The following is a 52,693-nucleotide window of genomic DNA, read 5'->3' as shown; positions in this document are numbered from 1 at the left end:
GGCGTACGAGGGCTGAGCGGGCGCGGTGGCCGGATCCGCCGGGCGGCTCACACCGCCTCGACGCGCTCGAACAGGTACGTCCCGACGCCGACCGTGACGACCGACGAGACGACGAGCGCGCCGAAGTCGACGGCCAGCGGGTGGGCCGAGGTGCCGACGAGCACCGCCCGCAGGGCGTCGACGCCGTAGGTGAGCGGGTTGACGTAGGCGAGCAACTGGACCGGCTCCGGCAGGCTCGCGACCGGGTAGATCGCGCCCGAGAGGAAAAACAGCGGGAAGATGACGAACTGGACGACGAGCCCGAACCCCTCGCTGTCGCTGAACTGCGAGGCGAGCGCGACCCCGAACCCGACGAACGTGACCGCGATCAGCACGAGCACGAGGAAGGCAAGCGGCAGCGACAGCGGACTCGCGATCCGGAAGCCCAGCGGGAGGGAAAGCAGGAGGATCAACGCCGCCTGGACGAGCGCCGTCGTCGACCCGCCGGCGATCCGCCCCAGCACGATGGAGGTGCGGCTGATGGGCGCGACGAGGATCTCCTTCAGGAACCCCACGTCCTGGTCCGAGAGGATCGAGAGCCCGGCGAACGACGCCCCGAACAGCATCGTGAACCCGACCATCCCGGGGACGAGGTACTGGAGGTAGTCGACCCCCTCGGGGAGGCCGGGGATGGCCGCGCCGCCGAAGCCGAAGGCCAGGAACACGAGGAACAGCAGCGGCATCGCGATGGAGCCAACGATCCTGGAGGGCGTCCGGAGGAAGCGCTTGACGTCGCGGAGCCACAGCGCGTAGACGCCGAGCGGGTCAACGAGGTTCATTCGTCGCCCTCCGTCGCCGCGACGCCGGCGCGGCGCGACCGGTCGTCCGCGTCCCCGATGCGGTCCACGGCCGCCTTCTCGTCGCCGGCGTTCCGTTCGGCGATCGTCGTCCCCGTCAGCGAGAGGAACACAGCCTCCAGGTTCGGCCGGTGGATGTCGACGCCGGTGACGGTTACGCCGGCGTCGTCGGCCAGCCGCACCAGGTCGGCGACCCGCGACCCGCCGCTGTCGACGGTGACGTTGACGCCGGCGTCGGTGCCGGCGTGTTCGACGACCCACGGCCGCTCGTCGAGGCGGTCGCGCAGGGCGGCGGCCGGGCCGTCGGTCTCCAGCGACACGACGTCGCCGCCCAGCGACCGCTTGAGTGCCTCGGGCGAGTCGATCGCGGCGACTTCCCCCTCGTCGACGATGGCGACGCGGTCACAGAGCTGTTCGGCCTCCTCGATGTAGTGGGTGGTCAACACGATGGAGACGCCGGACTCCCGGTTCAGCCGCCGAATGTACTCCCACGTGTCCCGGCGGGTCCGCGCGTCCAGGCCGGTGGTCGGCTCGTCGAGGAACAGCACCGACGGTTCGTGCAACAGCCCGCGAGCGATCTCGAGGCGGCGCTTCATCCCGCCGGAGTACGTGTTGACCGGGTCGTCGCGCTCCCCGGTCAGCCCGACGAGCTCCAGCACCTCGTCGGTCCGGCGCTCGCGCTCCCGCCCGCTCAGCCCGTACAGCCGCGCGTGAAACGCCAGGTTCTCCGCGCCGGTCAGCTCCTCGTCGAGCGCCGGCTCCTGGAACACGATCCCGAGGCTGTTGCGGACGGCGGCCGTCTCCTCGACGACGTCGTGGCCGTCGACCGACGCGGTCCCGGCGCTCGGCCGCAGGAGGGTGACGAGCATGTTGATGAGCGTCGACTTCCCCGCGCCGTTCGGCCCGAGGAGGCCGAACAGCTCGCCCTCCTCGACCGCAAACGAGAGGTCGTCGACCGCCGTCACGCCGTCGAACTCCTTGGTCAATCCGTCCACCTGAATCGCGGGCATGGGAAACTGATCGGTACTGTCTAACCGGCCAGTACGTAAGTAGCCAGCGGACGCGGTCGGTTTGTGGGCCGAAGAGACGGGTGAGTGGGAAGAAGACTTATAGCTGACTAACTACTCAGTCACATTCATGCGAGAGTCGATCCAGCGCAAACGGCCGTGGCTCGCCGCACTGCTCGCCGCGTTCGTGACCGGGCTCGGCCACCTGTACCTCCGGCGGTGGCGGCGGGCGGTCACCTGGCTCCTCGCCCTGTTTGTCGCCACCGTGCTGTTCGTCGACCCGGCCACCGCCGAGGCGCTCGCGAACGGCGACGCGGTCGACCCGGCGGCGATAGCCCCGGTGCTGGTCGTCGGCGCGTTCAGCGTCTTCGACGCGTACGCCCTCGCCCGCGCCCACAACGCGGTCGCTCGCGTGACCGCGCCGACCGACGGACGGCGGAGCCACTGCCCGAACTGCGGCCGGGAGCTGGACCCGGAGATCGAGTTCTGCCACTGGTGTAACGCGGACGTCACGGACCCGGACCCCGACGCGGCCACGGCGACGGACGGCTGGGACGACTGAGACGGACCGGTTCGGGTCGACGACAGCGGACGTCCCCGGAGCAGCCGCTAGGGTCAATTGGGTACGACAAGTGTGGGGTCGGCGGCCGGCGGGCCCGTCAGTCCTCGGTTAGCAGCACCGCGTCCACGTACTCCTCGGCCGTCCGCCGCGCCGTCGCGAGCGAGTCCGGGTCGTCCAGCACGCTCGCGCGGGTGCGGGCGCCGTCGACGATGGTCATGAGCGCCCGCGCGACGTGCTCCGCGTCGACGTCCGCGAACACGCCCTCCTTGATCCCGTGGTCTATCACCGTCTGGAGCATGTACCGGATGTACTCGTCGTTCTGCTGGAAGCGCTCGCCGAACGCCTCCTTGTACGGTGCCTGGCTCCGCATCTCCAGCATCGCGACCAGTAGGTCGTGGTGGTCCTCAAGGTCGACGAGTAGCTTGTCGAGCAGCAACTCCAGCCGCTGTTCGGGGTCCGTCGTCTCGACCTCGTGGACCGTCTCGACGAACTGGTCGAGGATGAAGTCCAGAAACGCGGCGAGCAGGTCGTCTTTCGTGTCGTAGTGGTAGTGTACCGCCGCGGTCGACTTGCCGTACTCCTCGGCGATACGCTTTATCGTGAGGTCTGCGTAGCCGTGTTCTCGCAGCGCGCGGTACGTCGCGCCCATGATCTCCTCGTCGGTCTCGGAGAAGGAGCGCTTCGACGGGTCGGCCATTGCAAGTACGTTCGTCCCGCACCGCATAACCGTTTTGATGTGCGGGTTAGTGCCCGGTCACTCGCCCGCCGGGTAGCGAAGCGCCGCTCCGGGCCGTGTGTGGGACCCTATTCACACGGGATCGCCGTTCCAAAGCCTTTTGACTAACCGGTTAGTAAGCGTGGTAACGACGGATATGGACGACGAACCAGCGACGGAGATACTGGAAGCGACGTATCGTGCCCTCTGTGACAACGGCTACGCCGACCTCACGCTCCAGGACATCGCCGCCGAGGCGGACGTGAGCAAGGCGTCCATCCACTACCACTACGAGTGCAAGGACCAGCTGTTCATCGCCTTCCTCGACCTGCTGTACGAGCGCTACACCGACCGGCTCGACGAACTGGCCGGGGACACGCCCCGCGAACGGCTCGACTCCCTGCTCGAACTGTTACTCACGGACGGCGACGGCTCCCTCCACGGTGAGTTCCGGACGGCGATGCTCGAGGTGAACGCCCAGGCCCCGTACGACGCCGCCGTCCGGGAGCGGCTCGCCGACTTCGACGAGTACCTCCACGAACGGCTGCGGGCGATCCTCGTGGCCGGCGTCGAGGCCGGCGAGTTCGACGACGGGGTCGAACCGTCGCTCGCCGCGGAGTTCCTCGTGACGGCGATCCGGGGGGCACACACCCGGCAGGTCGCGGTCGGCCACTCGCCGGACCGACTGTACGCGACCATGACGAGGTACGCCGAGCGGCAACTGTTCGCCGGCGATGGGACGGAGGTCGCGCCGTGACGCGGCTCCGCGACCGCCTCGGCGCGCTGTTCAAGGGGCCCGAGGAGTTCGACCTCACCTCCGGGAGCATCGGCAAACCCCTCTTTTTCCTGTCGATGCCGATCGTCGTCACGAACCTGTTCCAGACCGCCTACAACCTCGCGGACACGTTCTGGCTGGGCCAGTACAGCACGGACGCGCTGGCCGCGATCAGCTTCGCGTTCCCGCTCGTGTTCCTGCTCATCTCGCTGGGAATGGGCATCTCCGTCGCCGGCAGCGTCCTCGTCGCCCAGTACACCGGGGCCGGCGAGGAGCGCGAGGCGGAGTACGCCGCCTCCCAGACGGTGACGTTCTCGATCATCGCGTCGGTCCTCCTCGGCGGGGTCGGCTTCTTCATCGTCGGCCGGTTCCTCGGCGTCATGGGCGCGTCGGCGGACGTGTTGCCCCTGGCGACGAACTACATGGAGGTCATCTCGCTGGGGCTGGCGTTCATGTTCGGCTTCGCGGTGTTCATCGCGCTCATGCGGGGGTACGGCGACACGGTCACGCCGATGCTCGTCATGTTCGGCTCGGTGGTCCTGAACATCGTCCTCGACCCGTTCCTCATCTTCGGGTTCGAGGCGAACCCGCTGTTCTCGATGCTCGGCATGGGCGGCCTCGAATCGTCGCTGTACGCGGCGACCGGCTACGCGGGATCGGGGATCACCGGCGCGGCGATCGCGACGGTGTTTTCCCGCGCGCTGGCGCTGGTCGTCGGCCTGGCGATCATGTTCCGCGGGACCCGCGGCGTCGAGATCAACCTCCGGGACATGGCCCCCGACCTCGACTACCTGCGCCGCCTCGTCCGGATCGGGATCCCCGCCTCCATCGAGGGGACCGGCCGGGCGGTGTCGATGAACCTCCTGCTGTTCATCGTCGCGCTGTTCCCCGACGCCGTCGTCGCCGCCTACGGCATCGGGACGCGCGTGTTCTCGGTGATCTTCCTGCCGGCGATCGCCGTCGCCCGCGGCGTCGAGACGATGACCGGCCAGAACATCGGCGCCGACCGGCCCGAGCGCGCCGAACGGGCCGCGCGGCTCGCGGCGACGGTGCTGTTCGGCGTCCTCACGGTCGCGGGCGTGCTCGTCTGGTTCGCGGCCGCGCCCATCGCGGACGTGTTCACGACCGACCCCGAGGTCGTCGACATCGCCGCGCAGTTCCTGCGCTACGTCGCGCTGACATTCGGCTTCATCGGCATCATGCGGGCCTACACCGGGAGCTTCCGCGGTGCCGGGAAGACCCTCACCGCGGCCGCGATATCCGTGCTGATGCTCGGCGTCGTCCGGTTCCCGATCGCGTGGATCGCGGCCGGCGAGATCGGCGAGTCCGGCATCTGGGTCTCCTTTGCGGTGTCCAACGTCGTCGGCGCGGCGATCGCCTACGCCTGGTACCGCCGCGGCACGTGGCGCGACGGCGACCTCACGGACCCGGACGTGGACGTCGACGATACGGGGCTGGAGGCGACGCCGACCGACGACTGAGCGATGACCGAACACCCTCCCCGCCCCGACCCACGGGCGGCGATCGACCGCCGGATCGACGCGGCGCTGGCGCCCGACCGCGGCCCGGGACTCGCGTCGGCCCGGGCCGCCGTCGAGGGGTTCGACGACAGGTGGTACGGTCGGCTCGCGATCCGCTCCCACGCGGCGGCCGCGGGGGCGGATGGGCCCGACCCCGGCCCCGCCCCTGACGCGGCCCGCTCGGCGGCCGCCGCGGTCGAACTGCTCCGGGGGTACTGCCGGGTCCGCGGCGAACTGCTGTGCCGGGTCGAGGACGACGCCAGCCCCGCGGACGTCCGGTCGGCGCTGCTGGCCGGCGACGTCCTCTATGCGGCCGCCTACTCGTCGCTCGGCCGGCTCGACGCCGGGTCGGCCGACGCGTGTTTCGAGCCGCTCGTGGCCGCCTCCGAGACGGTCGTCGAGACGTTCGCCGCCTCCCACGCGCGGCCGACGACGGCGGACCGCCGCGACCTGTTCGACGGGACCGCCGGCGCGCTCGGCCGGGGGGCGGCCGCCATCGGGGCGGCGCTTGCCGGGGCCGACGCGGACCGGCGTGACCGCTTCGCGGCGCTCGGACACGACCTCGGTACGGCGCGGGGGATCCGAAGCGCGCTCGGGCCGGACCTGAGCGCCGTCCCGGCGGCCCCCGAGGCCGACGAGCGAGCCCTCCGACGGCACGCCGCCAATCGGCTGGCGGAGGCGACCCGGGCGTGCCGCGACCTTCCGCCCGCCGTCGACACGGTCCACCTGCGGCCGGCGTTCGAGGCCGTCGAGCGCGAGGGCGAATGAACGGCTTCGCCGGTGGCGATGGGCGTCGCATTTCGGTCGCGCCGGCGAGGTTCGCGCACCCTGTCCGGTGAGCCGGGCGGCCGACCCGAACCGCCACTATCTAATATCGGACACCCGTGTCCGCAGACGATGTTTACGGTCAGTTCCGCGAAGCGGCTCTTCGCCGTCACGGCGGTGATCTTCCCGTTCGACGTCTACCTGTACGGTCGGGGGATCGGGTGGGGCCTCCACTCCGCGTTCGGCCGGTACGTCGTCACCGACCTGGGCGGCCAGTTCCTGCTCCCCAACGAACTGCTGGCGCTCCGGTCGGGGTTCGACCCCGCGAGCAGGGCGGCGCTGTACGCGTGGGTCGTCGCCGCGGCGCTCGCCCTGGCCGCGACGCTGTTCGTGCTCGCGACGTGGGTCGTCGACTCCCCGCTCCCCGAGCGCCGAAGCGACCGCCTCGTCGGCGGCGCGTTCGTCGTGGCCGGCGGACTGTTCATCCTGAGCCGCGCGCTCCTGTACGACTTCCTCCTCGTCGGCTCGCAGTCCGACGTGAACTGGTTCTCGGTGCCCCTCGGCGCGGCGTACATGCTGTTCGTCGGCGTCGTGTTCTACCGCGACCTGTTCCAGTTGGGGATGGAGCCCGCCGACGCCGCGTCGGCCAACGACGGCTGATCGGCCACAGATACGCGGTCACACTCCGGCCTTGACGCTGTTCGCTCGTCGCGTCCGCTCCTTGCAGGATAGCGGGCGCGGCCGGTCAACTCGTTCATGTTGTCGATCCCGTTCTGGGTCACGCGCCACCCAGCATCGCCGACTCGATTACCAGCGTCGTCGACTGCTTCATGCCCTCGCCACCTCCGGGTTGGTGACGTACTTGAACCCGCGACTCGGCGGCTTCTCTGGGAGTCCTCGTCGATACAGTTCCGGCAGAGACGACGCGGGCCGTACCGGCGTGTACCGGAGTCACCGCATCGGTCGCATCCGTCGGCGTCGACGACGCGGTTCACCGTGGCCCCTCCCGGTTAGTGTCCGTGTCAATATCACAGCGCGTGCGTCGCTCTGAAAACTGAATAGAAAGACTCCGGACAGACACAATGGTGACAATTGGACAGAAGGGTTGTTCCAAAAGACCTATTGTTATAACATTCAGAACGGGGGAAATATGGACCCCGCACTTGCCTTCTTCCTCCTGGTATTCGGGATTCCAGGCGCGATCTGGCCGTACAAGCTTGCTCGGTTCGAAGAACAACTCGACTCGATTGGAAGCAAGCGATCCTGGGACAAGGTGGAACCCGCGGATTGGAAAGTATCGCTCACTCGCATAGTTGGGGTTGGAATGGCACTTTTCGGAGCCATAGGGCTGCTCTCCGCCTGAGAACGGGATATCAATACCGCCCACGCACGTCTCGCCCGTGATGTCGACCCCTCCCCGTTGAGCCGCTTCTCGGCGCGGCGAAGTAGGTTCCCGACAGTACCGGGTTCGCACTCCGTCTGTCGGGCGTGTTCACGGACGCCGACGCCGTTCAGCCGGACGGCGACGGACGCGCGGCGCTGGGCCTCGGTGAGCCGGTCGAGACCGACGTCGGTGCCGGTTCCGAACTCGGTGAGGCGCGCCTGGTCGTTCACGCCGACCACCCCGCGTTTGCGCAGGTTATCCCCCGTCGGCGGTGCACCGCAGTCCGTACCGTATTGGTATCAGATTTTAGCCTCCCCGTCCGAACGCCGAAAGTACTGAAAACGTACCTATCGGCGTCGCTACGGGAAGATCTGGTTTTGTTGCGAAACGTGCAGTCTGAGGACGGGCGCGACGGGATTTGAACCCGCGGCATCTTGGTCCGGAACCAAGTGCTCTGTCCGCTGAGCTACGCGCCCTCACTCATCCGTAACACCGACCGCGGTATAACCGTTGTGAACTTCTTCGTCCGCGGACGATCCGGGGACAACCGTCGTTCGGCGTCGTCGGTCAGGTGTCGGCCGGAACCGCCGCGGTGGTCCGGACGCACCGCCGACGCTGCGGAGCGCGGCGGCTGGGGCATCGGCTCGGGAGAAAGACGCCGGTGGTCGCGCTACGGCGACTCGCTGGTCTCCAGAGAGAACTCGCCGCGCGGATAGGCGACGCAGGTGAGCGTGTAGCCGTCGCCCAGTTCGTTCTCGTCCAGCATCTCCTGGTCGTCGTGTTCGACGAACTCGGTCGAGTCGCCGTCGGGGATGTGGCCCGCACAGGAGACACACTGGCCCTGCCGGCAGGCGTAGGGCATGTCCCAGCCCTCCTCCTCGCCGGCCTCCAGCAGCGTCTCGTTGTTGGCGACTTCGATCGTCTCGCCCTCCTTGACGTACTCGATCTCGAAGTACTCGACCTCGTCCTCGGGGATGTCACCGGGACCGGACGACTCCTCGGCCCCGCCCTCCTCGCCTTCGAGTTCGCCGCCGGCCTCCCCGGCCGGGATCGCGCCCGCGCCCCCGCCGCCGCCGATGGAGCGGTTCATCGGCTCGGGGAAGTCAGTCTCGGGTAGCGATTCGGCCCGCCGTTCGAGGAGCTCCTGGGAAATGTCCTCGTTGGCCGTCCACTCGGTCCCGCGCGAGAAATGCAGGATCACTGCCGTCACCGTCAGCAGCAACCCGAGTCCGAGCCCGATTTCGTTCACCATATACTCGAAGGTTGGAAATCCTGGTTTAATTCGCTTGTGATCATCCGCGCCGTCGACCCGCCGAAACCGCGCCCGGAAGCCGACGTCGAACGCGCCCGGCGGTCGACGGACCGGGGCGCGCCGGTGGCGATCCGGTGAGTCACTCGTCCCGCGCCACGTCGTGGCGCCCGAAGCCGTACCGCAGCCGGTTTGCCAGCCGGCGGGAGAACCGTCCCTGGGGGGGTGCGCGCGAGCCGAACCGCTCGGCCAGCGCCTGGTGGATGAGCGGCACCGGGATCTCCTGTTCGAGCGCCTCCTGGACGGTCCATGTCCCCGTCGAACCGCCGGCGACGTGGTCCGCGACGGTGCCCAGATCGTTGCCCTCCTCGCGGAACGCCTCCTCGCACAGTTCGAGCAGCCACGAGCGGATCACCGCGCCGTTGTTCCAGGTGCGTGCGATCGCTTCCAGGTCGAGGTCGTACCGGCCCTCGTGGAGCAGTTCGAATCCCTCGCCGTACGCCTGCATCAGCGCGTACTCGACGCCGTTGTGGACCATCTTCACGTAGTGGCCGGAGCCCGAGGGCCCCATGCGGGCGTGGCCGTCGGGGCCGGTCGCGACCGCGTCGAAGGCGGGTTCGAGCGCCTCGTAGGCCCACTCGGGGCCGCCGACCATCAGCGAGAACCCCAGTTCCGCGCCGGCCGGGCCGCCCGAGGTACCACAGTCGAGGTAGGCGGCGTCGGTGCGCCCGGCGCGGCGGACGGAGTCCTCGAAGTGGGAGTTGCCGCCGTCGACGACCACGTCGTCGCCGTCGAGGTGGGGTTCGAGGTCGTCGAGCGCGGCGTCGACCGGCTCCCCGGCCGGCACCATCAGCCACACCCGCTTCTCGCCGTCCAGTTGCTCGGCGAGGCTCCGCACGGAGTCGGCCGGCGTCGCCCCGGCGTCCGCGGCCGCGGCGACGGCTTCCTCGTCGAGGTCGAAGGCGACCACGTCGTGCCCGGCCGCGAGCGTCCGGTCGACCACTATCCGCCCCATCCGTCCCAGTCCGATGACGCCCAGTTGCATGGTCAACGCTGTAACGGCGGCACAAGTAGGGGTTGCGGTTCGGCGGGCTACCACGGTGGGGGTGACCCCGACGGGGACGCGGCCGGCGTGCTCCCTCAGCGGTCGACCGCGGGGTCGTCGCTGACGGCGGCGCGCTGGCGCTCGTACCGGTCGGGCTGCCGGGCGAACACGTGGTCGAACATCTCGTCCGGCGTCGGGCTGTCGTCGGTCTCGGCCGTCTCGACCGCCGCCTCGACCTCCGCGTCGGCCGCCTCCTGCAGCGCGGTCTCGTCGGCCTCGCTCCAGCCGTGGGTCGTTTCCATGTACTCACGGGTGCGCTCCAGCGGGTCCCGCTCCGCGAACTCGGGCACGTCGTCCTCGTCGCGGTACTGCGAGGGATCGTCGGTCGTGGTATGGGGGCCGCGCCGGTACGTGACCGCCTCGACGAGCGTCGGGCCGCCGCCGTTCCGCGCGCGCTCGACGGCGTCGCTCACGACGTCGTGGACGGCGACCACGTCGTTGCCGTCGACGCGGACGCCCTCGATGCCGTAGGCGTCGGCCTTCTCCGCGATGGTGGCCGTCGCGGTCTGGCGCTCCGTCGGGACGCTGATCGCGTAGCCGTTGTTCTGGCAGAAGAACACGACGGGGGCCTCGAACACGCCGGCGATGTTCAGCGCCTCGTGGAAGTCGCCCTCGCTGGTCGCGCCGTCGCCGAAACTCGCCAGCGCGACGGCGTCGTCGCCGCTGTAACGTGCGGCCATCCCGACGCCGACCGCGTGGGGCAGCTGGGTGGCGATCGGGATCGTCGGCGGGAACGTCCGCACGTCGCCGTCCGAGCGGTCGACGTAGTTGCCCTCGCCGAGCAGGTGCCGGACCACCTCGGCCAGGTCGTACCCCCGCTGGAGGTACATCGCGTGGTCGCGGTAGGTCGGGAAGCAGTAGTCCCGCTCGGAGAGCGCCGCGGCCGCGCCGACCTGCGCCGCCTCCTGGCCCTCCATCGGGGCGTACGTGCCGATACGCCCCTGTCGGTGAAGGCTGACCGCTTTCCGGTCGAACGTCCGCGCCAGCACCTGTGTCTGGTAAAACTCGCGGGCACGTTCGGCGGACAGTTCGACGTCCCCGGCCTCGGGGGCGTCGGTTGCGGCCATCACGCGGACCATATCGGCTCCTGCCTGCATCTGATTCACCAACGTTCTATCGGGAACACGGCGGGGGAGGTAATAAATGATCGCAATACTTGCCACACAGCGTGATATTCACGGAGACACTTATAGGACTGGTGATGGTTCGTCAGAAACGAGCCGCCAGCACCGGCGTCTGGTAACGGACCGTCGATAGCACCGGGTCGACCGAGACGAAACGCTTAGGCCGCGGCCCGCTGGAGGGCCTGGCATGACCGAGTGGATCGGTGAGACGTTCACCAGCGACGTCGGGTGGGACCACCTCGAACGGCTCGTCGACGAGGACACGCGCATGGCCGGGAGCGACGGCGAACGTCGCGCCGCCGAGGCGACCCGCGACGCCCTGGAGCGCGTCGGCGCGCGGAACGCGCGCCTCGACGAGTTCGACATTCAGGGGTGGACCCGCGGCGACAGCGCCGTCCGCGCGGGCGACACGACGCAGGACTGCATCGCCCTGCCGCGCAGCCCCGCCGGCGAGGCGACCGCCGAACTGGTCGACCTCGGCTACGGGCTTCCCGAGGACTTCGCGGAGGCGGACGTCGACGGCGCGGTCGTGATGGTCCGCAGCGACGCGCCGGACTACTACGAGCGCTACGTCCACCGCCGGGAGAAGTACTACCACGCCGTCGAGAGCGGGGCCGCCGCGTTCGTCTACCGCAACCACGTCGAGGGCTGTCTCCCGCCGACCGGCAGCGTCGGGACCGCCGAGGACCCCATCGGCGAGATTCCGGCCGTCGGCGTCTCGAAGGAGGTCGGCGCGCGCCTCGCCCGCCGGTTCGCGGGCGACGACGTGACCGTCGCCGTCGACGCCGAGGCGGCCCCGGCGACCAGCGCGAACGTCCACGCCGAACTCGGCCCCGACACCGACGAGGCGGTGCTCGTGACGAGCCACGTCGACGCCCACGACATCGCCGAGGGCGCGATGGACAACGGCGCGGGCACCGCGACGCTCGTCGAGGTCGCCCGCGCGCTCGCCGCCCGCGAGGCCGAACTCGACACGCGGGTCCGCTTCGTCGCCTTCGGCGCGGAGGAGGTGGGCCTCGTCGGCTCCGAGCACGAGGCCGCCCGCGCCGACGCGGCGGCCGTCCGCGCCGTCCTCAACCTCGACGGCGTCGTCCGCGGCCGGACGCTGCAGGCGTACACTCACGGGTTCGACGCGCTGGGCGAGGCCGCCGACGCCGTCGCCGAGCGCTTCGACCACCCGGTCGAGACGGTCCCCGAGATGAACCCCCACAGCGACCACTGGCCGTTCGTCCAGCGCGGCGTCCCCGGTTACCACGTGGCGAGCAAGACCGACGGCGACGGGCGGGGCTGGGGCCACACTTTCGCCGACACGCTGGACAAACTGGCGCCCCGCGACCTCCGCGAGCAGGCCGTGTTGCTGACCGAACTGGCCGTCGAACTCGCGGCCGACGGCTTCGCCCCCGAGCGCAAGTCCGACGACGAGGTCGCCGCCGCGCTGGCGGCACAGGACCTCGCCGAGGGGATGCGGATCACGGGCGACTGGCCGTACGACGAGTGAGCGAAACCTGCAGCCTTTTGCCGGAGGCCCGCCACGCTTCGCGTATGGTGTCCCATGGCCGGTGACGTGACCGTCGCCGTCGAGAGCGACGACGCCGCGCCGCTCGTCGAGGCGGTCGAACGCGCCGCGACCGGCGCGGCCGTCCGACCCACCGGCGGGACCGCGGACGCGGACCTCGTCGTCGCCGACGGGCGGGCGGGACTGGTCGAGTCCGTCCGAACGACCACCGACGCGCTCGTCCTCCCAGTCGACGCCGGGGCCGGCGTCCGGTCGGTCCCCCGGGACGCGGTCGGGCGGGCAGTCGCCGACGTCGCGGCCGGCGCGGCCGACCGCGTCGAGCGCCCGGTGCTGTCGGTGCGGGTCGACGACGCCGACCCGGTCCCCGCCCTCTTCGACGTGACGCTCGTCACCGCCGAACCGGCGCGCATCTCCGAGTACGCCGTCCACGGCGGCGGCCGGCGGATCGACGGGGTCCGCGCCGACGGCGTCGTCGTGGCGACGCCGGCCGGGAGCCGGGGGTACGCCGCGGCCGCCGGCGGCCCGACCGTCGACCCCGCCTGTGCCGCCGTGTCGGTCACCCCAATCGCCCCCTTCGTCACCGACGCCGAGGGGTGGGTCCTGCCGGACGCGTCGCTGGCGCTGTCGGTCGAACGGGACGAGGGCGACGTCTCGCTGCTCGTCGACGGGCGGGACGAGGGGAACCTCTCCGTCGACGCCACGACGCGCGTCTCGCGGGCCGGGGTCGTCGAGGTGGCCGTCGTCGAGGCGAGCGCGGACTTCTACTCGGCGTAACGACGGCGCGGAGAACGGTCGCGGTTACACCACGCCGTTCCAGATGGGCGCGATGACGAAAAACAGCGTCTGGTAGGCCGCGTAGGAGAACACGATCAGCGAGCCGATGACCGCGGCCTTCGGGCGGTCGAGCGGTTCGTCCTTCCGGGCCTCGACCTTCCGGGACTCGAACTCGAAGAAGTCCGTGAGGAAGGTCCCGAGCACGAGCATCGACAGCACGATGCCTGCGTGGTGTGCGATCGTGGTGTAGTAAAACGAGGTGAGGATCAACACGGCGGAAGCGACCTCGTGTGGCAGGTAGCGGGACATCGCCTCCGCGCCGCCGTCGCGCGCCTGCGAGACGTGCGAGCGGTGGGCGAGCAGGCGCGTGACGAACGTCACGAGCACCAGGCCGAGGAGGAGAAACTCCACCTGCGACCGGCCGAGAGCGTCGATGGGGCCGAACATCGATGACGGATCCATACGTGAACCTGTGTTATTGGGCCATTAGTGTTTTTCCAATTCCCCGTCCGACGGGACCGGCGCGGCCGTCACTCCGCCCCGTAGGCGGCGTACAGTTCGCGGCCGACCGGGATGATGACCCAGAACGTCAGCGCGCCCAGGATGGCGAACCAGAACAGCGCATCCTTCAGTTCGAGCGCGATAGTGGTGTACATGTCCGGGTTCGCCGGGTCCGGCCCGGAGAGCTGTTGCTCCTCGAACGAGGGCGTGTTGAACCACCCAGCGAACACCATCCACATCAGGCCCGCGCCGGTGAGGATCCCGAGGCCTTTCGCGAATTCGTCAGCCATCGTTCGATCCTTCGTCGTCGTCGTCTTTAGCGTTTCCCATTTCCGGTGCCCTGAAGCGCGTGGCGAACGCGTACACGCCGGCCCCGCCGAGGATCGCTGCAAGCCCGGCGATGGCCACCACCACGTCGACCTCGCCCAGTTCCGCAGTCGCGCGGTTGGTCGCGGAGTCGAGCAACACGAACCCGAGAATGACGCCCGTGATGGCAAACAGCGTCGAAAACACCGTCACCGTCTTGTACAGCCGGATCGGGACCTCGACCTCCCGCGCGGACCGGTCGTCGCTTCCGCCGTCCGCGTCTGAGGAGGACATCAGGGACCTTACTTCGGCGGCCGCAGCCGGTAGTACCGCCGGTTCAGGTCGTACATGTACCCCTCGCGCATCGACCGCAGCACCGCGTAGCTGATCAGCCCCGCGATCGGCGGGAGCAGGAACGTGATGTCGAACAGCAGGTGCGAGTCCATCGGCAGCAGGTTCTTGATCGACAGGGCGCTGATCGTCGCCGCGAACGTGACGCCCATGACGCCGATGCCGGCCCAGAACGGCTGCTCGACCGGGCGGCGTGCGCTCCCCTTGTTGAGGAACGGGACGATGGCGATGAAGCCGACCACGACGAGGTTGGCGACGACGCCGTACGTGCGGTCGGCCATCAGCTTGTCGCCCCCGAGGATCGACAGTTCGGGGTTGAGCGGCCCGAGTTTCAGCAGGCCGAACGACCAGTAGAGGTACCAGTCCGGCAGGATGATCGCCGGCGTGGTGCTGGGGTCGGCCACGGCCATCATCTCCGGCGGCAGCGTCGCCGAGAGGAAGAGGATCATGCCGACGAAGAAGAACGTCAGCGACAGGTTCCGGATGAGCTCGTGGGGCCACGTCGGGAAGCCGAGCACGTCGCGCTCGACGTAGCTCGACTCCTGCCGGAGGTCCTGGTCCTCGCGGCGGGCGCGCTCGAAGTATTCGTACGTGAGGCGGGACAGGCCCTGTTTGCGCTCCTTGCGCTCCTGCCAGGTCGGCACTTCGTCGTCGGGAGCGACGATGCCCGGCCCGCTGCCGTCGGTTCGCGTCTCGGTGGATTCGTTGTCGTCGGTCATGGTGTTAGTGGGGTTCCGCGATGCCCTGCATCCAGACGATGCCGATGTGGATCGCGATCAGCGTCGTCACGACGAAGGGCAGGAAGAACACGTGCAGGATGTACATCCGCTGCAGCGTGGCCTGCCCGAGCGTGAAGCCGCCGAACAGTAGCTGTGCGACCCACTGGCCGATGAGCGGGATCGAGAGGCTCATCTCGACGCCGATCTGGCCGGCCCAGAACGACAGCTGGTTCCACGGGAGCAGGTAGCCCGTGTACCCGAACACCATCGTCAGGCTGATCAGGACGATGCCGATGAGCCAGTTCAGCTCGCGGGGCTCCTTGTACGCCCCGGTGAAGTACACGCGGAGCATGTGCAGGAACACCGCCGCCGTCATCACCTGCGCGGACCAGCGGTGGATACTCCGGAGCATGTAGCCGAAGTTCAGGTCCGTCATGATGAAGATGACCTGCTCGTAGGCCGCCGCCGTCTCGCCGGCGGTCGCCGGGGAGTAGTAGAACCCGAGCAACGCGCCGCTGACCGCGGCGACGACGTACGCTATCGTCGAGAAGAACCCGAGCGAGTACAGGGGGTACCAGTACCAGAACTTGTTGTCGAGGTTGTACTGCTCGGTGTGGCTCTTGGGCATCTGGAGGTTCGCCTTGTAGTACAGGTTCTCCAGCAGCTCCAGGTAGTCGACGATCCGGAGCCGCTTGTCGAGCCAGATCAGCGACACGAGGAACGTCTTCTCTATCGGCGTGAGGTCTTTCTTCTGCAGCCAGGCGCTGTGGTCGTGTTCGTCTTTCTTTTCCAGGCTCATGTTAGTCGTCCTCCGGGCGCGGCAGCGCCGTGAACGTCCGTTCGACGAGGCTGAACGGGTCGTAGATCGACTGGTGGCACTGGCAGTACACCTCGTCCTCCGCGCCGAACTGCGCGGCGCTCTCGAGGCTCTTCCAGCCCGGGACACAGCAGAAGTGCGTACACTTGTTCAGGTACGCCATGAAGCCCTGATCGGTCGAGGCGGCCAGCCATTCGTCGTCCTGTGCCATCTCCTCGATGATCGGGCTTCGGATGATCTGGACCGGGATGACGGAGTCGACGTCCTGTGACCGCCAGGTCGCCACCGCCGGCTTCCCGAGGCCGCCCTGCCCGATGCCGGTGCCCTCGTAGTCCTCGTAGTCCTCGAAGTCCGCCACCTCGACGATGTCGCCGCCGGACGTCTCCTCGCCCTGCCAGCCGTACGACGGCGGCGGCGAGGCGGAGTAGCGGAAGAAGTTGTCCTGGTCGGCGTCGGGCGCGAGCCCGGGGTAGGACTGGACGCCGCAGTACTGGAACCAGCGGTTGGTGTAGGTGAGGCCGGTGTCCTTGAAGTTCGTCGTCTCGGCGACCTGTATCGTCTCCCCCGAGTCCAGTTCCCGTTCCTGCACCTCGGGCCAGACGCCCTTGACCTGCCCGTCCTCTATCTCGATGGGGATCTGTGGCATCCCGCGCGGGGCCGGGCCGTCGGTGTTCTCTATCGCCATGTACGTCGTCGTGCCGCCGCCGGCACCGGCCCGCGACGTCGCGGAGTCTATCGCCGCGGCGCCCGTCGTGCCGACGCCCGCGAGCGCCGCGCTGCCGACGACGCCTTTCACGAAGCGGCGACGGTCCGATTCGACCGGATACTTGTCTTCGTCCTCTGGCATGGGTTATTTCTTGTAGTAGGGGTACACTGCGCGTTTCACGTGCTCCCAGGCGTTCCCGGCGAGCTCGCGGCCGTCGGCGTCCTCCTCGCGGACGTACAGGTCCTCCCACTTGCGCCGACGCTTCTTGACGATCATGACGTCGGGGAGGAACTCCTTGCGGTACAGCAGGAGGATGAACGCCAGGTCGACGAAGATGACGGCGAGGACGAAGCCGAGATACATGTTCCCGGTCTCGACGTATCCCCAGCCGTTGACCATCCCGTACGTGAACAGCCCGACGAACACGACTTCGACGACGGTCAGCAACACGATGGCGATCGCCGCCGCGGTGCTCTCGCGGGCCGGTTCGTAGCGGTGAATGTCGCCGTAGGTGCTTCCTTGCGATGACATGATTACCTCCTGTTGGGGCTACTGGAGTGCGGTGATTCGCCGTACTTCAGCACGTAGAACGAGTAGACCAGCGACACGAAGACGGCGAGCAGGGTCGCGATCCCGACGAAGTGTGCCTGGAACGGGACGCCGAGTTCGTGGGGGTCGACCTCGCCGCCACCGCCGCCGCCGGCGTTGGGGTTCTGGCCGCCCTCGGTGACGTGGATGACGGCCTCCATGCCCAGGGACTGGTGGGGCGAGCAGTAGTACTCGTAGTCGCCGAGCACCTCGAAGGTGTGCTCGTGGGTGAACCCCTCGTTCTCGATGGGTTCGTGGCCCTCCCAGTCGGAGTCCTCGGGCTTGCTGTCGACGATGATGTTGTGACCGTCGGAGGTCCAGTCGAACGTCACCGTGGTCCCCGGAGCGATGTACAGTTCCGCGGGGTCGTACACGTTGTCGCCGGTCAGCGCGACGGTCTCGCTCCCGCCGCCGGCACCGCCGCCGGCGGTCTCGTTGCCGTCGGTCCCGTTGCCGGCGGTGCCGTTACCGGAGGTGGTGGTTCCGTTCTCCTGCCCCCCCTCCTGTGCGACGGCCGGCGGCGCCGCACCCGCGACGGCGGCGGCGCCCGTTACGCCGCTGGCTGTTTTCAGAAAGTCCCGCCTGTTCATACGCGTGGAATTCGGGATTGTGTTCGCTTAAAGCCTCCGATGATGACGACGAAACGGGGCCGCGGGCAGCGGAACGCGTGGCCGTCGAGCGCTCACGGCTCGTTCGACTCGCCGTCGATCCCGGGCCCGTCACCGTCCGCGTCGTCGAGCGGGAGAAACTCCGGTCGCTCTCCGTCTTCGAGCCCGATAGACCGCAGGCGGTCCCGGTACTCCTCGGACCGGAACCGGTCCGAGAGCCGCGCGTTCGCGACCGTGGTGAACAGGAGGACCCCGACGACGAAAAAGACGAGCGCGGCGACCACCGCGATCCCGGAGAGGTCGGCGAACAGCCAGCCCCCGACCAGAACCAGTCCGCCGAGTATCTGGATCGCCGCAACGAGTTGTAACATCAGGTTGCCGAGTTCGCCGCTTCCCTCGGGGACCGTGTCGGGGTCCGGCAGCATCGCCCCGTCCGCCGGCGGCTCGGGCACGTCGTAACTCTCCATCGAGCAGAGCGCGACGGTCGGTTTCACGTCGCGCATGACGGTCCCGAAGCCCTCGACGGTCCCGTCGGGGTATATCATCGCGTACCCCTCGTCCGAGTAGGCGAGCAGCCGCTGCTCGCCGTCCTGTCGGACGCGTTCGAGTGCGGCGAACACCTGCCGGTCGGCGATCTGCGTGGCGAGGTCCGCCTCGACGCGGTCGAGCAGTTCCCGGCCGGTGATCCACGTCTCGTCGTCGAAGGCGGCGTCCCACTCCTCCGGACTCATCTCGGCCATCTGCTCCGGGCCGAAGTCCTCGAAGTCGTACCGCTCCTCGACGCGCTCGCGGAGTTCGGCCTCCGAGAGCTCCTCGACCGGTCGCTCGGCGTCGTCGCTCGTCGGCGGGTCGGCGTCCGCCGACCGGTCGGCGTCGCCCTCCTCCGGAGTCGATGGCGAGTCGGCCATTGTCAAACGATCGGTCCCCCACGGGTTTATCGGTTGTTCTTCCGCGCCCGCCCGGCGGCCGACCCGTCCCGGCGACCGCACCGGCTCGCTCCCCTCACGGACGGATCACGTCCTTTAACGCGGGGCCGTCCCAACCATCGACAATGGCGTCGGACCTCGCCCTCGCGACGGTCGCTGCCGCCCTCGTCACGCTCAGCTTCCCGTTTTACCTCTACGGCGCGTGGGTGATGATCGACGCGGAGACGGTCACCTGGGACCTGCTGGTCTATCACCTCAAGTTCATCGTCGTCGGCCTCGTGCTGAACACGGTGCCCGTCGTCGTCTGGATGGTTCCGCGGCTGTTCGACCAGCTCGGCGGCTTCGCCGCCGCCCACGCCTTTTTCGGCCTGCAGGCGTACGCAATGTTGACGTTCGCGCTGACGGGTATCGTCCGCATTCTGCAGGCCAAACGGGCCCACGACCTCTACGACGACCCCGAGCAGGACCTGTCGCTGTCGGACCTCCACGAGAACGCCGACGACTGGCGGCGGCGGCTCCGGATCGGCGTGTTCGGCTACGTGTTCTTCTGGCTCGTCGCGTACGTGCTGGGGGCGGCGCGGTACGTCGTCAAGTACCAGATCGTCTGAACCGACGGGAACAGACCGGCGACGACGTTACGGTTCCTCGTTGTGGTGGTCGCCGGACATCCCCTGTTCGCTCGCCTCCCCCGCGCGCACCGTATCCCCCTCGTCGACGGCCGTCACTCCCACGGCTCGCCGCTCGCCAGGTCGACGTCGCCGTCGCCCTTCTCCGAGGGGCAAAGGTCAGCCAGCACGCAGTCCGCGCAGTCGGGGTTCCGGGCCGTACACGTCGCCCGGCCGTGGTCGATGAGCAGGTGGGTGAACTCCTGCCACGACCGCTCCGGGACGACGTCGAGCAGGTCCTCCTCGATGGCTTCCGGCCGCTCTTTCTCGGTGAGGCCCAGCCGGCGGCTGATCCGCTGGACGTGGGTGTCGACGACGATCCCCTCGACGACGTCGTGGCCGTGCTGGAGCACGACGTTCGCCGTCTTCCGGCCGACGCCGGGCAGTTCGGTCAGTTCGCTCATCGTGTCCGGCACCTCGCCGTCGTGCTCCTCGACGATGATCCCCGCGGACTCCTTGATGTACCCGGCCTTGCTGTTGTGGTACGTGATAGAGTCGATGTACCCGTTTATCTCGTCCTCGTCGGCGGCGGCGTAGTCAGCGGCGTCGTCGAACGCCTCGAACAGGTCGGCGGTCGCCTCGTTGACCCGCTCGTCGGTACACTGCGCCGAGAGCACGACCGCGATCAGCAGTTCGAGCCGGTTCGAGAAGGAAAGCGAGATGGTGCTGTCGGGGTACTCCTCCTCCAGTCGGTCGATGACCTCCTCGGCCTGCGCGGCCCGCGGCGAGAGCGGCGTTCCCATGCCACCGTCTCGCGGCCCCGCGCTACTAAGCGATCCGAAAGGCGGCGGGTCGCCGCCGCGTAGCGCCGCCCGACGGCGCGGGGACCGGTAGACCTGCCCGGGTGTCCGCATCCGGGGATTTTAAGCGGGCCGGCCACACGGGGAGACGTATGAAAGCCACCGCGAAAGCGCACCCCATCCAGGGCATCGTCAAGTACCACGGGATGCGCGACGAGCGCCTGCGCCTGCCGTACCACGACAGCATCAGCGTCTGTACGGCCCCGAGCCACACGAAGACGACCGTCGAGTTCGACATCGACTACGACGAGGACACGTTCGTCGTCGACGGCGAGGAACTGGAAGGCCGCGGGTACGAGCGCGTCGAGCGCGTCGTCGAGGAGGTGCGCGACCGATCGGAGGCCGCCCACACCGTCTACCCCGTCCGGATCGAGAGCGAGAACTCCTTCCCGTCGAACGTCGGGCTGGGCTCCTCCTCCTCGGGCTTCGCGGCGGCGGCGATGGCGCTCGCGGAGGCCGCTGACCTCGACCTGACCCGCCCCGAGATCTCGACCATCGCCCGCCGTGGCTCCTCGTCTGCCGCCCGCGCCGTCACCGGCGGCTTCTCCCACCTCTACGCCGGTCTCAACGACGAGGACTGCCGCTCCGAGCGCATCGAGACGCCGCTCGAGGACGAGGTCAAGACCGTCATCGGCCTCGTCCCCTCCTACAAGGAGACCGAGGAGGCTCACCGCGAGGCCGCCGACAGCCACATGTTCGAGTCCCGGCTGGCCCACATCCACGACCAGATAGTCGAGGCGAAGGACGCGCTCCGCGAGGGCGACTTCGAGCGCACGTTCGAACTGGCCGAGCACGACTCGCTGTCGCTCGCCGCCACGACGATGACCGGCCCCGCCGGCTGGGTGTACTGGCAGCCCGCCACCCTGCAGGTGTTCAACGCCGTCCGCCAGCTCCGCGAGGAGGAGGACGTCCCCGTCTACTTCTCGACGGACACCGGCGCGTCCGTCTACGTCAACACCACCGACGAGTACGCCGAGCAGGTCAAGGAGGTGCTGGAGGAGGTCGGCGTCCAGACCACCATCTGGGAGGTCGGCGGCCCCGCGCAGGTTCTCGACGAGAGCGAGGCGCTGTTCTAAACGAACTTTTTCCGTCTCGGGTTCGCCTGCGGCGAACCGCTCGACGCAAAAACTTCGATGAAAAAGGCCGCCTTCGCGGGACTCCGTCCCGCTCCGGCGGTGAAACGCCGCCTTCGGCGGCGTATGCTTCACACCACCGGACTACTTGGCGACCCCTGAACCCATTAGCGTCCGGTCCTAACCCACCGAGGATGCAAGTCGCAGTGTTCGGCGGCGGCTACGCCGGCGTGGCGCTCGTGCGGCGGCTGGAGGACCGACTCCCCGAGGACGTCGACATCCTGCTCGTCGACGACTCGGGCGAGCACCTGGTCCAGCACGAACTGCACCGGGTCGTCAGGCGGCCGTCGCTGGCCGAGGACATCACCGTCCCGCTGACGGACGTGGTCGACCGGGCGGCCGTCCGGCGGGGCCGAGTGACCGACGTCGACCCCGAGGAAAACGCCGCGACGCTTTCGAGCGGCGACCGCGTCGAGTACGACATCGGCGCGGTCGCGCTGGGCGCGGAGACGGCGTTCTACGGCCTGCCGGGCGTCGAGGAACACGCGACGCCGCTGAAGCGGGTCGAGCACGCCGAGCGGATCCGCGAGGACTTCCTCGCGGCGCTCGACGCCGGCGGCCGGGCGGTCGTCGGCGGGGCCGGCCTCTCCGGGGTCCAGTTGGCTGGGGAACTGGCCGCGCTGGCCCGCGAGGAGGACGCCGACGCCGAGGTCACGCTGTTGGAGCAACTCGACGCGGTCGCGCCGGGGTTCGAGCCGAAGTTCCAGCGCGCCGTCCGGGACGCCCTGGAGGAGCGCGGCGTCGACGTGCGCACCGGCACGCCCGTCGCGAGCGCGGACGCGGACGCGGTGGAATTAGATAGCGGCGAGCGACTCCCCTACGACGCGTTCGCCTGGACCGGCGGCATCCGCGGGCCGGGGGCGCTCCGCGGCGAGCGCCCGCGGGTCGACGGCCGGCTCCGGGTCGGCGGGTCGACGTTCGTCCTCGGCGACGCCGCGCAGGTCGTCGACGCGGACGGGGAGGCGGTGCCGGCGAGCGCGCAGTCGGCGATCCGCGAGGCCCGCACCGTCGCCGCGAACGTCGCGGCGCTCGTGGCCGACGACGACGGCCTCTTCGAGCCGCGACTGGAGCAGTTCCGCTTCGACTCGCCGGGCTGGCTGGTCAGCGTCGGCGACGGGGCCGTCGCGCAGGTCGGCCCCTCGGTCGTGACCGGGCGGGCGGCCGTCGCGCTCAAGGCCAGCGTCGGCGCGGGCTACCTGAGTTCCGTCGGCGCGGTCCGGAACGCGGTGGACCTGGTCAACGAGGAACTCGACCTGACGGTGGGCTGATCACATCCCGGGGACGCCCACCGCGCCGAACGTCGTCAGTTCCAGCAGCGCGAGCACGTAGAGGACGACCAGCACGGCCACCCACGCGATCAACGCGATCAGGGCCGCGTCGAGCCAGCCGCCGGGGTACCGCCAGTTGATCACGGCGAGGTAGGCAAGCAGCGTCAGGATCGGCCCGAGCAGCGGGATCCAGCCCACGAAGAAGCCAACGACGCCCCACACGACCGCCCCGATCAGCGCCGTGACGATGGCGTAGGTGTAGTCGTCCACGTCGGCGACCGCCCGCCCCCCGACGTAGATGCCGAGCGCGCCGATGAGCAGGCTGACAGCGAACACGATGAGCGAGTCGACGAGTGCCATGCCGGCGGTTCGACGCGGCCCCGTTTTAGAATTGGCGGCTTATGTGCCGCGGGGCGGCGAAATTTCGGGTTACTCCCGAAGCGCGGGGAGCCGCGTCTCCCCGTCGTAGGCGGAGATAGCCTCGGCGGCGCGGTCAGAGAACCGAAACGAGAGCCGGCGGTCCGCGTCGCCGTCACCCCGGGCGGCGGTCCCGCACCCACAGTCACCGCCCCCGTCGGTCCAGGCGTAACTGCTCAGCATCGGCGTCGCGACCTCGGCTTCCCCCCGGCGTTCGACGGTCCCGTGGTCATGTGACAGGCCGAGCGCGTGGCCGCATTCGTGGAGGAGCACCTGCGTGACCCGCGCCGGCGTCGAGTACGGGACGACCGGGCCGACCTCATCGGCCGGCGGCATCGCGGCGAGGTGGCGCGCGCCGCCGACCGCGGCGACGTGTGCACCGCCCATCCCCGTCGGCGCGTCGGCCATCGGGCCGTCCGTGACGAGGAGGTTCACGTCGTCGACCGGGTCGACGTCGCCTTCGCCGGCCAGCCCCGCCGCGAGGGCGCCGGGCCACTCGCCGGACCGCACCACCTCGTACCCGTGTTCGTGCCCCACCGCGACGGTGCCGCCCCGGGTCACCGACACGTCGTCGCGGACCGCCCCGAACGCCAGGGCGAGGTACTCGGCCGCCCGGCGTCCCGCGCCGTCGCGTCGGGCGGCGCGCTCCGAGAGCCACACGCGCACGTCCAACCCGCCGTCGCGCCACCGGCGCTTCGCCAGCGCGCCGAGCGTCCCGACGTGCGCACAGCGTTTCAGAAACGAACGCCGGTCCACCGGTATCGCCTCATTATATTTCTCGAAAACCGATATCTATCCGAATAACCTAAACTTTCTGGTCGGTGTGGGGCCGCCTCGCTCGGCCGTGTCGACCCGCGTAGCCGGCTACGCCCGGCTTACCGCCGGCCTCGTCCACGTTCGCGAACAGATCCGTCCGGGACTGCGAGGCCGGCACGGACGGCGACGCCGGCGCCGCGCCGTCGCCCCGGGTACGCACAGAGAAACAAAACCCCCCGGCGTCGTACGCGCCGTCGCATGACCGCAGTCAAGATCATCAAGGTGATGGGAACGTCCGACGACTCCTGGCAGGCGGCCGCCGAGGAGGCGTACCGCCAGGCCAGCCAGACGGTCGACGACATCAGCGGGGTCGAGGTGGAGGACTGGACCGCCGACGTCGACGACGGCGAGATAACGCAGTACAAGGCGACGGTCGAGGTGGCGTTCCCGGTCCACGACGAGTAACTCGACAGCTGCCGGGCGGGCCCCGCTCGACTGGCGCGACCCGGGCGGGAACCGGGACGGCGACTGAATCACGAGGTCCGGCGGGACAGGGCATTTTATGCCAGCGGTCCACGTGGTCCCCGCCATGGGTCGACTCGATGCGCTCGCCGACCACCTCGACGAACACGGGTTCGGGATGCTCACCGACCTCGCGTTCGCCATCGTCTGGGTGACCGGCGTCTCGCTGTTCTTCGAGGTCACGAACGGGCCGCAGTGGGCCTACTACCTGTTCATGTTCGCCGGCGTTGTGGCGTACTTCGGGTTCATGGGGCCGCTGGAGGACTGACCGGCGGCTAAGTACCTCCCGGCCCGGCGTCGCCCGACGGCCTCGCGACGGCCCTGCGGTGAGGCCGACATGCTTATCCCGAGATCCTGATAAGGGACACCAGCATGGTGGGGACCCGGGCCGTGACCCTGGTCGTCGTCGGCGCTCTCGCCGCGACGGTGCTCGCGTCCGGACCGCTGGTGCCCGTCGACCTCACGACCGCCGACGGGACCTGCGAGGGCGGCGCGCTCGCCGCCGGGGGGAGCGCGACGGTCGAACGGGCCACGGTCGCCGACTCGGCGGCGCTCACCCGGTCCTCGTTCGGCGCGGACGTGTACCGGCTGGAGGTCCCGGCCGCCGAGGTGACGGCGACCGACGTCCGCGGGTGCGTGCGGTTCACCTACGAGATCCGCGTTGCCGGGCTCGGGGTGCGCTCGTTCTCGGTGGCGACGGTGTCGGCTGACTCGAACGGCGAGGCGCGGATCTCGATCCCGAAATCCTCGTTTGCCCCCGACCGGATCACGGAGGACGAGTACGCCGCCGAGGTGCGCCTGATCTACCGCGGCACCGAGAACGGGGCTGCGGTCGAGCGCACGGTGGCGAGCCGAAACGTCACGGTGGAGGTAGACCGGTGAACGGTTCCTCCCGCGACGCGGTCGACGACTGGGCGGCGCGGACGACCGCCGTCGCCCGGCGGTGCGGCCGGGCGGTGTTCGGTGACTACGCGGGGCTGTTCGTCTTCCTGCTCGCGTGTACGGCGGCGATGGTCCTCTGGCGGACGACGTTTTCGATCACCGACAACCTGACCGTCGCCAACGGGTTGGTCGCAGTGAGCGACGGCCACATGCACGTGGCCCAACCAACGTACGGCGACACGCTCGCCACGCCCGGAATGTACGAGATCGACGGGCGGGCGTACCCGCGGAACTACGCGCAGATCGCCGTCGCGCTGCCGGTGCTGTGGGCGTTCGACGCCGTCGCCGCGGTCGCGGACGTCCGAATCGCCCTCGCCGCCCTGTGGAGCCTCCTGCTGTTCGCCACGGCGAGCGTCGGGGGCCGGCTGGTCGGCCGGCGGGAGACCGCTCACCTGCTTGGTGGTGGCGTCGCTCTCGCCGCCTTCGCCGCCAACGTCGCCCTCGCGACGCCGTTCCCGTACGAAAACCTGGCGTACACCGCACTCCAGTTCGCGACGGTCCTCGCTTCCGCCGCGACCGCCCTCGTCGCGTACCGCCTCCTCGTGCACGCGTACGAATCGTCCGTCGGCCTCGCCGCGGGCGTCGCCGTCGGCGTCGCGTCCCCCGCCCTCCTCTGGGCGACGATCCCGAAGCGACACGTCCTCACCGGCCTGTTCGCGTTCCTCACGCTGTACTGCCTCTACCGGAGTCGCGGGGCCGACGGGGAGTCGTCGTATCGAGGTTACCGAGCGGCCGCCTACGTCCCGGTCGGGCTGACGGCGTGGCTGAACGCCTCGGAGGGGCTGGTGCTGTTCGGCGCGCTCCTCGTCGCCGACGCCGTCACCGCCCGGGAGCACGGCCTCCGGACGCTCGCGACGGTCGCCGCGGGCTTCGCGCTCTCGTTGCTCCCCTTCCTCCTGACGAACTACCTCGTCTCGGGTGACCCCTTCGCGCCGCCGCGCATGCTCGACCGGTACGGGTCGGCGGCGGTGGACGAGACGGTGACCGAGGAGGCCTCGGCGATCGGCGACGACCTGAACGCGGGCGACGGGGGCGGCGAGGCGGCTGGCGGGGAGAGCGGCGGCACGGGTGGCGACGGCAGCGGAAGTACCGGGAGCGGAGGCAACGGGAGTGCAGGCAACGGGAGTGCAGGCAACGGGAGCGCCGGAAGCGAAGGCGGCGGAAGTACGGAGGTCGGAGGCGACGGGACGGAACGTCCCGGAGCCACCGGAGGCGATAGCGACGGGAGCGGCGGCGGTGGCAGCAGCGGGGTCGCCGGCGGCATCGACGTCCTCCTCGGCCGGGTCTCCGCCCTCTGGACCGGATTTTTGGTCCGTGCCCTCGGCGTTTTCGACCGGGTGGTGCTGTTCACCGACTTCCTCTCGCAGGGCGTCGACGCCGTCCGGCAGGAGCCCGAGCGGCTGTACCACGCGTTCGTCCGGAGCGGCTACTTCGGGTTCTCGTCCGGGGGAGCCACCGGACTCGCGATCAACGTCGCCTTCCTGGAGGCGTTCCCGGTCGCGGGCGTGTTGCTGACCGTCCCGGTCGTCGCCGCCCGGAGGGGGTATCGCGGGCTCCGCGCCGGAACGGCCGGGCTGCGCTCCCGCCCCCTCGTCGCCGCCGACGTCTTCGTCGCGTCGTACGCCGTTTTGATCACGCTCCTGTACATCTACCGGCTCCCGCTCCACGCGACGCTGACCGTCCGGTACGTGTACCCGCTGTTCCCGCTCGCCGTCTACGGCGCGGCCCGCCTGCCCTGTGTCCGCGCGGCCGTGACCGAACGGGGGACGTGGCTCGCCTTCGCGTACGCCGGGAGCGTCCTCGTCGGCGGCCAGCTCGTCGCCATCGCGGTCGTGACGCGGGGCTACACCGCCGACGAGACGATACAGGGGCTGGCGCTGCTGGCGCTCGGCGTGATGGCGGCCCTGGTCGCCTGGGCACTCAGCGCGGCGTTCGACCGCACGAACGCCGGCGTCGGGGCCGTCCTGCTCGGCGTCGGCGGCGGCGTCGCGACCGTGCTCATGTGCGCCTTCGCGCTGCTGTTTTTCGGTCCGACCGGCGAGTTCGTGCTCCCGATACTCCCGAGGTGAGCCGTTCGACGGCCGAGAAATAGAGCGCGATTCGACCGTCTCAGTAGCCGGTGCCGAGGTACGTGTGGACCGCGTTCGCCTCCTCGAGTTCGTCGGCGAGCGCCACGGCGAAGTCCTCCATGGAGATGTAGCTCTCGCCGTCCTCGTCGGCCACGAGTTCGCCCGCGGCGGTGCGGTACTCGCCGGTCCGTTCGCCGGGTTCGATCAGCGCGGCCGGCGCGAGGTACGTCCACTCGAGGTCGTCGTCGTCCGCGAGGACGTCGTAGGCGTCGATCGCCGCACGCGCCAGCGGCTCCCACTCGTCGGGGAAGTCGTCGGTCTCGACGAGGCGGGTATCCGGCCCGACGGACAGGCCACCAGCACCGCCGGTCCACACGAGACGGTCGACCGACGCGCGGCGCAGCCCCTCGATGACGGCCTCCATCATGTTGACGAGGACGTCGGGGGAGGTGTCCTCACCCGGACCAAGCGTCGACGCGACCGCGTCGTGTCCCGCCGCCAGTTGCGCCACGTCGTCGGGGTCGGTCGCGTCGCCGGCGACCGCGACGAACGACGCGTCCTCGACCCCCTCGACCTCGCCGCTCCGGGAGACGCCGGTGACGTCGTGCCCGCGGTCGAGCAGTTCGTTCGCGACTCGGTGGCCGATACGACCGCTCGCGCCGAGCAGGAGTACGTCCATGCGGAGGAATTCGTCCGAGCGGGCCAATACCCTTTGGGAACCGATCGATCTTGCCCCCAGCCGGGGCTCGCCGCCCGCCTACGACTGGGTCTCGACGAGTGTTTTGACGCCGAACAGGACGAGCAGAACGCCGACGCCCGCGGCCGCGAGCGTCGTTCTGTGACGTGGTTTGGCGGCCGGTATCTGGATCACGACGAGCAGCCCCGCCAGGACACCCAGCGCTCCGACGGCGACCGCTACGGTTCGCCTCGTTCCCTGCGCCATAGTCGACACTACTGACGGAACGGTGATAGGAGTGACGGGGATTCCGGCGGCGCGGGAAGCCGACCCCCGACGTTATCAGGTGGGCCGCAATAGCTCGATGCGTTCGCCACCCATGGCACAGCCGAACCGAGACGACGACGCCGTCAAAGAACTCGTCCGGCGACACTGGGACGGCCGGGCGGCGACGTTCGACGACGAGCGCCATCACGGGATCCACTCCGCGGAGCAACGGGACCGCTGGCTCGCGGTGTTGCGCGAGTGGGCGGGCGACGACCCCCGTCGCGTCCTCGACGTCGGCTGCGGGACGGGCGTCGTCTCGTTGCTGCTGGCGGCGTTGGGTCACGACGTCGTCGGCGTGGACTTCGCCCCGGCGATGCTCGACCGTGCACGCGAGAAGGCCCGGCGGGCGAACCGGTCGGTCGCGTTCCTCCGCGGCGACGCGGAGACACTCGGGCTGGCGGCCGACAGCGTCGACCTGGTGGCCGCGCGCCACCTCGTCTGGACGCTCCCCGACCCCGCCGGGGCGCTCCGAGAGTGGCAACGGGTCGTCGCGCCCGGCGGCCGGATCGTCCTGATCGAGGGCTACTGGGACCACGACGAGCCGTGGGACGAGTACGAGCACGTCGCCGGTGACCTCCCGCTGTACGACGGCCGGCCGCCGGACGAACTGACCGAGGTGCTCGTCCGCGAGGGCCTCTCCGACGTCACGCACGCCCCGCTGATGGACCCGACGCTGTGGGGCCGGGAGCCACGGCACGACTACTACGTCATCGGCGGCACCGTCCCCCGCTGACGTGTGCGGATCGCCCGGGGTTCAGATGGGTGACGTGTGCGGGTCGTCCGGGGTTCAGATGGTCACCGACGACTGGATTTAACGGATAGCGAAGCGTTTGCCCGACCGATGGTCCCCGCACTCGCGCGAACGCACCGACTGGAGTGCGAGCGGTTCGCGGAATCGCTTCGTGCCGTGGTCGAAGCAGCGCTCGACGAGGTGACCCGCGCGACCGTCTACCTTCACGAGGAGGAGCGACGGACGGAGCCCGACGGGGAGGAGTGTGCCCGCGTCTGGGCGAACGCCCGCGAGGCGTTCCGTCGGACGCCGGAGGTTGACGACGATGAAGGGACGGCATGGACCTGTGACCTCCGCGGCGTGCCCGATCGGACGGCCGTGCTGAACCTCATCGACCTGACCGACGGCGTCGCCGGCCAGCGCTTCGTGTTCCGCCTCGAACTCTCCCGCGATGGGACGCCCGTCCTCGACGCGGTACCCCACCACTCCGACGCCGGCATCGACGCGACGGCGTTCGACGATAGCGTGCTCCCCCGTATCCGTGCGCAACTGAGCGATCACGCGGCGTGTCTCGTCCCGACCGGGACGCGGGTCGAATGGGTCTGCGACGACCGGCGGTGGTCGATCGGCGGGTTCTCGCTGTGCAAGGCCACGCTCGACGAGCGCCGCACGAGTTGCTACGGACTGTCGAACCTCCGGCGCGTTCGACGGGATGAGGACGGGGCGACGCTGTGGCTCGACTGGGAGACGGACCCCATCGGGGACGACCTCGTCGGTCGAACGCTCTCCCGAGTCGTCGACCGGCTGTACAGCCCGCCGCGGACGCTCCCCTGTGAGACTCCCGAGCGAGCGAGGCGGGTCGAGGCGACGCTCCGGGAGATGCTTCTGCAGTACGACGGTCGGAGCGTGTGACGCCGAAGGTGCGGGTGCGACACGACTCGGCACCGCGGCCTCGACCGTTTGAGGGACAGCCGATCCGTCGATGCACCGGCCGGAAGTAACTGAAGGGAGTCTGAGCCATCTGCCGACTCACCAAACAGAGGGTTCTGCGACGGATCTCTCAAAAACCGCCGCCTGCTCCGTCATCCCTCGACGGCAGTAGATACGGAAACGTACGATCGCGTATATAGTAACGCTTTCCTAGTTCGGGGAGGGTCTCAGTGATATGGTCCCCGAAGGCTTCCAGTTGTTCAAGTCGGCGTTCCAGCTGATAGCCCTCCTCGTTGCAGTCTTCGCGCTTGCGATGGCTGCGTATCCTCGTCAGCTGACTCGGTGGCAGATGCATGGTCCAAACGGTACTACACAAATCGAACCGAGTCGGATGCGTCTCCTCATGACGCGTGTTATGGGCGTCGTCGTCGCGGGTATTGCTCTCCTCATGGCGGTCGGGAGCGGTGTGATACTCCCCTGAGGCAGCCTTAGACAACTTGACTGACTACCGGTCGGCCCGATATCGACTCTCCCGGGCAAGACACGAGTAGTGAAGTGTCGGAACTCGAGGACGAGTGATAGATACAGGTGAGGGATTTAGCAACGTGGTCTACAACTCCTTTTCCAATACGGGTGCGTCGTAGGGTCGCTCGTCCAACCGCTCGATCCCCACCCGTTCATATCCGGCGCGTCGATACCAGCCTTCGAGAAACGGATGACCGGACAGCGTGCGAAGTCGTATTCTGTCCCAACCTTCCGAGTTGGCATACTGCTCGGTCGATTCGAGGAGATCGCCTCCGATCCCTCGTTCCTGCCAGTCCGGAGAGACGGCAAGACGGCCGATTTCAGGGACTTCCCAGTCTGAACGAGGGATGAGTTGGCTGGCACCAACGATCTCCCCGTTTCGAGTGGCAACGAAAACCGAACGAGTGCGGAGCCACTTTCTCACAGTAGCCTCGTCGACCGAAACGACACTCGATGGAAACCCCATCCGCTCGTTCTCTTTGTATGCACTCCGGTACAGATTGACGAGAGCGGCTACGTCACCGCCTGTTGCCTCCCGAATGCTGAAAGACACTATCCATAGTTCCACTCTGATCTCAATAACGATTCCGTTAGATACGCCCGACCTGTCATCCGGTGACTGATCAGCGAATTCCGAAAGAAAGCAGCCCGGTTTGTTGCGCTTTTCTCCGTACCCAGGAGGGGTCCTTCCTGAACGGGTTTTCGTCGGACACGGACTCGGTGACAGCGACTAGATCGTCAGTATGTAGAAAATTTGTTAAATTGAAAACACGGATCATCACACCGTTGTGTTGCGAATTGGCTGGTATGGGCGCTGCAGGATTTGAACCCGCGACAGCTTGGTCCGAAGCCAAGTACTCTGTCCAAACTGAGCTAAGCGCCCGCAGTCGATCAGAGGGTGACGGGGCGATTTAAACCCAATGATCTCACCGGCCGGGTTCCGCGCGATTTATAAGCGATCCGTCGGGAGGGAGGGGCATGAGCGTCGGACGGCGGCTACGCGGGCTGGTCGAACTGATGCGGCCGGTCAACGCGGTCGCCGCGGGGGTGCTGACGTTCGTCGGGGCGTTCGTCGCCGTCGGGCTGTCGGCGTCGCCGGCGCGGGTCGGGGCCGCCGCGGGGGCGACGGTGCTCGCGACCGCCGCCGGCAACGCGATAAACGACTACTTCGACCGGGAGATAGACGCGATCAACGACCCCGACCGGCCGATCCCGCGGGGCGCGGTGTCGCCGCGGGGGGCGCTGGCGTTCAGCCTCGCGCTGTTTCTCGGGGCGGTCGCGCTGGCGGTCACGCTGCCGCCGCTTGCGCTTGGCATCGCCGCGGTGAACCTCGTGGCGCTGGTCGCGTACACGGAACTGTTCAAGGGGTTGCCCGGCGTCGGCAACGTCGTCGTCGCCTTCCTCGGCGGGAGCACGTTCCTGTTCGGCGGGGCGGCGGTCGGCCGTCCCGGCGCGACGGTCGTCCTCTTCCTGCTGGCGGCGCTGTCGACGGTGACCCGGGAGATCATCAAGGACGTCGAGGACGTCGACGGGGACCGCGAGGAGGGGCTGAACACGCTCCCCATCGCGGTCGGCGAACGCCGGGCGCTGTGGGTCGCCGCGGGCGCGCTCGCCGTCGCGGTGCTTGCCAGTCCCGTGCCGTACCTGCGGGGCACGTTCGGGGCGGCGTACCTGCTCGTCGTGGTGCCGGCCGACGCCGTGATGGTGTACGCCGCCGCGGAGAGCTTCGACGACCCGACCGCGGGGCAGGCCCACATCAAGTACGGCATGTTCCTCGCGGCGGTGGCGTTCGTCGTCGGTCGGAGCGTCGGTGTCGCTCCCCTGTGATCCCCCGAGACACATTTTTTTCTACCTCGTTCTCAATTGAATCAAAAACTATATACGCTCGCTCCGTACACCTTTATACCAGACGAACACGTTGACTCCATCGAATAACAGTGGGACGACCCCCGCTGTTCTCTCCACGACGATCCCTCATGTATGATCTGGCCCCTGTCCTCCCGGACGTCGAAGTGACGCCGGGGACGAACCTGCTCGTTTCCGGGCCGCCGATGACCGGAAAACGGCGGATAGCGACGGAGATACTCGCGGAGGGGAGCAAGCAGGGAGACGGAGCTATCGTCGTCACCACGAAAGACAGCGCGGACAAACTCGTCACGGAGTACGAGCGGCTCGTCCCGGAACTCGACGACGCGCCGTTCGGCGTCGTCGACTGCGTGACGAAGCAACGCGGCGTGGGCAACGCTGAGAACACGAGCCGGGTGAAGTACGCGTCGTCGCCGGTCGACATGACCGGGCTTGGGATCCAGCTCTCGGAGTTCCTCCAGGAGTTCTACGAGACGCGCAGCATCCAGCGCAACCGGGTGTTGCTCCACTCCGTGTCGACGCTGTTGATGTACTCGAACGTCCAGACGGTGTTCCGGTTCCTGCACGTGTTCACCGGCCGGGTCCAGAGCGCCGAGGCGCTGGGGCTGTACGTGCTCGACTCGACGGCCCACGAGGAGCAGACCCTGAACACGCTGAAACAGCTGTTCGACGGCGTCATCGAGGTCGAGGACGACGACGGCGAGCCGTCGGTCACGACGATGGGGATCCCGTCGGCGTCGAACTGACCAGCAGGCTTTAATCGGGGGGTCCCGTGATCCTCCGCCAATGCCCGTCGAGAGCGACGCGGAGCTACGAGAACTGCTTGGTCTGCGACGGATCGCGGTCGTCGGTTGCTCGGGGACCGAGGGCAAGGACGCCCACGAGATCCCGAAGTACCTGCAGAACCACGGGTACGAGGTGACGCCGGTCAACCCCTTCGCCGACGAGGTGCTGGGCGAGACGGCGTACGACTCGCTGGCCGACGTCGAGGGCGAGATAGACGTCGTCGACGTGTTCCGCCCCAGCGAGGAGGTAAGCGGGATCGTCGACCAGGCGATCGAGCGCGACGACGTGAAGGTCGTCTGGACCCAACTCGGCATCCGCGACGACGATGCGGCCGAGCGCGCCGAGGCGGCGGGGCTCCACGTCGTGCAGGACCGCTGTATGAAAGTCGAGCACCAGCGGCTCCGCTAACCCTCCCACTCCTCGAACGACCGGTAGATCCCCTTCGAGAGGTACCGCTCGCTGGAGTCGGGGAAGATCGTCGCGACGGTGTCGTACGGCGCGTCGATCTCGCCGTCGCGGATGTCCCGCGCGACCCGCCGCGCGGCGACGCTGGCCGCGCCGGCGCTGGAGGCGACGAGCTGGCCCTCCTCGCGGGCGAGCCGCTTGAGTTCGTCCTGCGCGGCGCGGTCCGCGACGTCGACCACCGCGTCGACGAGGTCGGGGTCGAACAGTTCGTTGGTCGTCGGGTCGTGCGTGCCGATCCCCTCTATCTTGTACTCCTCCTCCGTCCCGTCCTCGCCCAGCACCGTGCCGTACAGCGACCCCTCCGGCTCGACGGCGGCGACGTAGGTGTCCGGGTGTTGCTCCCGGGCGTACTCGGCGAGCCCCATGAGCGTGCCGGCGGTGCCACAGCCCGCGACGACCGCGCCGACCTCGCCGTCGAGCGCTTCGTAGATCTCCGGGGCGGTCGTCTCGTAGTGTGCCTCGACGTTGAGCGGGTTGGCGAACTGCTGGGGGACGACCGCGTCGTCGAGTTCGTCGGCCAGTTCGTGGGCGCGCTCGATCGCCCCGTCCATGCCGTGCTCGGTGGGCGTGTTGATGACGTCGGCCCCGAGGGCGTCCATCAGCTGCTGTTTCTCCACGCTGAACCGCTCGGGGACGACGAACACCGCGTCGACGCCCAGTTGCCCGGCGGCGACGGCGAAGCCGATGCCCGTGTTGCCGGCGGTCGGCTCGATGACGGTGCCGCCCGGCGACACGTCCCCGCGCTCGATCATGCGTTCGAGCATGTACTTCCCGATGCGGTCCTTGACGCTCGCGCCCGGGTTGAACGACTCGGCCTTCGCGTAGACGGGCACTTCGTCGGGGGCGGCCGCGACGCGGACCAGCGGCGTCTCCCCGACGGTTTCGAGCACCGAGTCGACGGGCTCGCGATGCGTGGTCATCGCTTGGGCAATAGTTGCCGCACCCGTTATACTTTATTGGTTGTCCTCGGCGGACGCCGAGTCGGCGGCGTCGTCCGCCGGTTCGTCGCTCCCGCCCCCGGCGGTCCCGTCACCGCTTTCGCCGTCGGCGGCGTCCGCCTCCGCGTCCTCGATGGCCGCGTCGGCCAGCAACTGGTCGACGTCGATGCCGCGGTCGGCGGCGATCGCGTCGAGGACGGCCCGCTGTTTCTCCAGTTCGGTCTCCATCCGCTCGACGCGGTCGCCGGTTTCGGTCGTCGTCTCCTCCAGTTTCATCACGCGCTCGCGCACGTCGGCCAGCTGCTTGTACAGCTGCTCGGCGCGGTCGGCGACGCTCTGGATCTTCTTCGCGGTGCTTCCGAGTCCCATACGCGCCGCTTCCGGGGCCGGCAAGTTGGGCCTTCCGACTCGAACGCCGCGCTTATGCGAGCGGCGGTACCAGTGTCGGATATGGTAGACGAGACGGTCCCGCCGACCATCGGGCTGCTCGGCACGCTCGCCATCGCCGCCGTCGCCGCCGCGCCGTACGTTGCCCTCCCGGCCGCCGAGGCGAGCGGCCTCGACCTCTACTACTCGGCCGGCTTCGTCGGCCCGTGGGCGATCACGATGCTGGCGCTGGTCGCCGCCATCGCCTTCGCGGCGGGGCGACAGGACCGGACGCCGCCGGAGACCGCCGCCGGCGCGACGCTCGGGCTGGGGCTCATCATGACCGTTCTCGCCGCGCTGTGGGCCGTCTCCGTCGACGCGTCGCTCGTCCTCCAGATCGGGTCCGCCGACTGGATCGAGTACCACCGCTGGATGTTCCTCGCGGCGACGCTCGTCGTCCCGCTGGCCGCGGGCCTGTACGCCCGCGCGCTGCGGCTGTTCTGACCGGCCCGACGACGAAGGTCGGTCCGCGCACCGGCCCGCCGTCCCCGACTGATGCGAAAGGTCCTTAAGAGACCGGGGGCTACGTCGGGATGGACTAGGTCGGGCAGCTAGGCCCTGCTCTCCACCCGCCCTATGGCCTTCAGCGGGGACCGAACCCCGGGCGCGTCCGGTCCGACCGGGCGGGGCCCCGGGAGCCAACGTGGAAGCCTCGTCCATCGGGGACAGCGGTCCGCGGCGTCCGTCCGCAGGGACGGCGCGCCGCGGTTGGTCGGCGGCAATCCGTCAGGCGCGGAAGCGAGCAGCGGACCGTCGGACACCTGTCGCTCGATGGGTCGCGGGGTGGAGGAGGCAACCGGGATTCCCCCGTCCGGGACGCCGGGCAACTCCGGGCGTCCGACCATTCATACCGACTCTTCGCCCGAGCGGCGGCGCTCCGCACGCCTCGTCCGCGGCCGACAGAACTACGCCACTGCACGGGAATCCTCGGGCAGGAAACCACATGGACCTCGCTGACAAGGCGACGCTGTTCCTCTACGTCGCGGTCGGGATCGGGTTCGCGGTTCTCGTCCTGTTGCTCGTGTCGCGGATCGACGTCTGGCCCTTCCTCAGCGCCGTCGACCCGCCGTCGGCGACGCTCCGGCCGCTCGCCTCGCTCCGGTAACCCGTCGACGCGAAAATCACAGCCTCCGAGAACGGCAAACGGCCGCTCAGTCGTCGGCCGGTTCCGCGAACTCCGCCGCGTTGGCCAGTTCGAGGCCGCCCGAGAGCGTGCGGTTGGGGTACGGGATGTCGATCCCCTCCTCGTCGAACCGCTGTTTCACGCTGGTGACGTACTCGCCGCGGACCTTCACGAAGTCCGCGCGGCTCGGGTCGGCGATCCAGATGCGGGACTGGAGGCCGACCGAGGAGTCGCCCAGTTCGGTCAGCCGGACGGAGGGGGCCGGGTCCTCGAGGATGTCGGGGTGGGCCTCGGCCTCCTCGATGATGATGTCGGTCGCCCGCTCGATGTCGTCGTCGTAGCCGATGCCGAACACGAACTTCTGGCGGAGCTTGTCCTTCGCCATCGGGTTCTTGATGACGCCGTCGGTCAACTGGGAGTTGGGCACCGTCAGCAGTTCGTTGTCGAACGTCCGGACCCGGGAGACCCGGAGGCTGATGTCCTCGACGATGCCGGAGTTGCCGTCCCACTCGATCCAGTCGCCGATGCGGAACGGCTTGTCGGTGAAGATGAAGATGCCCGCGACGAAGTTGGCGATCACGTCCTGCAGCGCGAAGCCGATGGCCAGCGTCGCGGCCGCGGCGATGGTGGCGAGCGACTGCAGGAAGCTCCCCAGCCCCGCCGCGCCGAACGCGACCGACACCGCCGCGAAGATCACGACGATCTGGGTGACCTTCATCAGCGGCTTGCGCGCGTGGGCGTCGAGGTCGCGGCGGTTCAGCAGCCGCCGGACCAGCGGGTACACGGCCAGCTTGCCGATGAGGTACACGGCGAGGAACGCTATGAGGAACTGGATCGCCGCCCCTAACGGCGTCGCGACGTCCGCGCTCACCCCCGCGTCGATGAGGAACTCGTCGACGACGACCATCAGTGCAACACCGCCGTGTTACCGCGCGTCTCGACGAGTTCCGCGTCGACGGCGTCGGCCAGTTCGACCGCGAGTTCCTCCGTGCTCGACCCCCCGCGGGCCGCCCGCAGGAACTTCACCTTCACGAGTTCCCGGTCGTTGAGCTGGTCGGCGAGTTCGCCGGTCACCGAGTCGATACCGTTCTTCCCCACCCAGACGGTGACGTCCGTCTCGTGTGCCTGTTTCCGGAGCCGCTGATCTGTCATTCTACCGCGTGTACGTACGGCTCCCGTTTCAACTTTGTTGCACGCACCCGCCGCGTCAGTACGGATAGCGCGCCTGATGGCCGCAGTCGCAGGCGACGACGACGTGGCCGTCCCTGGTCCTGACGCGCGCGTTCGCGCCCGGACGGAGGTAGCTGTCACAGGCGTCGCAGGTGAACCGCTTGAACCGCGTCGGGAGCGACAGGCGGTTGCGCTCGGCGATGCGTCTGGCGAGGCGGACGTACTCCCGCGCCCGCTCCTGGTTCGACGCGGCCGCCGCGTCGCGGGCGAGCGTCTCCAGCCGGTCGATGCGCTCCTCGGCTATCGTCATCGGAAATGGGGGGTGGGGGGATTCCGGGGCCGATCAGGACAAGGAGAGAGTGTCATCCTGAAACGCCCCGTTTACCGCTCGGTATGTGAAAGACAAGTATTTTTTGTTTCTACTCTTAGGGGAAGCCCTCCGAACGAACTCGGGGACGGGAGCGGGGCGGCCCCTGACAGCCGAACCCTCTCCGGGATCCTGGACGCCCGCACGACCCGGACCGTCGCCCGCCGGATCGCCGGAACGAGGTGATCGATAGATGACGGGATTTTTAACCACTCCCCCACGAAAGGCTCGGTAATGAATCATCAGGTCGCCGCCTTTACCGACACCTATCTGCCGACGGTAAACGGCGTGACCTACACGATAGACACCTGGCGGGACCGCTGGAACCGCGACGGCGGCCGGATGGACGTGGTGTACCCCCGGTCGGACGGCCACTCGCCGGGTCCACACGAGCACCCGGTCAGGAGCGTCGCGTTCCCCTGGTATCAGGGGTATCGCCTCGGCGCGCCGAAGATCCCCGACGCCGTCGAGAGCGTCGACGTGGTCCACGCCCACACCCCCTACGCCCTCGGACTGGGCGCGATGCGGCTCGCCCGCCGCGCCGACGCGCCGCTGGTCGCCTCCTACCACACCCCCGGCGGCGAGTACACGGACTACCTCGCGCCGACCGAGGGCATCGCGAGCGGCCTCCGGGGGTTCGTCGAGGGGTACGAGCGGTGGTTTTTCAACCGCGCCGACCGGGTCGTCGTCCCGACCGAACCCGTCCGCCAGTACCTCCGGGCCGAACTCGGCATCGAGACCCGCGTCGAGGTGGTCTCGAACGGGATCGACACCGAGCACTTCCGGCCGACTGACGCGACGGCGTTCCGCGAACGCCACGACCTCGTCGGCGAGCGGCTGGTCGGCTACACCGGCCGGCACGGCTACGAGAAGCGCCTCACCGACCTGATAGACGCGGCCGAGGGCCTCGACGCGACGGTCGTCCTCGGCGGCGACGGCCCCGCCCGCGAGGACCTGCGGGCGCAGGCGGCCGACAGCGACGCGGACGTGCGCTTCCTCGGCTTCCTCGACCGCGAGGAGATGCCGGCGTTCTACTCGGCGCTCGACGTGTTCGCGTTCCCGAGCCCGGTCGAGACGCAGGGGCTGGTCGCGCTGGAGGCCAACGCCTGCGGGACGCCCGTCGTCGGCGTCGACAGCGGCGCGCTCTCCGAGACGGTCGAGGACGGGGTGACGGGGTATCACTTCCCGAGCGAGGACGTCGATGCGTTCCGGGCGCGGATCGAGGACGTGCTCGCCGACGGCGACGACCTCGCGGAGAACTGTCTGGAGCGTCGGGACGAGATAAGCGTCGGCAGAACCGTCGAGCGACTGGCCGACCTCTACGGCAGCGTCTCGTAGGAGTCGAGCGCCTGCCCGATGCCGGTCATCACCGCGACGACGACGCCGGTCGCGAACAGCGTCGCCGCCACGAGCAGGAGTACGCCGACCCACGGAGCCGCCTCGTACGCCGGCGAGACGCTCGCGTAACCGAGCACCGAGAGCGGCGCGAGCGCGAGCGCCGCCCGCTGGTGCCGGCGCGGGAGGTCGTGGATCAGTTTCGCGACGAGCACGGCTGTCAGCGACATCGTGGGTGGGGTAGTAACCCCGCAGGGATAAAGATAGTGTCGGATTCCGGAACAGGAAACGGGGCCGACCCGCTCGCGGTGGTTGCTCTCACCGGTAATCGGCGAGAGCGACCCGTATCAGTCCTCGAGCGCGTCCGCGATGCGCTGGAGCTGTCGGGTGGCGTCGCGGACCTCGTCGCGGAGCTGTCGGACCTCGCGGACGAGTTCCTCGTTGCCGCCCTCCGACTGGCCGCCCGGTCCCGCGCCGGGGCCGCCGGGGCCGGCGCCGGGACCGCCGCCCATCATGCCGCTCATCATCTGTGCGAACGGGTTGCCGCCGCCCCCACCCATGCCGCCGGGGCCGCCGGGACCGCCGCCCATCATCTCCTCCATGCGCTCCTCGCGGGACTCGCCGTCCCCCTCGCCCTCCTCGGCGCGCTTCTCGCGGATCTCCTCGACGCGCTCGCGGAAGGACTTCTCCTCGTCCTCGCCGTTGTCCTCGGCGGCCGGTTCCTCGCCGTCGGTGGAGTCGTCGTCCGACATACCACCGGCTTTCGTCGCCGGCCCGAAAAGGGTTCGGTAAACGGTCGCCGGAGCGACGTACCGCGACTGTGGGGCGGTGGACGTCAGGTGAACGCGCCGAGGTTCGACTGCAGCGAGCGCGACGCCGACTCCGCCTCGACCGCGTAGCCGACCAGGTCCCGCAGGTCGACGGCGTAGGTCGTCCCGGCGTTCTCCAGGACCAGCACGCGGCCCTTCACCCCAACCACCGTCCCCGTCGCCAGCGTCTCGGGGACCGGGCGGGCGTCGAGGCCGAGGCCGTAGTCGAACCGCCAGCGGTCGAGCACGTCGAACTCCGCCAGTACGGCCGCCCAGGCGTCCTCGTCGACCCCGCGGCCGAGGCCGGCGACCTTCTCGGGGACCCGGACGCGGTCGGTCTGGTCCGTCGCTATCTCGGCCTCCAGTTCCCGGGCGATCCGGCCGTTCGAGACGGTGTGGAGGTGGGCGGCGCGGTCGGCCCCCTGCTCGCGCAGGCGGGTCTCCAGCCGCCACGACCGGGTGACGCCGACCTTGAACGTCGCCGGGGCGAACGCCGCGAGGTACACCGCGTGCTCCTCGTAGCAGTCCATCTCGTCCTTGAGGCAGGTGCCGGTACACCGCGCACACACCCACGTGCTCGCGTGCTGGTCGCAGTACGGGGCGGCCTCGTTCCCGCAGTCGTAGTGGGTGTCCCCGTCGACCGCGCCCGCACAGCGCCGCTCGCCGAGGCTGTAGGCGAGTTCGGTCCCCGGCGTCAGCGCGACGCGGTCGACGCGCCCGTCCGCGGCGAGCAACAGCGCGGGGTTCCGGCCGTCGCCCTCCCCGGACGCCGGCGACCCCGTGTCGTACCCGACGATCTGCACGCCCCGCGGTAGGCGACCCCCGGATAAAGGCGTACTGCTTGCCGGACCGCCCCCGACGGAAAGGCTTTGGTCGCCCGTTCGGTAGCCCGGCCCATGGCGCTTCATGGGTCGCTCGACGTCGCCGCCGACGACGGCGTCACGTTCGTCTTCACGGTCGAAAACGACGGGGCTGAACCGGTCGACCTCCGCTTCCCCGACGCGCTGGAGGCGGACTTCGCCGTGCACGACGGCGACCGGGAGGTCTGGCGGTTCAGCGAGGGCCGCATGTTCGCGCAGGCGCTCGGCTCCGAGACGATACCCCCCGGCGAGTCCGCGACGTACGAGGCGTCGTGGGACGACCCCGAGTCCGGCGAGTACGACGCCGTGGCGACGCTCGAAGCGCGGGAGTCCGACTGCGAGGCGCGGGCGGCGTTCTCGGTGTAGGTGGGCCGGCGACCGCGCGCCGGGGGCGACGTCCCCGACTTACTGGGCGTTCACGAACGCCGCGACTTCCGCGGCGACGCGGTCCGGCGCTTCGGCCGGGCCGGTGTGGCTGACGCCGTCGAACTCGACGAGGCGGCTGTGGGGTAGCGCCGCGTGGACGTCGCGTGCGCTCTCCCGGAGGAACTCCGGGCCGTCCGTCCCGGTCAGGACGAGCGCGGGGGCGTCGACGTGGAGGCGGTCGGGGAGTTCGTACCGCTCGACGGCGCGGTTCATGCGGACGACCTCCTCGGCGAGGTCCACGCAGTCCGGCCAGACCGGCCACTCCGCGAGCCACGCGTCGAGGTCGTCGACACCGTCGGGGTGGAGCACCTGCTCGACGTAGCGTTTCACCGCCTCGCGTCGCTCGCCCCGGTCGATCAGCGACGCCATCCGGTCGGCGAGGTCGGCCTCCGCCCGGTACCCCTCGGGGAGCACCGCCGGTTCGTAGGCGACGACCGCCTCGACCGCCGCGTCCGTCGCGGCCTCGACCGCGGTGAGCGCGCCGTAGGAGTGCCCGAGCAGAACCGGGTCGCCGTCGACGGCCTCGACGAGCGCGCGGGCGTACTCGGCCTCGCGCTCCAGCACCTCGGCCGCGCTCGTCTCCGCGGGGTCGTCGAGACAGGTGCCAAAGCCCGGGCGCTGCGGGACGACCGCGCCGTATCCCTCGAACGCCGGGACGACCGGGTTCCAGTACTCCCGGGGGGCCATCCCGCCGTGGAGCAGGACCAGCGGGTGGCCGTCGCCGCGTCGTTCGTACGCTACCTCGATCCCGTTCGTGGACTGTGTCCGCTGCATGCCTCCCGTCGTTCGACCCCGCCCCGGCTAAGCCGTTCTCTCAGCCGTCCGGCGTTTTAAGTAGGGGCGGCCACCGGACGGCCGGTCCGCTCGGGGGCCGCGGGGCCGTCACCGCGATTCGACACGTCCATTGGTGCCGCCCGGAACGGTGTGGTATGGGGCTCGTCGCCGAGTTCGGGATCCGCTGCGAGGCGCTCCCCCTGGCGGGGGTGGCGTCGGCGGTTCCCGACGCGTCGCTCGCGCTCGAACTGCAGTACAACCACGGCAGGCGGCCGCTGTTTCTCGTGACCGCGACCGGCGGCTCCCGGTCGGCGACCGAGCGGGCCCTCGACGACGCCTACGACGTCGACCGGTGGACCCTCGTCGGGCGCGCCGGCGACACCCGCCGGTATCAGGCGGTCCCCGCGCTGAGCTTCGAGGAACAGCTCGGCGACCACATCGACGACCTGGCCGGCCTCGAAGCCCTCGCCACGGCCGACGCCATCGTCGAGCGGATCGACGTCGAGCCGGACGGCTGGCGGCAGACGGGCTGGTTCGCCGACCGCGACGCCTTCGACGCGTTCGCCTCGTTCTGGCGGCGCAACGCCGGCTTCCGGCTGCACCGCCTCACGCACGACGGCGAGCCCGAACCGCCAGGCGACGGGCTGACCGACCGCCAGCGCGAGGCGCTCCGGACCGCGTACGAACTCGGCCACTTCGAGGTCCCGCGCCGGGCCACCCTGGCGGAGGTTGCCGCGGAGCTCGACATCTCCGCGTCGTCGGCCTCCGAGCGGCTCCGCCGCGCGCAGACGCGACTCGTACAGGAAACCGTGGCGACGACGTGGCCGCCGCTCCCGGACTGACGGGGCCGCCCGGCCGCCTACAGGCGGCGGAGGAACGTCCGGAGCTCCGCCGCGGCGGCGTCGTACTCGTCGAGGAAGACGTGGTGTCCGGCGTCGGGGACGTGTACGAGCCGGCCGTCCGCGAGCCGCTCCGCCGCCCGCAGGTCCTCCACCCGGTCGTCGACGCCGACGTCGCGTCGCAACACCAGCGTGCGACACGCGACGTCGTCGAACGCCCGCTCCACCGGCGGATGCTCCTGTGCGATCTTCACGACGTGCGGGCTGCAGTCGTCGGTCGCGACGGCGAGGCGACGGACCTGCGCCTCGTCGTGGTCGTCGCGGCCGGCTTCCTCGTAGTGGCGTTCGACCCGTTCCTCGACCGAGCGGGACTTCGACTCACGGAGGCGTTCGCGGCCCGCTTCCCGTGCGGCTTCCACGCTCGTCTCCGGGGTCCCCCGGAACCGCGACGGGTCTTCGAGGAAGACGCCGCGGGGCAGCGACGGGTGCTCGGCGGCCGCCCAGGCGACCGTCGCCGCGCCCATCGAGTGCCCGCCGAGGACGGGGTCGTCCAGCCCGAGTTCGGCGACCAGCCCGACGAGGTCGGCGACGCGGGTGTCTATGTCGTATCCCGTCTCCGGGGCGTCCGAGCGGCCGTGGCCGCGGGCGTCGTACGCGACCACCTCGTACTCGTCGGCCAGATCCGACCCCAGCCGCGCCCAGCACCGGCCGTCGGCGTACATCCCGTGTGCCAGCACGACCGGATCGCCGGATCCCGCCCGGTAGTACCGGATGTCGATACCGTTGGCGGAGACGGTGCCGGCGGTCCACTCGTCGGGGAGGTCCATACCGCCGGCTCCCGCGGCCGCAGAAAGAACCTTGCGATAGCTCGGGCGGTCCCGGATCAGTCCAGCCGGTCGACCAGTTGCCGGGCCGCCTTGCGGACGGACTCGTCGCTGGAGAAGGGCGGCCCCCAGCCGGTCGCGGCGAGTTTCTCGACCGAGAGGCGCATCTTCGGCACGTCGCCGGTCCAGCCGCGGTCGCCGCCGGTGTACTCGTAGTCGGGGTCGACGCCCATCTCCTCGGCGACGATGTCGGCGATGCGGTTGACCGACGTCGTGGTCCGCGTGCCGAGGTTGTACACGTTGAGGGCGTCGTCCGTGTTGGCGACGACGTGGCGGATGGCGTCGACGCACTCCTCGACGTGGAGGTACGACTTCTCCTGGCGGCCGTTCCCGAGGATCGTCATCGTCTCGGGGTTCTCGTCCATCTTCTCCACGAAGTCGGGGATGACGGAGCCGTCGAACGCCGGGCCGGGGATGTTCGCGAACCGGAACGTCCAGACGGTGAAGCCGTGGGCGTGGGCGTACGTCGACAGCAGGCCCTCCTCGGCGAGTTTGCTCGCGCCGTAGATGCTGATGGGTTCGAGCGGCGCGTAGTCCTCGGGCGTCGGGCGCGGGGCCTCGCCGTACACCGTCGAGGAGGAAGTGAACGCTATCCGGTCGACGCCGACCGAATCCATCCGTTCGAGCAGGTTGTACGTCATCGCGTTGTTCGCGTCGAACTGCGCGCGGGGGCGGTCGGTGTCGACCTCCTTCGAGGCGGCGAAGTGGAAGACGACGTCGAGGTCGGGGGTGACGACCTCGGCCACCGCGTCCGGGTCGGTCAGGTCCACCCCGGCGAACTCGGCGCCGTCGGGCACCCAGTCGCGGTAGCCGTTCGAGAGGTCGTCCGCGACGAGGACGTCGTTGTCGGCGTCGAGGCGGGCGGCCATGTGCGACCCGACGAGGCCTGCGCCGCCGGTGACGAGCACTCGCTTTCCGGACAGGTCCATGCGTACCGGTCCGACGTTCCGGGGCAAGTAGGTTGCGGTCACCGCCCCCGGGTGTGGACAGTGGGAACGCTTATGCCGCTTTCAGTCCACAGCTACGCCGTGAAATGAGCGACGGCCCGGGGGTAGACGTCGAACGGGCGCTCGGCGAGACCGAGGCGATCGACCCGCCGGAGTCGTTCGTCCGGCAGGCGAACGTCAGCGACCCGTCGATACACGAGGCGTTCGCGTCGAACTGGCCGGAGTGCTGGGAGCGGGCCGCGGACCTGCTCGACTGGGAGTCGGCGTACGATGCCGTGCTCGACGACTCCGACGAACCGTTCTACGAGTGGTTCACCGGCGGGAAACTGAACGCCGCGTACAACTGCGTCGACCGCCACGTTGAGGCGGGCGGGAAGAACCGCGCGGCGATCAAGTGGGTCGGCAAGCGCGACGAGACGCGGACGTACACCTATCAGGACCTCCACCGCGAGGTCAACGAGTTCGCGGCCGCGCTGCGCGACCTGGGCGTCGGCGAGGACGACGTGGTGACGCTGTACATGCCGATGATCCCGGAGTTGCCGGTGGCGATGCTGGCGTGTGCCCGGATCGGCGCGCCCCACAGCGTCGTGTTCGCCGGCTTCTCGGCCGACGCCCTCGCCACGCGGCTGGCGCGGGCCGACTCGGAGTACCTGGTCACCTGCGACGGCTACTACCGGCGGGGCACCGCGTTCAACCTGAAGAGCAAGGCGGACAACGCCCTGCTCGACGTGAACCACGACGTGCGCGAGACGGTCGTCGTCGACCGCCTCGGCGACGAGATGGGCCACCACCTCCCGTCCCACCAGCGCGACTACGGCGACCTGCTCGACGACCACGCCGGCGAGCGCGTCGACCCGGTCCCGCGGGACGCCGAGGACATGCTGTTCCTGATGTACACCTCCGGGACGACCGGCGAGCCGAAGGGCGTGACGCACGCGACCGGCGGCTACCTCGCGCAGGCCGCCTGGACCAGCCACGCCGTGCTGGACCTCGAACCGGAGGACACCCACTGGTGCTCGGCCGACATCGGCTGGATCACTGGCCACACGTACGTCGTCTACGGCCCGCTGGCGCTGGGCGCGACGACGACGATGTACGAGGGGACGCCGGACTACCCCGACCGCGACCGCGTCTGGGAGATCGTCGACACGAACGCCGTCGACGTGTTCTACACCGCGCCGACCGCGATCCGGGCGTTCATGAAGTGGGGCGAGGAGTACCCCGAGCGCCACGACCTCTCCAGTCTCCGCCTGTTGGGCACCGTCGGAGAACCGATCAATCCCCGCGCCTGGCAGTGGTACTACGAGCACGTCGGCGGGGGGGAGTGCCCGGTCGTCGACACGTGGTGGCAGACCGAGACCGGCGGGATGATGATCTCGACGCTGCCGGGCGTCGACGCGATGAAGCCGGGGAGCGCGGGACCGCCCCTGCCGGGGATCGACGCGGAGGTGGTCGACGCCGCCGGCGACCCGGTCGACGCCGGCGGGGCCGGCTACCTGACGGTCGCCAAGCCCTGGCCCGGCATGCTCCGGACGCTGTACGGGGACGACGACCGCTTCGTCGAGGAGTGCTGGCGGCGGGACGACGACGGCGGCTACCGCTACGTCGCCGGCGACGGCGCGACGGTCGACGGGGACGGCTACGTCACGGTGCTCGGCCGGATCGACGACGTGTTGAACGTCTCGGGCCGCCGCCTCGGCACGATGGAGATAGAGAGCGCCATCGTCGGCGTCGAGGGCGTCGCCGAGGCCGCCGTCGTCGGGGCGGACGACGGCCCCGACACCGCCGTGTTCGCGTACGTCAGCACGGAGAACGGCTACGACGCGAGCGAGGAACTCCGCGAGCGGATCGTCGAGACGGTCGGCGAGACGATCGCCCCCTTCGCCCGGCCGGAGCGGGTCGTCTTCGCGCCGGACCTGCCGAAGACGCGGTCGGGCAAGATCATGCGCCGCCTGCTAACCGCGGTCGCGAGCGGGGACGACTTAGGGAACACCAGCGCGCTCCGCAACCCCGAGGTCGTCGGCGAGATCCAGGCCGCGGTCCGGGACGAGTGATTTCCCTCCCGTTGGGAACCGGAAACGGGTCGCGGAAATATTTCGGAAGAAGTGGCGACTGATGCGACAAGCCTCCGGATGCCCCCAAAATCTCCCGAAAGCTTGATTTCGCTCTCGTCGAATTGGGGAAACGATGAGCGCGAGCGGGGCGACGGCCGACCGGGCGGAGTGGTTCGACGCGGCCGCGTACGACCGGCTGCGCGGCGCGACGGGGAGCTACCGCGAGGTGTTGCTGGTCCGGTTGGCCGCCGAGGCTGGCCTCCGGGCCGCCGAGATGCCGCGGGTCCGCCCCGCCGACCTCCGGCAGGTCCGCGAGGACCCCGCCCGCCACCTGCTCGCCGTCGGCGACGGGGACGGCGGCGTGGCCCGCGAGACGGTCGCGACCCCCGAACTGGCCCGCGAGATCCGCCGGTACGCCCGGAGCGAGGGGGTCGCGGACGACGAGCCGCTGGTGGACGTGAGCCCGCGGCGCGTCCGCATGATCGTCGCGGAGGCCACGGACCGGGCGGCCGAGCGGACCGGCGACGACCGCTACGCCGACCTCGCCGTCGGCGACCTGCGCCGGTACTTCACCCGCCGGCTGCTCGTCGAGGCCGACGCCAACCCGCGGGTCGTGAAGGCCGCCTGCGGCTGGGGGAGCTTCGAGGCGCTGGAGCCGTACCTCGACGCGCCCGACGAGGACGCCCTCGTCGCCGCGCTGTCCCGCCTCGTCGGCGACGCGGGCGGCGGGACCGGCGAACTGGCCCGGCTCCGGTACCACCGCGAGGTCGCGACCGCCGCCCGCGTCGCCGGCGAGGACGCGCTGGCGGCCGACGACCGCCGCGGCGTCGAGCGGGCGACCTGCGCCGGGCTCGCCGGCGGGCCGTACGTCGGCGCGTGGACGACTGCCGGGGGAATCGCGGCCGACGGGGGCGATCCGCGGGCCGTCGCGGGCGTCGCCGAGGACGCCGCGGCGCGGATGGCGACCGCCGTCGCCGCGACCGACGCCGTCGACCGAGCGACCGAGACCGGCGAGCCGGTCGTCAGGCGGGCCGCCGACCCGCCGCTGTCCGGCCCCGACGGCGACGCGTTCCGGGCCTGCGGCGGGGCGTCGCTCGCGGTCGTCCCGCTCGCGACCCGGGAGACGACCCACGGCGTCGTCTGCGTCCTCTCGGACCGGCCGGACGCGTTCGAGGCGGACGAGCGCGCCCAGTTGCGGGCACTCGGCCGGCGCGTCGCCCACGCGGTCACGGCGCTCCGGCGGCGGAAGCTCCTCCTCTCGGACGCGGTGGTCGAACTGGCGATCCGCGTCGACGGCGACCGCTCGTTTTTCAACCGGGTCGCGGCCGACTGCGGCTGTACGCTCTCGCTGGAGTCGCTGGTCTCGGGCGACGACGCGACGCTCGTCTACTACCTCTCGCTGTCCGGCGCGTCGCCGTCGGCGGCGTTCGAGCGCGCGGAGGCGGCCGACGCCGTCGAGTCGTTCCGCCTCGTCGAGGCCCGCGCGGACGACGCCCTGCTGGAGTTCGTCGTCTCGGGGACGACGCCGGCGGTCGCGCTGACCCGGGCGGGCGCGACCGTCAGCGACGTCGACGTCACCGGCGAGGGCACCCGCCTCACCGCCGAACTGCCGCGCGACGCCGACCTCCGGTCGGTCGTCGACGCGCTGGCGGACGCCTTCCCGAGCGCGGCGGTCATCGGGAAACGCGAGACCGAGCGGTCGGCCCGCACCGTCGACGAGTTCCGCCGCGGGGTCGCCGACCGGCTCACCGACCGCCAGGAGTCGGCGCTGCACGCGGCCTACGCCGGCGGCTACTTCGACTGGCCCCGCGAGAGCACCGCCGAGGAGATAGCCGACGCGATGGGCGTCTCCTCCCCGACGCTCCACAACCACCTCCGGAAGGGCCAGCGCGAACTCCTCGGGGCGGTGTTCGACGACGGCGACGGGCAGCAATGACCCGCTGGCGGCGGGGTCCCGCCGCCGGCGGCGACGGCGACCGGGCCGGCTCCGGTTTGTACATTTAGATGTGGGATTTATTGTGGCGGTTGGAGTGGAAAACAACGTATCATGGGAGACAGCGACTCACCGGAGGACGTACAGCTCGAAGCCCGACTGGCCGAACAGGAGGCGTTCGAGCCGCCCGAGTCGTTCGTCGAGCAGGCGAACGTGGCAGACGAGGGGATATACGACGAGTTCGAGGAGAACTGGCCGGAGTGCTGGGAGCGGGCCGCGGACCTGCTCGACTGGGAGTCGGAGTACGACGAAGTGCTCGACGACTCGGACGAGCCGTTCTACGAGTGGTTCACCGGCGGGGAGCTGAACGCCTCGGCGAACTGCCTCGACCGGCACGTCGACGACGGCCGGGGCGACGACGTCGCTATCGAGTGGGTCGGCGAACTCGGCGAGACGCGGACGTACACGTACGCCGAACTCCTCCGTGAGGTCGAGGAGTTCGCGGCCGCCCTGCGGGAGCTTGGCGTCGAGGAGGACGACGTGGTGACGCTGTACATGCCGATGATCCCGGAGTTGCCGGTGGCGATGCTGGCGTGTGCCCGGATCGGCGCGCCCCACAGCGTCGTGTTCGCCGGCTTCTCGGCCGACGCCCTCGCCACGCGGATGAACAGCGCCGACTCGGAGTACCTGGTCACCTGCGACGGCTACTACCGCCGCGGCGACGCCCTGGACCACAAGGACAAGGCCGACGAGGGCCTCGGCGACGTCGAGCAGGCCGTCGAGACGGTCGTCGTCGACCGCCTCGGCGACGACCTGGACCACGACCTGGGCGACGACCAGCACGACTACGACGAACTGGTCGCCGCACAGGAGGGGGCCTCCGTCGACCCCGTCACCCGCGACGCGGAGGACATGCTGTTTCTCATGTACACCTCCGGGACGACGGGCGAGCCCAAGGGGGTGAAACACACCACCGGCGGCTACCTCTCCTACGTCAGCTGGACGAGCCAGGCGGTCCTCGACATCGAGGCCGACGACACGTACTGGTGCTCGGCCGACATCGGCTGGATCACGGGCCACTCCTACATCGTGTACGGGCCGCTCGCGCTCGGCACGACGTCCGTGATGTACGAGGGGACGCCCGACTACCCCGAGAAGGACCGCATGTGGGAGATCGTCGAGGAGTACGGCGTCGACATCTTCTACACGGCACCGACCGCCATCCGGGCGTTCATGAAGTGGGGCGAGCAGTACCCCGCGGAACACGACCTGTCGAGCCTGCGCCTGCTCGGCACCGTCGGCGAGCCGATCAACCCCCGCGCCTGGAAGTGGTACTACAAGCACATCGGGGGCGAGGACTGCCCGATCGTCGACACGTGGTGGCAGACCGAGACCGGCGGCATGATGGTCACCACGCTCCCGGGGATCAACACGATGAAGCCCGGGTCGGCCGGGCCGCCGCTCCCCGGGATCGACGCGAAGGTCATCCACCCGAACAAGGAGGAGGTCGACCCCGGCCAGGCCGGCCACCTCACCGTCCAGAAACCCTGGCCCGGCATGCTCCGGACGCTGTACGACAACGACGAGCGGTTCGTCAACGAGTACTGGTCGGAGTACTCCGACGAGGACGCCGGCGAGTGGATCTACTTCCCCGAGGACGGCGCGAAGATCGACGACGACGGCTACATCACCGTGCTCGGCCGGGTCGACGACGTGCTGAACGTCTCGGGCCACCGCCTCGGTACGATGGAGATAGAGAGCGCCATCGTCGGCGTCGAGGGCGTCGCCGAGGCCGCCGTCGTCGGCGGCGACCACGAGGTGAAAGGCGAGGCCGTCTACGCCTACGTCATCACCGAGGACGGCTACGAGGAGGGCGAGGAGCTCCGCGGCCGGATCGTCGAGGGCATCGAGGACGCCATCGGCCCGATCGCGCGTCCGGAACAGGTCATCTTCACGCCGGAACTGCCGAAGACGCGGTCGGGCAAGATCATGCGCCGCCTGCTGGAGGACATCGCCAACGACGACGAACTGGGCGACACGTCGACCCTCCGGAACCCCGACGTGGTCAACGACATCCAGGCGAAGGTCGGGGACGACTGAGCGAGCACCGTTTTTCGAACGCCACCGCAGGGAGCCACCATCACGAGATCACAACCATGGCAGACAACGACACGCACGAGAATATGGCAGACAACGACAGGCACGATCACCACGACGAGGCGACCGGCCCGGACGACACGCGGGTCGAACCGGACGGCGGGACCGTCACCGGAGCCGCACAGAGCCACCGCGAAACCGACTACCTCGACAGGGAGGTGAACCTGCTCAAGCCGAGCACCCCGTTCATGCGCGACCACCTCCGCGTGGTCTGGACGGGCTTTGCGATCTGGGCCGTGGTCGTCTTCGGCCCGGTGACGGCGACGGCGCTCGCGCCGGACGTCATGACACAGACCATCCCCGGGATCGGCTTCCCGCTCCACTACTTCCTCGTCTCCATCGGCGCGCCCGGCGGGGCCCTGGCGCTCTCGTTCTGGTACGCCCGGCGGCGGGACAAGCTAGACGAGAAGTACGGCGTCGAGCACGGGTCGGTGACCCCCGACGCCGACGAGGGGACGCCCGCCGCTGACGGGGGTGTCGAGGAATGACCGCGCTCCCGCTCCAACTGCTCCCGGAGGGGCTCGAAGTCTCGTTCAAGCTCCTTCCGGCGATCCTCGTCTCGGCGATGCTGCTTCTCTTCCTCGTCATCGGCTACCTGTTCAAGGTGGCCGACGCCGAGGGGATGTGGGTCGCCGGTCGGTCCATCGGCAACGTCGAGAACGGGATGGCGATCGGCGCGAACTGGATGTCGGCGGCGTCGTACCTCGGGATGGCCGGGATCATGGTCCTCTCGGGCTTCTACGGGCTGGCGTTCATCGTCGGCTGGTCGACGGGCTACTTCATCCTGCTCATCTTCATGGCCGCGCAGATGCGCCGGTTCGGGAAGTACACCGCGCCGGACTTCGTCGGCGACCGGTTCAACTCCGACGGCGCGCGGGCCATCGGCGCGGTCACGACGTTCCTCATCGGCTTCGTCTACGCCATCGGCCAGGCCCGCGGGATGGGGCTGGTCGGGCTGTACATCTTCGGCGACATCGGCCTGCCGGGGCTCTCGGGCTACCAGTCGATGGTCGTGTTCATGATGGCGATAACGGTCGGGTATCTCACGCTCTCCGGAATGCTGGGCGCGACCAAGAACATGGCCGTCCAGTACGTCATCCTCATCGTGGCGTTCCTGGCCGGCCTGTACGCCGTCGGCCTCTCGCAGGGCTATTCGACGGTGCTGCCGCAGATCGAGTACGGCGCGCTGTTCAGCCAGCTTAGCAGCGAGTTCAGCGACCCGTTCACCAACGAGAGCTACTACCTGTGGATCGCGACGGCGTTCTCGCTGGTCGTCGGGACCTGCGGGTTACCACACGTCCTGGTGCGGTTCTACACGGTCGAGAGCGAGCGGACCGCCCGCTGGTCGACGGTCTGGGGGCTGTTTTTCATCTGCCTCCTGTACCTGAGCGCGCCGGCGTTCGCGGCGTTCGGCGTCGACCTCTACGGCGGCGTCGGGATGGGCCCGGCCGAAGCGGACACGATCGTCGTGTTGGCGGCGCAACTGGCGCAACTGCCGACCTGGTTCGTCGGCTTCGTCGCCGCCGGCGGCATCGCCGCGGCGATCGCGACGACCGCCGGCCTGTTCATCGCCGGGTCGTCGGCGATCTCCCACGACATCTACGCCAACATCATCAACGAGGACGCGACCCAGCGCCAGCAGGTGTTCGTCGGCCGGGCCGCCATCGTCGCGCTCGGCGTCATCACGACGCTGGCCGCGCTGGACCCGGCGGCCCCCATCGCCGCGCTGGTGTCCTACGCGTTCTCGCTCGCGGGCGCGGTGCTGTTCCCGATGTTCTTCCTCGGGCTCTGGTGGGAGAACACGAACCGTCAGGGCGCGCTCGCCGGGATGACGACCGGCCTCGTCATCTGGACCGTGCCGATGATAAACGAGGTGCTGCCGACGTACGTCGGCTCGATCGACGGGACCATCTCGCCGAC

Annotated in this window: 65 protein-coding genes, 2 tRNA genes and 1 other RNA gene (2 of these 68 cut by a window edge); 34 read left to right on the top strand and 34 right to left on the bottom strand. The window is 69.6% G+C overall.

All coding sequences use genetic code 11. From position 1 onward, the window contains the following. Positions 1-16, top strand: partial view of an HpcH/HpaI aldolase family protein gene (locus EYW40_RS03150; RefSeq protein ID WP_135820162.1) — the 3' portion only. 770 nt of this gene lie to the left of the window's left edge; 16 of the gene's 786 nt are visible here — the last part of the coding sequence; its start codon lies off the left edge, out of view; the stop codon is at positions 14-16. A gap of 31 nt (positions 17-47) precedes the next feature. Here EYW40_RS03150 and EYW40_RS03145 read toward each other — a convergent pair whose 3' ends face one another. Both EYW40_RS03145 and EYW40_RS03140 read right to left on the bottom strand, forming a co-directional pair. Continuing rightward, a complete protein-coding gene (locus tag EYW40_RS03145; RefSeq protein WP_135820161.1) occupies positions 48-818 on the bottom strand; it encodes an ABC transporter permease in 771 nt (256 codons plus the stop codon). Beyond that, positions 815-1,846, bottom strand: coding sequence for an ABC transporter ATP-binding protein (locus tag EYW40_RS03140; protein WP_135820160.1), 1,032 nt, complete (start codon positions 1,844-1,846; stop codon positions 815-817). Before EYW40_RS03140 ends, EYW40_RS03145 begins: the two co-directional genes overlap by 4 nt. A 127-nt stretch (positions 1,847-1,973) precedes the next feature. Between EYW40_RS03140 and EYW40_RS03135 the strand changes: the two genes are divergently transcribed. After that, a complete protein-coding gene (locus EYW40_RS03135; protein WP_135820159.1) occupies positions 1,974-2,405 on the top strand; it encodes a DUF7575 domain-containing protein in 432 nt (143 codons plus the stop codon). A gap of 97 nt (positions 2,406-2,502) precedes the next feature. Here the strand turns inward: EYW40_RS03135 and EYW40_RS03130 are convergent, their stop codons facing one another. Continuing rightward, entirely contained in the window at positions 2,503-3,102 is a 600-nt protein-coding gene (locus tag EYW40_RS03130; RefSeq protein ID WP_135820158.1) for a TetR/AcrR family transcriptional regulator, read from the bottom strand. Positions 3,103-3,277: 175 nt separating this feature from the next. On the opposite strand from EYW40_RS03130, the gene EYW40_RS03125 reads away from it, so the two are divergent. From EYW40_RS03125 to EYW40_RS19495, 6 genes are all read left to right on the top strand, one after another. After that, on the top strand, positions 3,278-3,877 hold the full coding sequence (locus EYW40_RS03125) for a TetR/AcrR family transcriptional regulator (protein WP_135820157.1): 600 nt from the start codon (positions 3,278-3,280) through the stop codon (positions 3,875-3,877). After that, the gene (locus EYW40_RS03120; protein ID WP_135820156.1) at positions 3,874-5,376 is read left to right on the top strand and encodes an MATE family efflux transporter; all 1,503 of its coding nucleotides are present in this window, start codon (positions 3,874-3,876) and stop codon (positions 5,374-5,376) included. The genes EYW40_RS03125 and EYW40_RS03120 overlap by 4 nt, the downstream gene beginning before the upstream one ends. 3 nt (positions 5,377-5,379) lie before the next feature. Further along, complete coding sequence (locus EYW40_RS03115; RefSeq protein ID WP_135820155.1) at positions 5,380-6,183, top strand: polyprenyl synthetase; 804 nt, start codon at positions 5,380-5,382, stop codon at positions 6,181-6,183. Between the two features lie 129 nt (positions 6,184-6,312). After that, a complete protein-coding gene (locus tag EYW40_RS03110; RefSeq protein WP_135820154.1) occupies positions 6,313-6,840 on the top strand; it encodes a hypothetical protein in 528 nt (175 codons plus the stop codon). A 490-nt stretch (positions 6,841-7,330) separates the two neighbouring features. Continuing rightward, positions 7,331-7,543 carry a DUF6199 family natural product biosynthesis protein gene (locus tag EYW40_RS03105; RefSeq protein WP_135820153.1) on the top strand — a complete coding sequence of 71 codons (213 nt, stop codon included), beginning with the start codon at positions 7,331-7,333 and terminating at the stop codon, positions 7,541-7,543. Positions 7,544-7,668: 125 nt separating this feature from the next. After that, positions 7,669-7,986 (top strand): hypothetical protein, encoded by a 318-nt coding sequence (locus EYW40_RS19495; RefSeq protein ID WP_161973151.1) that lies wholly within the window; start codon positions 7,669-7,671, stop codon positions 7,984-7,986. Here EYW40_RS19495 and EYW40_RS03095 read toward each other — a convergent pair. The 4 genes from EYW40_RS03095 to pdhA form a co-directional block, all read right to left on the bottom strand. Continuing rightward, positions 7,968-8,040: transfer RNA gene (locus tag EYW40_RS03095), tRNA-Arg, on the bottom strand. The two genes, EYW40_RS19495 and EYW40_RS03095, sit on opposite strands and share 19 nt — an antisense overlap. Before the next feature lie 194 nt (positions 8,041-8,234). Then, positions 8,235-8,816 (bottom strand): 2Fe-2S iron-sulfur cluster-binding protein, encoded by a 582-nt coding sequence (locus EYW40_RS03090; RefSeq protein ID WP_135820152.1) that lies wholly within the window; start codon positions 8,814-8,816, stop codon positions 8,235-8,237. Positions 8,817-8,955: 139 nt separating this feature from the next. Then, complete coding sequence (gene gnd / locus EYW40_RS03085; RefSeq protein WP_135820151.1) at positions 8,956-9,858, bottom strand: phosphogluconate dehydrogenase (NAD(+)-dependent, decarboxylating); 903 nt, start codon at positions 9,856-9,858, stop codon at positions 8,956-8,958. Positions 9,859-9,953: 95 nt separating this feature from the next. Next, positions 9,954-10,997, bottom strand: a complete 1,044-nt coding sequence (pdhA, locus tag EYW40_RS03080; RefSeq protein ID WP_135820150.1) for a pyruvate dehydrogenase (acetyl-transferring) E1 component subunit alpha — start codon at positions 10,995-10,997, stop codon at positions 9,954-9,956. A 232-nt stretch (positions 10,998-11,229) separates the two neighbouring features. On the opposite strand from pdhA, the gene EYW40_RS03075 reads away from it, so the two are divergent. Next, positions 11,230-12,540 (top strand): M28 family peptidase, encoded by a 1,311-nt coding sequence (locus EYW40_RS03075; RefSeq protein ID WP_135820149.1) that lies wholly within the window; start codon positions 11,230-11,232, stop codon positions 12,538-12,540. A 54-nt stretch (positions 12,541-12,594) separates the two neighbouring features. Next, complete coding sequence (locus EYW40_RS03070; protein WP_135820148.1) at positions 12,595-13,332, top strand: NAD(+)/NADH kinase; 738 nt, start codon at positions 12,595-12,597, stop codon at positions 13,330-13,332. A 24-nt stretch (positions 13,333-13,356) separates the two neighbouring features. Here EYW40_RS03070 and EYW40_RS03065 read toward each other — a convergent pair whose 3' ends face one another. The 9 genes from EYW40_RS03065 to EYW40_RS03025 form a co-directional block, all read right to left on the bottom strand. Next, positions 13,357-13,794 (bottom strand): DUF7313 family protein, encoded by a 438-nt coding sequence (locus tag EYW40_RS03065; RefSeq protein WP_135820147.1) that lies wholly within the window; start codon positions 13,792-13,794, stop codon positions 13,357-13,359. A 68-nt stretch (positions 13,795-13,862) separates the two neighbouring features. Beyond that, on the bottom strand, positions 13,863-14,123 hold the full coding sequence (locus EYW40_RS03060) for a DUF7314 family protein (RefSeq protein WP_135820146.1): 261 nt from the start codon (positions 14,121-14,123) through the stop codon (positions 13,863-13,865). Next, positions 14,116-14,433, bottom strand: a complete 318-nt coding sequence (locus tag EYW40_RS03055) for a DUF7315 family membrane protein (protein WP_135820145.1) — start codon at positions 14,431-14,433, stop codon at positions 14,116-14,118. The genes EYW40_RS03060 and EYW40_RS03055 overlap by 8 nt, the downstream gene beginning before the upstream one ends. 8 nt (positions 14,434-14,441) lie before the next feature. Then, entirely contained in the window at positions 14,442-15,209 is a 768-nt protein-coding gene (locus EYW40_RS03050; protein WP_135820144.1) for a cytochrome b family protein, read from the bottom strand. Between the two features lie 4 nt (positions 15,210-15,213). Then, a complete protein-coding gene (locus EYW40_RS03045) occupies positions 15,214-16,008 on the bottom strand; it encodes a cytochrome b (RefSeq protein WP_135820143.1) in 795 nt (264 codons plus the stop codon). A 1-nt stretch (position 16,009) separates the two neighbouring features. Continuing rightward, entirely contained in the window at positions 16,010-16,873 is an 864-nt protein-coding gene (locus EYW40_RS03040) for a Rieske (2Fe-2S) protein (protein WP_135820142.1), read from the bottom strand. A 3-nt stretch (positions 16,874-16,876) separates the two neighbouring features. After that, the gene (locus tag EYW40_RS03035) at positions 16,877-17,263 is read right to left on the bottom strand and encodes a DUF7318 family protein (RefSeq protein ID WP_135820141.1); all 387 of its coding nucleotides are present in this window, start codon (positions 17,261-17,263) and stop codon (positions 16,877-16,879) included. A 2-nt stretch (positions 17,264-17,265) separates the two neighbouring features. Further along, the gene (locus EYW40_RS03030; protein ID WP_135820140.1) at positions 17,266-17,910 is read right to left on the bottom strand and encodes a plastocyanin/azurin family copper-binding protein; all 645 of its coding nucleotides are present in this window, start codon (positions 17,908-17,910) and stop codon (positions 17,266-17,268) included. Between the two features lie 92 nt (positions 17,911-18,002). Beyond that, a complete protein-coding gene (locus EYW40_RS03025) occupies positions 18,003-18,836 on the bottom strand; it encodes a DUF7319 domain-containing protein (protein WP_135820139.1) in 834 nt (277 codons plus the stop codon). Positions 18,837-18,979: 143 nt separating this feature from the next. On the opposite strand from EYW40_RS03025, the gene EYW40_RS03020 reads away from it, so the two are divergent. Further along, positions 18,980-19,462 carry a DUF7321 family protein gene (locus EYW40_RS03020; RefSeq protein WP_135820138.1) on the top strand — a complete coding sequence of 161 codons (483 nt, stop codon included), beginning with the start codon at positions 18,980-18,982 and terminating at the stop codon, positions 19,460-19,462. 113 nt (positions 19,463-19,575) lie between these two features. Here the strand turns inward: EYW40_RS03020 and nth are convergent, their stop codons facing one another. Next, positions 19,576-20,262, bottom strand: coding sequence for an endonuclease III (gene nth / locus EYW40_RS03015; protein ID WP_135820137.1), 687 nt, complete (start codon positions 20,260-20,262; stop codon positions 19,576-19,578). Positions 20,263-20,411: 149 nt separating this feature from the next. Here nth and mvaD point away from each other — a divergent pair, with 149 nt between their 5' ends. After that, complete coding sequence (mvaD, locus tag EYW40_RS03010; RefSeq protein WP_135820136.1) at positions 20,412-21,395, top strand: phosphomevalonate decarboxylase MvaD; 984 nt, start codon at positions 20,412-20,414, stop codon at positions 21,393-21,395. A gap of 191 nt (positions 21,396-21,586) precedes the next feature. After that, positions 21,587-22,720 (top strand): NAD(P)/FAD-dependent oxidoreductase, encoded by a 1,134-nt coding sequence (locus EYW40_RS03005; RefSeq protein WP_135820135.1) that lies wholly within the window; start codon positions 21,587-21,589, stop codon positions 22,718-22,720. Here the strand turns inward: EYW40_RS03005 and EYW40_RS03000 are convergent, their stop codons facing one another. Together EYW40_RS03000 and EYW40_RS02995 are read right to left on the bottom strand one after the other, a co-directional pair. Beyond that, a complete protein-coding gene (locus tag EYW40_RS03000) occupies positions 22,721-23,080 on the bottom strand; it encodes a hypothetical protein (RefSeq protein ID WP_135820134.1) in 360 nt (119 codons plus the stop codon). It abuts the gene before it with no gap. Between the two features lie 69 nt (positions 23,081-23,149). Beyond that, positions 23,150-23,893, bottom strand: coding sequence for a zinc metalloprotease (locus tag EYW40_RS02995; protein ID WP_135820133.1), 744 nt, complete (start codon positions 23,891-23,893; stop codon positions 23,150-23,152). A 258-nt stretch (positions 23,894-24,151) separates the two neighbouring features. On the opposite strand from EYW40_RS02995, the gene EYW40_RS02990 reads away from it, so the two are divergent. From EYW40_RS02990 to EYW40_RS02975, 4 genes are all read left to right on the top strand, one after another. After that, positions 24,152-24,358 (top strand): dodecin family protein, encoded by a 207-nt coding sequence (locus EYW40_RS02990; RefSeq protein ID WP_135820132.1) that lies wholly within the window; start codon positions 24,152-24,154, stop codon positions 24,356-24,358. A 124-nt stretch (positions 24,359-24,482) separates the two neighbouring features. Next, a complete protein-coding gene (locus EYW40_RS02985) occupies positions 24,483-24,683 on the top strand; it encodes a DUF8119 family protein (RefSeq protein WP_135820131.1) in 201 nt (66 codons plus the stop codon). 104 nt (positions 24,684-24,787) lie between these two features. Next, a complete protein-coding gene (locus EYW40_RS02980; protein WP_135820130.1) occupies positions 24,788-25,297 on the top strand; it encodes a hypothetical protein in 510 nt (169 codons plus the stop codon). Next, a complete protein-coding gene (locus EYW40_RS02975) occupies positions 25,294-27,426 on the top strand; it encodes a hypothetical protein (protein WP_135820129.1) in 2,133 nt (710 codons plus the stop codon). The genes EYW40_RS02980 and EYW40_RS02975 overlap by 4 nt, the downstream gene beginning before the upstream one ends. A 40-nt stretch (positions 27,427-27,466) precedes the next feature. Here EYW40_RS02975 and EYW40_RS02970 read toward each other — a convergent pair whose 3' ends face one another. Together EYW40_RS02970 and EYW40_RS02965 are read right to left on the bottom strand one after the other, a co-directional pair. Continuing rightward, a complete protein-coding gene (locus EYW40_RS02970) occupies positions 27,467-28,105 on the bottom strand; it encodes an NAD(P)-dependent oxidoreductase (protein WP_135820128.1) in 639 nt (212 codons plus the stop codon). Between the two features lie 78 nt (positions 28,106-28,183). Then, positions 28,184-28,369: a hypothetical protein gene (locus EYW40_RS02965; protein WP_135820127.1), complete on the bottom strand. Its 186-nt coding sequence runs from the start codon at positions 28,367-28,369 to the stop codon at positions 28,184-28,186. Positions 28,370-28,481: 112 nt separating this feature from the next. Here EYW40_RS02965 and EYW40_RS02960 point away from each other — a divergent pair, with 112 nt between their 5' ends. From EYW40_RS02960 to EYW40_RS02950, 3 genes are all read left to right on the top strand, one after another. Continuing rightward, entirely contained in the window at positions 28,482-29,162 is a 681-nt protein-coding gene (locus EYW40_RS02960) for a class I SAM-dependent methyltransferase (RefSeq protein ID WP_135820615.1), read from the top strand. A 108-nt stretch (positions 29,163-29,270) separates the two neighbouring features. Continuing rightward, complete coding sequence (locus tag EYW40_RS02955) at positions 29,271-30,071, top strand: hypothetical protein (protein ID WP_135820126.1); 801 nt, start codon at positions 29,271-29,273, stop codon at positions 30,069-30,071. A 253-nt stretch (positions 30,072-30,324) separates the two neighbouring features. Beyond that, on the top strand, positions 30,325-30,570 hold the full coding sequence (locus EYW40_RS02950) for a DUF6199 family natural product biosynthesis protein (protein ID WP_135820125.1): 246 nt from the start codon (positions 30,325-30,327) through the stop codon (positions 30,568-30,570). Between the two features lie 129 nt (positions 30,571-30,699). Here the strand turns inward: EYW40_RS02950 and EYW40_RS02945 are convergent, their stop codons facing one another. Together EYW40_RS02945 and EYW40_RS02940 are read right to left on the bottom strand one after the other, a co-directional pair. Next, positions 30,700-31,167: a GNAT family N-acetyltransferase gene (locus tag EYW40_RS02945; RefSeq protein ID WP_161973150.1), complete on the bottom strand. Its 468-nt coding sequence runs from the start codon at positions 31,165-31,167 to the stop codon at positions 30,700-30,702. Positions 31,168-31,422: 255 nt separating this feature from the next. Further along, positions 31,423-31,497, bottom strand: a tRNA-Arg gene (locus EYW40_RS02940). Between the two features lie 95 nt (positions 31,498-31,592). On the opposite strand from EYW40_RS02940, the gene EYW40_RS02935 reads away from it, so the two are divergent. The 3 genes from EYW40_RS02935 (at position 31,593) to EYW40_RS02925 (ending at position 33,674) form a co-directional block, all read left to right on the top strand. Continuing rightward, the gene (locus EYW40_RS02935; RefSeq protein WP_135820123.1) at positions 31,593-32,441 is read left to right on the top strand and encodes a geranylgeranylglycerol-phosphate geranylgeranyltransferase; all 849 of its coding nucleotides are present in this window, start codon (positions 31,593-31,595) and stop codon (positions 32,439-32,441) included. Positions 32,442-32,590: 149 nt separating this feature from the next. Continuing rightward, positions 32,591-33,226, top strand: a complete 636-nt coding sequence (locus EYW40_RS02930; RefSeq protein WP_135820122.1) for an RAD55 family ATPase — start codon at positions 32,591-32,593, stop codon at positions 33,224-33,226. 40 nt (positions 33,227-33,266) lie between these two features. Continuing rightward, a complete protein-coding gene (locus tag EYW40_RS02925; protein ID WP_135820121.1) occupies positions 33,267-33,674 on the top strand; it encodes a CoA-binding protein in 408 nt (135 codons plus the stop codon). Here EYW40_RS02925 and EYW40_RS02920 read toward each other — a convergent pair. After that, positions 33,671-34,651 carry a PLP-dependent cysteine synthase family protein gene (locus EYW40_RS02920; RefSeq protein ID WP_135820120.1) on the bottom strand — a complete coding sequence of 327 codons (981 nt, stop codon included), beginning with the start codon at positions 34,649-34,651 and terminating at the stop codon, positions 33,671-33,673. The genes EYW40_RS02925 and EYW40_RS02920 overlap by 4 nt on opposite strands. A gap of 33 nt (positions 34,652-34,684) precedes the next feature. Further along, positions 34,685-35,038: a DUF5798 family protein gene (locus EYW40_RS02915; protein ID WP_135820119.1), complete on the bottom strand. Its 354-nt coding sequence runs from the start codon at positions 35,036-35,038 to the stop codon at positions 34,685-34,687. 81 nt (positions 35,039-35,119) lie between these two features. Here EYW40_RS02915 and EYW40_RS02910 point away from each other — a divergent pair, with 81 nt between their 5' ends. The 3 genes from EYW40_RS02910 (at position 35,120) to EYW40_RS19490 (ending at position 36,200) form a co-directional block, all read left to right on the top strand. Next, positions 35,120-35,539, top strand: a complete 420-nt coding sequence (locus EYW40_RS02910; RefSeq protein WP_135820118.1) for a DUF7548 family protein — start codon at positions 35,120-35,122, stop codon at positions 35,537-35,539. An 87-nt stretch (positions 35,540-35,626) separates the two neighbouring features. Beyond that, an RNA gene (gene ffs / locus EYW40_RS02905) (signal recognition particle sRNA) lies at positions 35,627-35,938 on the top strand. A gap of 100 nt (positions 35,939-36,038) precedes the next feature. Continuing rightward, positions 36,039-36,200, top strand: a complete 162-nt coding sequence (locus EYW40_RS19490; RefSeq protein WP_161973149.1) for a hypothetical protein — start codon at positions 36,039-36,041, stop codon at positions 36,198-36,200. A 46-nt stretch (positions 36,201-36,246) separates the two neighbouring features. On the opposite strand, the gene EYW40_RS02900 is transcribed toward EYW40_RS19490, so the two are convergent. The 3 genes from EYW40_RS02900 to EYW40_RS02890 are packed head-to-tail and all read right to left on the bottom strand — an operon-like array spanning position 36,247 to position 37,698. After that, a complete protein-coding gene (locus EYW40_RS02900; protein WP_135820117.1) occupies positions 36,247-37,125 on the bottom strand; it encodes a mechanosensitive ion channel family protein in 879 nt (292 codons plus the stop codon). Continuing rightward, positions 37,125-37,370: a YhbY family RNA-binding protein gene (locus EYW40_RS02895; protein ID WP_135820116.1), complete on the bottom strand. Its 246-nt coding sequence runs from the start codon at positions 37,368-37,370 to the stop codon at positions 37,125-37,127. The genes EYW40_RS02900 and EYW40_RS02895 overlap by 1 nt, the downstream gene beginning before the upstream one ends. Before the next feature lie 55 nt (positions 37,371-37,425). Then, positions 37,426-37,698: a ribonuclease P protein component 4 gene (locus EYW40_RS02890; protein WP_135820115.1), complete on the bottom strand. Its 273-nt coding sequence runs from the start codon at positions 37,696-37,698 to the stop codon at positions 37,426-37,428. A gap of 291 nt (positions 37,699-37,989) precedes the next feature. Between EYW40_RS02890 and EYW40_RS02885 the strand changes: the two genes are divergently transcribed. After that, positions 37,990-39,093, top strand: coding sequence for a glycosyltransferase (locus EYW40_RS02885; protein ID WP_135820114.1), 1,104 nt, complete (start codon positions 37,990-37,992; stop codon positions 39,091-39,093). Here the strand turns inward: EYW40_RS02885 and EYW40_RS02880 are convergent. The 3 genes from EYW40_RS02880 to EYW40_RS02870 all read right to left on the bottom strand — a co-directional run bounded on the left by EYW40_RS02880 (position 39,075) and on the right by EYW40_RS02870 (position 40,702). Beyond that, positions 39,075-39,320 carry a hypothetical protein gene (locus EYW40_RS02880; protein WP_135820113.1) on the bottom strand — a complete coding sequence of 82 codons (246 nt, stop codon included), beginning with the start codon at positions 39,318-39,320 and terminating at the stop codon, positions 39,075-39,077. The genes EYW40_RS02885 and EYW40_RS02880 overlap by 19 nt on opposite strands. Before the next feature lie 117 nt (positions 39,321-39,437). Next, entirely contained in the window at positions 39,438-39,842 is a 405-nt protein-coding gene (locus tag EYW40_RS02875) for a hypothetical protein (protein WP_135820112.1), read from the bottom strand. A gap of 83 nt (positions 39,843-39,925) precedes the next feature. Further along, complete coding sequence (locus tag EYW40_RS02870; protein WP_237560554.1) at positions 39,926-40,702, bottom strand: DUF2797 domain-containing protein; 777 nt, start codon at positions 40,700-40,702, stop codon at positions 39,926-39,928. Between the two features lie 93 nt (positions 40,703-40,795). Between EYW40_RS02870 and EYW40_RS02865 the strand changes: the two genes are divergently transcribed. After that, entirely contained in the window at positions 40,796-41,125 is a 330-nt protein-coding gene (locus EYW40_RS02865) for a BsuPI-related putative proteinase inhibitor (RefSeq protein ID WP_135820110.1), read from the top strand. 39 nt (positions 41,126-41,164) lie between these two features. Here the strand turns inward: EYW40_RS02865 and EYW40_RS02860 are convergent, their stop codons facing one another. Beyond that, complete coding sequence (locus EYW40_RS02860) at positions 41,165-41,959, bottom strand: alpha/beta fold hydrolase (RefSeq protein ID WP_135820109.1); 795 nt, start codon at positions 41,957-41,959, stop codon at positions 41,165-41,167. Positions 41,960-42,114: 155 nt separating this feature from the next. On the opposite strand from EYW40_RS02860, the gene EYW40_RS02855 reads away from it, so the two are divergent. Next, positions 42,115-42,801 (top strand): helix-turn-helix domain-containing protein, encoded by a 687-nt coding sequence (locus EYW40_RS02855; RefSeq protein ID WP_135820108.1) that lies wholly within the window; start codon positions 42,115-42,117, stop codon positions 42,799-42,801. 17 nt (positions 42,802-42,818) lie between these two features. Here EYW40_RS02855 and EYW40_RS02850 read toward each other — a convergent pair whose 3' ends face one another. Together EYW40_RS02850 and EYW40_RS02845 are read right to left on the bottom strand one after the other, a co-directional pair. Next, a complete protein-coding gene (locus EYW40_RS02850) occupies positions 42,819-43,625 on the bottom strand; it encodes an alpha/beta fold hydrolase (RefSeq protein ID WP_135820107.1) in 807 nt (268 codons plus the stop codon). A gap of 56 nt (positions 43,626-43,681) precedes the next feature. Next, on the bottom strand, positions 43,682-44,611 hold the full coding sequence (locus EYW40_RS02845; RefSeq protein WP_135820106.1) for an NAD-dependent epimerase/dehydratase family protein: 930 nt from the start codon (positions 44,609-44,611) through the stop codon (positions 43,682-43,684). A gap of 104 nt (positions 44,612-44,715) precedes the next feature. Between EYW40_RS02845 and acs (EYW40_RS02840) the strand changes: the two genes are divergently transcribed. From acs (EYW40_RS02840) to EYW40_RS02820, 5 genes are all read left to right on the top strand, one after another. Continuing rightward, positions 44,716-46,683 (top strand): acetate--CoA ligase, encoded by a 1,968-nt coding sequence (gene acs, locus EYW40_RS02840; protein WP_135820105.1) that lies wholly within the window; start codon positions 44,716-44,718, stop codon positions 46,681-46,683. 133 nt (positions 46,684-46,816) lie between these two features. Beyond that, positions 46,817-48,619 carry a bacterio-opsin activator domain-containing protein gene (locus tag EYW40_RS02835; RefSeq protein ID WP_135820104.1) on the top strand — a complete coding sequence of 601 codons (1,803 nt, stop codon included), beginning with the start codon at positions 46,817-46,819 and terminating at the stop codon, positions 48,617-48,619. 111 nt (positions 48,620-48,730) lie between these two features. Further along, complete coding sequence (gene acs, locus EYW40_RS02830; RefSeq protein ID WP_135820103.1) at positions 48,731-50,716, top strand: acetate--CoA ligase; 1,986 nt, start codon at positions 48,731-48,733, stop codon at positions 50,714-50,716. An 83-nt stretch (positions 50,717-50,799) separates the two neighbouring features. Then, the gene (locus EYW40_RS02825; RefSeq protein WP_135820614.1) at positions 50,800-51,261 is read left to right on the top strand and encodes a DUF4212 domain-containing protein; all 462 of its coding nucleotides are present in this window, start codon (positions 50,800-50,802) and stop codon (positions 51,259-51,261) included. Further along, positions 51,258-52,693, top strand: the 5' portion of a protein-coding gene (locus tag EYW40_RS02820; protein ID WP_135820102.1) for a sodium:solute symporter family transporter. It continues 205 nt past the right edge of the window; 1,436 of the gene's 1,641 nt are visible here — the first part of the coding sequence; it begins with the start codon at positions 51,258-51,260; its stop codon lies beyond the right edge, outside the window. The genes EYW40_RS02825 and EYW40_RS02820 overlap by 4 nt, the downstream gene beginning before the upstream one ends.

The sequence above is a fragment of the Halostella litorea genome, from assembly GCF_004785955.1.
Lineage (GTDB): Archaea > Halobacteriota > Halobacteria > Halobacteriales > Natronoarchaeaceae > Halostella > Halostella litorea.
This window is presented reverse-complemented; position numbering and strand designations above follow the sequence as displayed.

Bases quoted from the DNA above. Each gene is read 5' to 3' on its own strand.
- EYW40_RS03020 (WP_135820138.1), top strand. From the start codon at position 18,980: ATGGCGTCGGACCTCGCCCTCGCGACGGTCGCTGCCGCCCTCGTCACG.
- EYW40_RS03115 (WP_135820155.1), top strand. From the start codon at position 5,380: ATGACCGAACACCCTCCCCGCCCCGACCCACGGGCGGCGATCGACCGC.
- EYW40_RS02935 (WP_135820123.1), top strand. From the start codon at position 31,593: ATGAGCGTCGGACGGCGGCTACGCGGGCTGGTCGAACTGATGCGGCCG.
- EYW40_RS03105 (WP_135820153.1), top strand. From the start codon at position 7,331: ATGGACCCCGCACTTGCCTTCTTCCTCCTGGTATTCGGGATTCCAGGC.
- EYW40_RS02855 (WP_135820108.1), top strand. From the start codon at position 42,115: ATGGGGCTCGTCGCCGAGTTCGGGATCCGCTGCGAGGCGCTCCCCCTG.
- EYW40_RS03025 (WP_135820139.1), bottom strand. From the start codon at position 18,836: ATGGCCGACTCGCCATCGACTCCGGAGGAGGGCGACGCCGACCGGTCG.
- EYW40_RS02970 (WP_135820128.1), bottom strand. From the start codon at position 28,105: ATGGACGTACTCCTGCTCGGCGCGAGCGGTCGTATCGGCCACCGAGTC.
- EYW40_RS02885 (WP_135820114.1), top strand. From the start codon at position 37,990: ATGAATCATCAGGTCGCCGCCTTTACCGACACCTATCTGCCGACGGTA.
- EYW40_RS02875 (WP_135820112.1), bottom strand. From the start codon at position 39,842: ATGTCGGACGACGACTCCACCGACGGCGAGGAACCGGCCGCCGAGGAC.
- EYW40_RS02950 (WP_135820125.1), top strand. From the start codon at position 30,325: ATGGTCCCCGAAGGCTTCCAGTTGTTCAAGTCGGCGTTCCAGCTGATA.
- EYW40_RS03060 (WP_135820146.1), bottom strand. From the start codon at position 14,123: ATGGCTGACGAATTCGCGAAAGGCCTCGGGATCCTCACCGGCGCGGGC.
- EYW40_RS03130 (WP_135820158.1), bottom strand. From the start codon at position 3,102: ATGGCCGACCCGTCGAAGCGCTCCTTCTCCGAGACCGACGAGGAGATC.
- EYW40_RS03055 (WP_135820145.1), bottom strand. From the start codon at position 14,433: ATGTCCTCCTCAGACGCGGACGGCGGAAGCGACGACCGGTCCGCGCGG.
- acs (WP_135820105.1), top strand. From the start codon at position 44,716: ATGAGCGACGGCCCGGGGGTAGACGTCGAACGGGCGCTCGGCGAGACC.
- EYW40_RS02910 (WP_135820118.1), top strand. From the start codon at position 35,120: ATGGTAGACGAGACGGTCCCGCCGACCATCGGGCTGCTCGGCACGCTC.
- EYW40_RS02825 (WP_135820614.1), top strand. From the start codon at position 50,800: ATGGCAGACAACGACAGGCACGATCACCACGACGAGGCGACCGGCCCG.
- EYW40_RS03140 (WP_135820160.1), bottom strand. From the start codon at position 1,846: ATGCCCGCGATTCAGGTGGACGGATTGACCAAGGAGTTCGACGGCGTG.
- gnd (WP_135820151.1), bottom strand. From the start codon at position 9,858: ATGCAACTGGGCGTCATCGGACTGGGACGGATGGGGCGGATAGTGGTC.
- EYW40_RS03050 (WP_135820144.1), bottom strand. From the start codon at position 15,209: ATGACCGACGACAACGAATCCACCGAGACGCGAACCGACGGCAGCGGG.
- EYW40_RS02965 (WP_135820127.1), bottom strand. From the start codon at position 28,369: ATGGCGCAGGGAACGAGGCGAACCGTAGCGGTCGCCGTCGGAGCGCTG.
- EYW40_RS02985 (WP_135820131.1), top strand. From the start codon at position 24,483: ATGGGTCGACTCGATGCGCTCGCCGACCACCTCGACGAACACGGGTTC.
- EYW40_RS02880 (WP_135820113.1), bottom strand. From the start codon at position 39,320: ATGTCGCTGACAGCCGTGCTCGTCGCGAAACTGATCCACGACCTCCCG.
- EYW40_RS19490 (WP_161973149.1), top strand. From the start codon at position 36,039: ATGGACCTCGCTGACAAGGCGACGCTGTTCCTCTACGTCGCGGTCGGG.
- mvaD (WP_135820136.1), top strand. From the start codon at position 20,412: ATGAAAGCCACCGCGAAAGCGCACCCCATCCAGGGCATCGTCAAGTAC.
- EYW40_RS03035 (WP_135820141.1), bottom strand. From the start codon at position 17,263: ATGTCATCGCAAGGAAGCACCTACGGCGACATTCACCGCTACGAACCG.
- EYW40_RS03110 (WP_135820154.1), top strand. From the start codon at position 6,313: ATGTTTACGGTCAGTTCCGCGAAGCGGCTCTTCGCCGTCACGGCGGTG.
- EYW40_RS03000 (WP_135820134.1), bottom strand. From the start codon at position 23,080: ATGGCACTCGTCGACTCGCTCATCGTGTTCGCTGTCAGCCTGCTCATC.
- EYW40_RS03145 (WP_135820161.1), bottom strand. From the start codon at position 818: ATGAACCTCGTTGACCCGCTCGGCGTCTACGCGCTGTGGCTCCGCGAC.
- EYW40_RS02920 (WP_135820120.1), bottom strand. From the start codon at position 34,651: ATGACCACGCATCGCGAGCCCGTCGACTCGGTGCTCGAAACCGTCGGG.
- EYW40_RS03070 (WP_135820148.1), top strand. From the start codon at position 12,595: ATGGCCGGTGACGTGACCGTCGCCGTCGAGAGCGACGACGCCGCGCCG.
- EYW40_RS02895 (WP_135820116.1), bottom strand. From the start codon at position 37,370: ATGACAGATCAGCGGCTCCGGAAACAGGCACACGAGACGGACGTCACC.
- EYW40_RS02890 (WP_135820115.1), bottom strand. From the start codon at position 37,698: ATGACGATAGCCGAGGAGCGCATCGACCGGCTGGAGACGCTCGCCCGC.
- EYW40_RS03065 (WP_135820147.1), bottom strand. From the start codon at position 13,794: ATGGATCCGTCATCGATGTTCGGCCCCATCGACGCTCTCGGCCGGTCG.
- EYW40_RS02925 (WP_135820121.1), top strand. From the start codon at position 33,267: ATGCCCGTCGAGAGCGACGCGGAGCTACGAGAACTGCTTGGTCTGCGA.
- EYW40_RS02990 (WP_135820132.1), top strand. From the start codon at position 24,152: ATGACCGCAGTCAAGATCATCAAGGTGATGGGAACGTCCGACGACTCC.
- EYW40_RS02845 (WP_135820106.1), bottom strand. From the start codon at position 44,611: ATGGACCTGTCCGGAAAGCGAGTGCTCGTCACCGGCGGCGCAGGCCTC.
- EYW40_RS03030 (WP_135820140.1), bottom strand. From the start codon at position 17,910: ATGAACAGGCGGGACTTTCTGAAAACAGCCAGCGGCGTAACGGGCGCC.
- nth (WP_135820137.1), bottom strand. From the start codon at position 20,262: ATGGGAACGCCGCTCTCGCCGCGGGCCGCGCAGGCCGAGGAGGTCATC.
- EYW40_RS03040 (WP_135820142.1), bottom strand. From the start codon at position 16,873: ATGCCAGAGGACGAAGACAAGTATCCGGTCGAATCGGACCGTCGCCGC.
- EYW40_RS03125 (WP_135820157.1), top strand. From the start codon at position 3,278: ATGGACGACGAACCAGCGACGGAGATACTGGAAGCGACGTATCGTGCC.
- EYW40_RS02930 (WP_135820122.1), top strand. From the start codon at position 32,591: ATGTATGATCTGGCCCCTGTCCTCCCGGACGTCGAAGTGACGCCGGGG.
- EYW40_RS02900 (WP_135820117.1), bottom strand. From the start codon at position 37,125: ATGGTCGTCGTCGACGAGTTCCTCATCGACGCGGGGGTGAGCGCGGAC.
- EYW40_RS02865 (WP_135820110.1), top strand. From the start codon at position 40,796: ATGGCGCTTCATGGGTCGCTCGACGTCGCCGCCGACGACGGCGTCACG.
- EYW40_RS03090 (WP_135820152.1), bottom strand. From the start codon at position 8,816: ATGGTGAACGAAATCGGGCTCGGACTCGGGTTGCTGCTGACGGTGACG.
- EYW40_RS02955 (WP_135820126.1), top strand. From the start codon at position 29,271: ATGGTCCCCGCACTCGCGCGAACGCACCGACTGGAGTGCGAGCGGTTC.
- pdhA (WP_135820150.1), bottom strand. From the start codon at position 10,997: ATGGTCCGCGTGATGGCCGCAACCGACGCCCCCGAGGCCGGGGACGTC.
- EYW40_RS03045 (WP_135820143.1), bottom strand. From the start codon at position 16,008: ATGAGCCTGGAAAAGAAAGACGAACACGACCACAGCGCCTGGCTGCAG.
- EYW40_RS02835 (WP_135820104.1), top strand. From the start codon at position 46,817: ATGAGCGCGAGCGGGGCGACGGCCGACCGGGCGGAGTGGTTCGACGCG.
- EYW40_RS02980 (WP_135820130.1), top strand. From the start codon at position 24,788: ATGGTGGGGACCCGGGCCGTGACCCTGGTCGTCGTCGGCGCTCTCGCC.
- EYW40_RS02850 (WP_135820107.1), bottom strand. From the start codon at position 43,625: ATGGACCTCCCCGACGAGTGGACCGCCGGCACCGTCTCCGCCAACGGT.
- EYW40_RS03075 (WP_135820149.1), top strand. From the start codon at position 11,230: ATGACCGAGTGGATCGGTGAGACGTTCACCAGCGACGTCGGGTGGGAC.
- EYW40_RS02960 (WP_135820615.1), top strand. From the start codon at position 28,482: ATGGCACAGCCGAACCGAGACGACGACGCCGTCAAAGAACTCGTCCGG.
- EYW40_RS02915 (WP_135820119.1), bottom strand. From the start codon at position 35,038: ATGGGACTCGGAAGCACCGCGAAGAAGATCCAGAGCGTCGCCGACCGC.
- EYW40_RS03005 (WP_135820135.1), top strand. From the start codon at position 21,587: ATGCAAGTCGCAGTGTTCGGCGGCGGCTACGCCGGCGTGGCGCTCGTG.
- EYW40_RS03135 (WP_135820159.1), top strand. From the start codon at position 1,974: ATGCGAGAGTCGATCCAGCGCAAACGGCCGTGGCTCGCCGCACTGCTC.
- acs (WP_135820103.1), top strand. From the start codon at position 48,731: ATGGGAGACAGCGACTCACCGGAGGACGTACAGCTCGAAGCCCGACTG.
- EYW40_RS02860 (WP_135820109.1), bottom strand. From the start codon at position 41,959: ATGCAGCGGACACAGTCCACGAACGGGATCGAGGTAGCGTACGAACGA.